The organism is Arthrobacter sp. ZGTC131, assembly GCF_002929275.1.
GTDB lineage: Bacteria > Actinomycetota > Actinomycetes > Actinomycetales > Micrococcaceae > Arthrobacter.
Genome location: NZ_PJIK01000010.1, coordinates 1 through 57316 on the forward strand (window position 1 = coordinate 1; position 57316 = coordinate 57316).

The following is a 57316-nucleotide window of genomic DNA, read 5'->3' on the forward strand; positions in this document are numbered from 1 at the left end:
GTCACCCCGTCCTCGGTGGTGATCCGGAGGGTCACGAAGTTACGGGACGGGCTCGTCACGAACACTTCCGCAGCAATGATTTTCACAACAGGTCCTTTCGGAGGGACTGGTTCAGGGGTTTAGAGTTCGGGGTTCGGCGGGCAGGGTCAGTTGGCGGGCGCGGCGAGCGACTTCGCCGAAGTGGCCGTTCCGGTGCCGTCTGCGTTGGCCTCGGATTGCCCGCCGGCGGCACCGGACGTTTTGGGGGCATCGCCGCTTACCCGGCGTGCCGTGATCTCGGCGAGGATCGTGGCGTGCATCGCGTCCGTGAGTTTGTACTTGGACATCACCAGCACGGCGAGGATGGTCATGACCGCGGGCAGGGCGCCGGCGGCCACCTGGATGCCGAAGATGGCCTCCGCTGACTGCGCCGCGCCGGACTTGTAGCCGCCCAGTGCCAGCGCGTAGGCGGCAAGTGCGCCGCCCACGGCCTGGCCGGTCTTGCGGGTGAAGGAGAACAGGGCGTAGGTGATGCCTTCGGTGCGGACGCCGGTCTTCCATTCGCCGTATTCCACGGTGTCCGCTTCAAGGGCCCACACCACGATGTTTACCGCGAGCACACCCATCAGGCTCAGCACCAGGCCGGCAAATCCGATCCACACCTGGCTGGCGGGGGTGAGGAAAATGACGGTGCCGCCGACCACCGTGAGGAGGGCGGAGTAGATGTAGACCTTCTTCTTGCCCAAGTTCCGGACCAGCCTCGGCATGAAGCCCGCCAGCACGAAAGTCAGGACCAGCTGCGTAATGGAGAGCACCGGGTAGAGGTCCAGCCGGTGCAGCACGTCCCGCAGGTAGTACAGCTGCACGGACGTCAGGGCGAGGTAGCCGGTCAGGAAGAAGAAGGAGCTCAGGCACAGCATCAGCAGGGGCTTGTTCCCCTTGAGTGTGTCCATGCTCTGCTTGAAGGTGACGTTGGGAACGGCACGGTGCACGCGTTCCTTGGCTGTCAACACGGTGAAGAAGTAGAGCGCCGCCCCGATCACCACAAAGACCAGGGTGATGGTGGTGAAGGTTCCCTGGAGGTCGGCCCCCGGCTTGATCAGCGGCGCCACAAAAATGCCAAGGGCGGAGCCCACCAGCAGGGCGCCGATCATGCGGGCCGACCCGAGCTTGGCCCGCTCCCCCGGGTCCTGGGTCATGGCTCCGGCTAGCGAACCGTAAGGAATGTTGACCAGGCTGTAGGCGAGACCCAGGGCCGCGTACGTGACGTAGGCGTACAGCAGGGTACCCGTTTCGCCGATCTGCGGAACGGAGAAGGTGGCCACGCTGAGCAGGAGCAGCGGGATCGAACCGAACATGATGAAGGGGCGGAACTTGCCGAACCGCTTGCTGAAGGCCCGGTCTACCACCCGCCCCGCAAAGACGTCGGCGAAGGCGTCGAAGATCCGGACCGCAAGCAGCAGTGTGCCTGCGGCGGCCGCCGAAATGCCGGCCACGTCCGTGTAGTAGACGAGCAGGAACATGGTTGCCGTGGTGAAGGCCAGGTTATTGGCGGCGTCGCCGGCGCCATAGCCGATGATGCTCAGCTTGTTCAGCTTTTTCATGCGTGGGCTCCTTTACCCGGGGCCGGCCTGAGCCGGCGAAAATGGTGAAACGCTAGGGTGCGGTAATTTTTTTGTCGCTGCCGCTCTTGACTCCGGCGAGCGCGGTCCAGCGCTGGCGGAGCGCGAAGGCGGCGGGCTTGGGGCGGCGGTCGCGGGTGAAGACACCCTTTTTGTTGCCGTCAACGCGCATGATCCCGTTGGAGGTCTGGAAGTCCGCGAAGTTCCAGACCTGCTCGCCCACCATGGCATCGACGCGGTCGAACACGCGGTGGTACATGGCCAGGAAGGCGGCCTGGTATTCCTCGCTCCAGGGCTGTTGGTAAATCGAGTGGAAGCCGGGCATGGTGTCCGGCCCGTACTCGGTCATGATCATGGGCTTGCCGTACTTGGCTTCCCATTCCCGCAGCTCCTTTTCCAGGACCTGCTCCGCTGTTTCCAGGTCCCCGTTGTTCAGGTACCAGCCGTAGTAGCGGTTGAGCATGATGACGTCGAACAGGTCGCCCAGCAGTTCCTTGTCCGGAGTGTCGAACATGACGTTGACGTAGCCCACGGGACGGGTCGGGTCCAGCTGCCGGGTAAGTTCGGCCAGCGGCTGGAAGTATTCGCGGGCGCCTTCCTCCGAGCCGTTGGGCTCATTGGCGATGGACCAGATCACCACCGAGGGGTGGTTCTTGTCGCGGGCGATGAGTTCCGCGATGGCCTGCCGGTGGTTCGCGGCGGTGTTAGCGTCCACCCCGCCGTCGACGTACGTCTTTTTGGCGATGCCACCGAAGACGGCGCCGAAGCCGAGGTGTAGCCCCACTGCGGCGGTTTCGTCGATCACCACGATGCCGTGGCGGTCCGCGAACTCCATGACCTCCTCGGCGTACGGGTAGTGTGACGTGCGGAACGAGTTGGCGCCCACCCAGTCCAGAAGCTGGAAATCGTTGACCATCTGGGCGTTGCTGTGGCCCTTGCCGATCGCCACATGGTCCTCGTGCATGCCGAAGCCGGTGAAGTAGAAGGGTTCCCCGTTGATGAGGAATTCCTTGCCGCTGACCTCAACGGTCCGCACGCCCACCGGCAGGGTGTACGTGTCCTGCAGGCTGCCGCCGTCGTGAATTTCAGCCGTCAGGCTGTACAGGTACGCCGCGCCGGGCTTCCAGAGCACGACGTCGCTGATCGCCAGGGCGCCGTCGGCGCCTTCTGCCGTGGCGACTTCGGTGCCGTCAGCATCCTTGAGCGAAACGGTCACCGTTTCGCTGCCGCTGCCGCCGGTGGTCGCAATCGTGTAGTCCACGGTGCCGGTGGAGCCTTCGAAACCGGTCACGACGGTGATGTCATCGACCGTGACGGCGGGTGTGCTGTAGAGCCAGACGCTGCGGTGCAGCCCGGCGTAGTTGTAGAAGTCGTGGAGGTAGCTCTGCTGCCTGCGGCCGTCCTCGGTGACAGTGATGCTGCCCGGCGGGATGGTGGCCTGGGTGAGTTCGTTGTTCACAGAGATCGTGAGCCGGAAAGCCTGCCCCGGGGTGACGTGGTCCGTGATGTCGGCACTGAAGGGCATGTAGCCGCCGGTGTGCTCGGCGACCAGGACATCGTTTACCCAGACCATGCCCTCGTGGGTGGCGGAGTCGAGGCGGACGTGGATCCGCTCCCCGGCCCAGCCGCGGGGAACCCGCACTTCGCGCTGGTACCAGACGTAGCCCACGTGGTCGCGGATGGCCTTGTCCGGGAAGACGTCGTTGTAGCTGGCCGGAACACCCATTTCGAGACTGGTCTCCAGCGGAGCCTTAAACCATTCCTGCCGGTGGCCCGCGCGGTCGAAGTCCACCTGGAAGCGGTAGAGGCCGTCGAGGTTGACCATTTCACGGGTTTCGTTTGCCTGGGGCTTGAGCATTTTGACGAAGTCCTTACGCGTCTTTGCGGGTTTGAGCCGGGAGGAGAATCTTGGGGGCGGGGGTGCCGCCGGTCTTGCTCTTGTTGTAAGCCTAATCACTTGGCAATCATTTGGCAAGCGGTTGCCATTATTTTTGTTGAAGTTTTCATTAAACGCTGCTGCCCGGCTCTCCGCGATCGGGAGCCGGGCAGCAGCGCATGCACGAAGGACGTTACGGGGAGACAGCCGGCTCCCCGAACGTTCCGCACAGGTCTTCAATGAGGTCCACGACGGCGGCGTCCCCGGCCAGCGCCGGATCCACCAGGGCCAGCAGGGCACGGATCCGCTCAGGCCCGCCGAGCTGGTTGGCCGCGGCCACCTCGGCCGCCAGCGGGTCTTGGAACGCTGTGGCGGCAGCGCTGTAATCAATCCAGGCAGAAATCATGAGCGCCGCGGCCCAACCTGACCTGCCTTCGGCACGCTCGGCCTGCAGCACCGGAACGGCGCGCATCCGCAGCTTGGTGCTGCCGTCCATCGCGATCTGGGCGAGGTGGTGGGCAATCCGGGCGTTGCTGAATCGTGCCAGCAGGGCGGCACGGTAGGCCGGGATCCGGAGCTCCCCAGCGTTTCCGTCCGGGCCGGAAAGGTTCGCCTCCGCCTCATCCCAGAACTTTTCCACGGCCTGCAGGCACAGCGGGTCCGCCAAGGCCTGCGCCACGGTGGTGTGGCCTCGGAGCTGACCGGCGTAGGCCAGCAGCGAGTGCGCGCCGTTCAGGAGCCAGAGTTTGCGGTTCTCGTACGGCTCGATGTCCGCCACGAACACGGCCCCGGCGTCTTCCCAGCGCGGCCTTCCGGCCGGGAACTCCCCGCTTAGCACCCAGTTGGCGAACGGTTCGGCCACCACCGGCGAGTTGTCGCGGTAGCCGCAAGCCGCCTGAACGGCGGCAACGTCGTTATCCGTGGTGCGCGGAGTGATCCTGTCCACCGAGGTGCTGACGAAGCTGATGTTGGCGTCGATCCAGCCGGCCAGGCCGGCGTCCCAGGCCCCGGCCAGGCCAACCACGGCGTTGTGCGCCACGGTGCCGTTGTTGGAAAGGTTGTCGCAGCAGACCACCGCCAGCGGCCCGGCCCCGGCAGCCCGGCGGGCGGCGAGGGCCAGCACCAGCCGGCCCAGCGGCGTCGTCGGATTTCCACTGCCTGACGCCAGCAGCGCAAGGTCGGCAACGACGTCGGACGCCGTCCTGTCGAGGTGCCCGTCGGCGCCGAGCCGGTAGGCGGCTTCGGTGATGGTCAGGGTGATGACGGCGGTGGCGGGAGCGGCAACCAGCTCCGCCAGCCGCTGCACCTCGGCGCCGTCCACGGCCTCAACGATGCTGCTGACAACGGTGAAGGAGTCTCCGCCGTCGGCCCTTTCCACCAGGGTGAACAGCCCCTCCTGATCGGCCAGGGCCAGCGCGGCGTCCGGGCGCCGGCCGGTGAAGGCGGCGATGCCCCAGTCCGCGGCGTCGGCCGACTGGTGGGTGTACCAGGCCTGGTGCGAGCGGTGGAAGGCGCCGAGCCCCAGGTGGACGATCCGCACGGGTGCCTTGGTGGCCGGGCGCAGGCGGCGGCTAAGTGGCGGAAGTTCCACGGCTGGTTCTGCCGCTTGGGCATTTTGCAGTTCGGTGCTCACAGTTTGAAGACCCTTCGGGGCGAGCCGTCGACGAGGTCGACGATCAGTTCATGGGCGCGGTCCTCGCTGACGCGGTGCTCGGCCACAAGCCGGGCCAGGAAGGAGGCCTCGATCCGGCGGGACGCATCGTGCCGTGCCGGGATGGAGCAGAAGGCGCGGGTGTCGTCGATGAAGCCGGACGAGCGGGAGAAACCGGCGGTCTCGGTGACGGCCGAGCGGAAGCGCAGCATGGCGTCCGGTGCGTCCAGGAACCACCACGGGGCGCCGAGGTAGACGGACGGGTAGAAGCCTGCCAGCGGCGCGAGTTCGCGGGAGAAGACGGTCTCGTCCAGGGTGAAGAGCACCAGGTGGAAATTCTTGGCCGTGCCGAAGTCCTGCAGCAGCGGGCGGATCGCCTCGGTGTAGTTGACGGCGAACGGGATGTCGTGGCCCGTGTCGGCGCCAAAGGCGTTGAAGGTGGGTTCGTGGTGGTTGCGGTACGACCCCGGGTGGATGGTCATCACCAGGCCGTCCTCCACGGACATCCGCGCCATCTGGTACATCATGTGGGCTTCGAAGTCCTCGCGGTCCTGCGCCGTGGCCTGGCCCGAGCGGGCCCGGTCGAACAGCTTCGCCGCATCGCCGACGTCGAGCTTCAGCGTTGCGGGAGTGCGGACGCCGTGGTCGGCAGAGACTGCGCCGTGTTCCACGAAATAACGACGCCGGTTTTCCAGGGCAGTGATGTAGCCGGCGTAGCCGGTGGCGCCGTCGCCCGCTGCCGCGATGAGCCGGTCAACGTTCGCGGACCATGTGGGGTGCGCGATGTTCAGGTAGGCGTCCGGGCGGAAGGTGGGCAGGACCCGCCCGTGGAACGTGGGGTCCTCGGCGATCGCCTTGTGGCTGGCGAGGCTGTCCAAGGGGTCGTCCGTGGTGGCCAGTACCTCGATGTTGAAGTCCTTGAAGAGCTGGCGGGGCCGGAAACCGGGCTCCAGCAGCTTGGCCGAAATGGCATCGTAGCTGGCATCGGCGGTTTCTGCGCTGATCTCCTGCTGGAGGCCGAAGACGCTGTCGAATTGGGTGCGGAGCCAGTAGCCGGAGGCGGTGCCCTCGAACAGCGGCCAGGCTTGGCAGAACTCGCGCCACACGGTGCGGGAGTCCGGTGCCGAGCCATTCGAGCCGCGCAGCCGGTCCAGCGGGACGCCGCTGGCGTGGATCAGGCGGGTGACGTAGTGGTCCGGGCTGACCAGCAGCGCTGCCGGGTCCGGGAAGGGGGTGTTGTGCTCGATGACTGCGGCGTCAACGTGCCCGTGCGGGGAAATGATGGGCAGGTCCTGGACGCGCTGCAGGAGGTCGCGCGCAATGCTGCGCGTTCCGGGATCCGCGGGCAGGAGCCGGTCTGGGTTGGCTGCAATCGACTGTGACATAGCTCAATGGTCGGGCCTGCCGCAGGCTTTTGTCAACCGGTTGCCATAAATTGCCATCCGGGTTGCGGCGAAAGTGCTCGGTACGGTTACCCCTCGGGCAGCAATCGTCCGCTCGAGCCCCGCAGCACGAGCTCCGTTTCGACGCGCAGCGTCGCGGCAGGCTCCCCCGTGCCATGCAGGAGATCAAGCAGCAGAGTGGCAGCGCCCGAGCCGCATTCCCCCAGCGGCGAGCGCACGGTGGTGAGCGGAGGCGTGGTGAAATCCGCCCCGAAAATGTCGTCGAACCCCACAATGCTGATCTGGTCCGGCACCACCATCCCGGCGGCCTGGAGTTCCTGCATGAGACCGATCGCCAGGAGGTCGTTGTAGGTCAGCACTGCCGTGGCACCGCTGGCCCGGACGTCGCGTGCCACCTGCCTGCCGCCGTCGACCGTAGGTTTGGTGGATTCCAGCCGTACGGCCTCCAGCCGGGACCACTCGCAGGCGGCCTGCACGCCTTCCCAGCGGCGGGCGGACATCCAGGACTGAGCTGGTCCGGCAACAAAGGCAACTTTTGTGTGGCCGTTGGCGGCCAGGCTGCGGACGGCCTCGCTGATGCCCTTGTTCACGTCGGGAACAACACATGGCACGCCGTCGACCTCGCGGTTGATGACCACCACGGGTTTGTCCCGGGCGAGCGTCCGGATGTCGTCGTCGTCCATGCGCGGGCTGGCCAAGATGAGGCCGTCAACGGTGGCCATCATCCGGCGGGCGGCGGTCAGCTCGGTGACCGCTGACTCGGCGGACTCGGCCAGCACCAGGGTGTAGTCCCGGACCGTGGCGGTGGTCTCCGCTCCGCGGATGATGTCGAAGAACGTGGGGTTGGTAATGTCCGCGACGATCAGCCCGAAGGTGTTGGTGCGCCCGGTGGGGAGCGCCCGGGCGAACGGATTGACCTGGTAGTTCAGCTCGGCGGCGGCATCCTCGATGAGCTTCTGCGTCTTGGCGCTGACCCTGCCCGGCTTGCTGAGGGCCCGGGAAACCGTGGACGGATTGACGCCGGCAACCTTGGCAATGTCGTAGATAGTGGCATTGGGCTTGCCGTCCCGGGCGTGCTTTTTGGCTGGCGCTCTTGTTGCGGCAACATCGGGCGTTCTGGGTTCAGTCACCGCCCCATCCTAACGATGAATCAACCCAACTAGCTCGCAGTTAATGCCGTTTTGAGGGCTCAAAACGGCATTAACTGCTACTCAGTTGGCCAGCGGTTGCCGGGCAGGCGTGCTTGCCGGCGGCGTTGCTAGGAGCGCTCGGGGAACTTGCCTTCGTCCGCGATGCGCTTGTTCAGCTCGGCAAGGAACTCGTCCTCGTCGAAGTCCAGGCCCACTTCGGTGCCGGTCCAGCTGGAGAGGTGGATCGCGTTGGCCAGGCGGACGCCGTTGATGCCGTCCGATCCCGGGGCCAGCAACGGGGTACCGTCCAGGATGTTTGCGGCGAAGTTCTCCAGGACGCCGGCGTGCTGGCCGCCCCAGACGGATTCGAACTCGATGACTTCGGTTGAGTAGTACTCCTCAGGATTCAGCTCGCCCATGAAGAGCTTGCGGACATCCTCCATGCCCATGCCGTCGCTGAGCTCCTGTTCAGGCCTTACCAGCCGGGTCACGGTGGCAGTCTTGGAGTTTTCGACGACGATCTTGCCCTGGTCGCCCAGGATCTCGAAGCGGTCGGTTCCCACGAGGTCGTGCGTGGCGGTGACGAAGACGCCGGTGGCGCCGTTGCCGTAGTCCACTACAGCGGTGACTTCGTCCTCCACGGCGATGTCGCGGCGGAAGCCGTAGGCAACCTTGGAGTAGACGGACTTCGGCACGCCGCAGATCCACTGCCACAGGTCCAGCTGGTGCGGTGCCTGGTTGACCAGGACGCCGCCGCCTTCGCCGCCCCACGTGGCGCGCCATTCGCTGGAGTTGTAGTAGCCCTGTGGACGCCACCAGTTGGTGATGATCCAGTTGGTGCGGCGGATGCTCCCGATCTCGCCGTTCTCGACGATCTCCTTGAGCTTCCGGTACAGCGGGTTGTTGCGCTGGTTGAACATGATCGCGAAGGACAGTTCAGGCTTGCTCGCGGCAAACTCGTTGAGTTCTTTGACCTGCTTGGTGTACACGCCGGCCGGCTTCTCCACGAGCGCGTGGATATTGCGCTTGAGCGTCTCGATGCCCATCTCCGGGTGCAGGAAGTGCGGCACGCACGTGACCACTGCATCGACGTCGCCGCTTTCCAGCATGGCGATGTAGTCGTCGTAGAAAGGCGCGTCCGGGTACGTGGCCGAGGCAACTTCCTTCTTCGCGGGATCGGTGTCGCAGATGGCGCCGATCTCCATGTTGGGAACCATGCCGTCCGTGATGAACTTGGCGTAGGCGCCGCCCTGCTGGCCCAGGCCGATGATGCCGAGGCGTACTTTCTTGCTCATTGGTGAATCTCCGTATTCTTTGGTGCTGGGTCTGGGAAGTCTTAGAAGAGGTCGGCGTGGCCCATGGCCACCAGGTTGTCGTGCGAGGTCTGCAGGGCATCCCAGACGGTGCGGCCGTAGAGCTCATCCTGTTCAACCAGCAGGTATTCGGCTCCGGCGGCCTGCGCGGCCGGAATGATGGACGGGAAGTCCAGGTTGCCTTCGCCCACTTCGGCGAACTGGACCACGTTCTTAAATTCCTGCATGAAGCCCGCGAAGTCGCCGGTCTGCAGCATTCCGAAGGCCGCCTCGGGCATCTCGCCGATCCGGTAGTCCTTGAGGTGCACCATGGCCGTGCGGTCGGCGTACTTGTTGATGGTCCGGACGGGATCGAGGCCGCCGCGCTGGACCCAGTGCACGTCGATTTCCATCCCCATGGACGGGGAGTTCTCGGCGATGATGTCCAGCATGTATTTGCCGTCGAACTTCGCGAACTCGATGTGGTGGTTGTGGTAATAAAGGGCGATCCCGTGTTCCTGCAAGCGCTCTGCGTAGCCGTTGGCTTCCTTGGCGAAATCAATGACTGCCCCGATCGACTTCATCGCCGGGAACGGCAGCATTCCGATCCGAAGAAGCTTGGAGTCGAGCCGCTTGGCGTCGTCCACGATCTTGCCAAAGTCGTCCCGGAGCGAGTCACCGGGACGGCCAACCGGTTTTTCCAGAGCCACCGAGAGGGCAGCCATATCCATGCCAAGCTCGGTCCGGGCCCGGTCCAGTTCGGCTACGTTCTCGGCCGTCATGGGGATCTGGGAAATTTCGACGGCGTTGTAACCGATCGCGCTGACCTTGCGGAGCGTTTCAAACGCCCCGAGTTCGGTGAAGCTGTCTTTCAGCATCATCGCTTGTACGCCAATTTTGGCCACGTTATTCCTCCGTTGTTATACCTGTTGTGTTAAATCCGGCGCCTGCCCTTAGGCGAGGGCGCCGGCTTGCTCAATCTGATGCCGCTGGCTTTCCAGCAGTCGGTGGCGGTCCGCCCGGCGCTGTTCCTGCCGGTCCGGATCGGGTACTGGGGACGCCAGCAGGAGACGCTGGGTGTAAGGGTGCTCGGGATCGCGGGTAACTACCTCGGCCGGTCCCTGTTCGACGATCTCGCCGTGGTACATCACAGCCACACGGTGGCTGATGTGCCGCACGACGTCAAGGTCATGGGAGACGAACAGGTAGGAAACTCCGGTGTCCTTCTGGATCTGCAGGAACAGGTCAAGGACGCGGGCCTGGGTGGACAGGTCCAGCGCGCTGACGGGTTCGTCGCAAACAATGAGCTTGGGCGAGAGGGCCAGCGCCCGGGCGATGGCGACGCGCTGGCGCTGGCCGCCGCTGAACTCCCGCGGGAGGCGGTGGATGGCGTCCGAGGGCAGACCCACCTGGTCAAGCAGTTCCTTGACCCGCTTTTTGGCGGCCGCCGGTTCCATGCCCTGCACGCCGAGGGGTTCGGCGAGGATGTCGCCGATCTCCAGGGCGGGGTTGAGCGAGGTGTACGGATCCTGGAAGACCACCTGGAGGTCGCGGCTCAGAGTCCGGCGCTGCTTGCGCGAAGCGTGGCTGATGTCGGTGCCTTCAAAGGTGATCTTGCCGCCGGTCACCGGGGCCAAGCCGAGGACCGCCCGGCCCAGGGTGGTCTTGCCGGAGCCGGACTCCCCCACCAGGCCAAGGGTCTCTCCCTGGCCGATGGTGATGTTGATATCCGTCAGGGCCCGGAACGGCTTGGCCCGGAACTTCTTGCTGGGGTATTCCACAAAGAGGTTGTCCACTGTCAGCAGCGGGGCGTTCTGCGTGGTGCTCATGCGACCGGCTCCTTCTGGCTGGATACAAGCATGGACATGGGGGTTTTGCCTTCAAGCATCGACGCCAGGAGGGTCTGGGTGTACTGCTCTTTCGGGTTGCGGAGGATGTCGCGGACGGATCCTTCCTCCACGAGCCGGCCGTTCTGCATCACGGCCACGCGGTCGCAAAGGTCCGCCACCACACCGAAGTTGTGGGTTACCAGGATGATGCCGATGTTCAGGCGCTGCTGGAGCTCGCGCAGGAGGTCCAGCACGTCGGCCTGCACCGTGACGTCCAAAGCCGTGGTGGGCTCATCAGCGATCACCAGGTCCGGCTCGCAGCTGATGGCGCCGGCGATCAGAACACGCTGTGCCATGCCGCCGGAGACTTCGTGCGGGTAGGCGCTGAACGTCCGTTCCGGGTTGACGATGCCGACGTCGGTCAGGAGCTTCAGCGCACGCTTGCGGGCTTCCTCCTTGGAGATCCCCAGGACGCGCACCATGGGCGTGACCAGCTGGTAGCCGATGGTGAATGCCGGGTCCAGGTTGCTCATGGGCTCCTGCGGAATGTAGGAGATCCGCTTGCCCCGCAGCTTGGACAGCCTGTCCTGGTTGACGCGCTCCTCGCCCGGGGCAACGGTGTAGCTGCCATCGAACTGGATGGCGCCGCCCACGATCCGGGCGTTGTCCGGCAGGAGGCCCAGGATGGAGAACGCCGTCTGGGACTTGCCCGAGCCGGATTCACCCACGATGCCCAGGATCTCGCCGCGGTCCACGTGGAAGGACACGTCGTCTACCACCTTCTTGACGGAGCCGTCAGCCTGCGGGTAGCCGACGCCGAGATTGGTCACCTTCACCAGGTGGTGCTCGGTTCCGGCGTCGACGGCGGCCACAGCCTTACGGGACGGGCGCCCGGCGGCGGGCGCCGCCGTCGTGCCTTCCAGCGTTGCCCTTTTCTTGCGGTGCCTGATCTTTTCGCCGTCTTCCAACGCGTCGCGGATGGCGTTGCCGAGCAGCACCAGGCCGCCGATAGTGAGCGCCATGGCGAGGGCGGGCCAGAAGAGCAGCGTGGGGGTCAGGTAGACGTTCTTGAAGCCTTCGGAGAGCATCACGCCCCACGTTGCCTTGGTGGGATCACCGAGCCCCAGGAACTCAAGTCCGGACTGGATCGCGATGGCCACGCCAGCAATGGCTGCGGTCTGAATGATGATGGGTGCACGGATCACGGAGAAGATGTGGCGTGCAATGATGCTCCAGTCGGAGAGCCCGGACACACGCGCTGCATCGACATAAAGCTCGTTGCGCACCGACTGGACAGCGGTGCGGGTCAAGCGGAAGTAGGACGGGCTGATGAGGACGCCGAAGGCGATCATCGAAATCCATACCGAGGGTCCGAACGCTGCGCGGATGGTGAGCAGCACGATCAGGCCCGGCAGGCTCATGAGGATGCTGACCACCCAGTTGGAGACGGCCTCGAACTTCCCGGCGTAGTAGCCGGCGATCAGGCCAGCTGGGAGGCCGATGGCGATGGCAACACCGGCGCACAGCATTGCGGACAACAGCGTGAGCTGCGCACCGAAGAGCAGGCGGCTCCAGGTGTCGCGTCCGGCGCTGTCCGTGCCCAGGATGTTCACCGAGTCTGCAGGCGCCAGGGTCTTGGTGATGTTCGCGAAGTTTTCCTCGAACGGGGCCAGGACCGGGGCGAAGATGGCCAACAAGGCGATGGACCCCAGGATCACCAGCGAGGCGATGCCCATCGGGTTCCTGATGAGGCGGCGCATCACAGTGGAACGGACTACTGTGCCGCTCTGCCCCGTCGGAACGGGGGCGGCAACGGCCGCTGTTTCTACGGAATCGCTCATGACACACGCACTTTCGGGTTGAGCCAACCATTGAGGATGTCCACCAGGAGGTTCACCACGATGACCACCACCACGGTGTACATGACCACTCCCATGACCACGGGAAGATCGGACTGGCCGGTGGCGGTGACCGCGAGCGGTCCCATTCCTGGAAGGGCGAAGATCTGCTCGATGATCACCACGCCGCCCAGCATGCCGATCAGTTGCAGGCTCAAAACGGTCAGGCCTGCCGGTGCCGCGCTGCGCAGCACATGCTTGAAGAGGATTTCGCGCTCTCCGATGCCCCGGCTGCGCAGTGTCCGGACGTAATCGCGCTCGAGCTGCTTGATCACGGCGCTGCGGATCTGCTGCGCGCCGCCAGTCACGCCGTTGATCAACAGGGCGATGACCGGAAGGGTCATCGAGTAGACCCAAGCCTCCGGACCCACTTCAGGAGAGATGGTGCTGGTGGCCGGGAAGAAGCCCAGCTGGATGGCCAGGATGGTCACCAGGAGCACACCGATCACGTACCCCGGGATGGAGTCGCCAACGATCGCGCCCACCTGGACTACCCTGTCCACCCAGCCGCGCTTGACGGCTGCGGCAACACCAATCAGTGCTGCGCAGATGGCGATCAGGATCATTGCGGTGAAAACCATCGTCATGGTCACCGGGATACGTGTAGCCAGGGAGCTGGCCACCGGCTCCGAGGTGAACCACGAAGCTCCAAGGTTTCCTGAGAGGGCGTCGCCCAACCAGGCGAAGTAACGGGTTACGAGGGGCTGGTCGAGTCCCAGCTCCTGTTCCTTAAAGGCAACCTGTTCAGGGGTGGCCTGGTCGCCCAGGATGTTCCGGGCGATGCTGCCGCTGGAGGTGTACAGCAGGGTGAAGGTGAGCGCCGAAACTACGAACAACACCACCAGACCACTGCCCAGCCTTTTCGCAATGAACTTGATCATGGGGTTCCTACTTGGCAGGCGAGTAGTTGTAGATGGACGGAACGGCCTGCTGTGCCTGCGGGGTGACGTTCACTTTGTCGTTGTGGTAATACATCTGGTTGACGCGGAACAGCGGAGCGAACCAGGCCTGCTCTACCACATACTTGTTGACGTCCTGGGCCAGCGTGCCGGCCTCTTCGCCACCGGTGCGCACAGCCTGGATCTTTGCCTCGAGCTCCGGGGCGGTGTTCTTGAAGGGGTTGTACAGGGCTTTGGTGGAGACGATCTGGTCAATCGCAACCGTTGGCTCACCCTGGAAGAGGTTGAAGAACATTGCGTGGTACTTCTGGGCCGCAACGTCCGCCGTGAAGGTATTGGTGATCGCGGCGCCCGGCTTCAGGGTGATTCCGACGTCCGCGAGCTGCTGCTGGAGGACGGAGATCAGGGTTTCAGCTCCTGGAAGGGTGGGGACGTCGATAGTCACGTTGCCTTCGAAGCCGGATTCCTTCAAGAGTTGCTTGGCCTTGGCGGGATCGTAGCTGTAGTAGTTTTCGAGCTCTTCAGTCCACGCACCGCTGTCCTTGCCAAACGGCTGGGAGGTGGGAGTTCCCTGGCCGAGCATTACCTGGTCCAGGATGGTCTTGCGGTCGAATGCGTGGTTGATGGCCTGGCGGACCTTGACGTTGGCCAGAGCGGGGTTCTTGGTTCCGTCTCGGTCCAGGAGGAGCAAGCCGGACCAGTCCACCTGGTTCGCTTCAAGCTTCATCTTGGCGCCCTCGGCCTGCTTGCCGTTCTTGGGGTCCAGGAGGGTGGCGTCAACCTGGCCGGAAACCAAGGCGTTTGTCCGGGCTGTGGGATCGGTGAGGATCTTAAGGGTCAACTTCTTGTACTTCTGGAGGTCCTTGTTCCAGTAGCCATCCCGTGCTGTGAAGACCGTCTGCGAATCCTTCACTGAGGCAGCTTTGTCCATCACGTACGGGCCGGAGCCCACCGGGACGGTCTTGATGGCGTCAGTACCCAGGGACTTGGGGCTTCCCATCAGGCCCGCTGCTTGGCTCAGGAAGTACTCCAGTGCGGGCTCGGTGGCGGTGAGGTTGATATCAATGGTGTCCTCGTCCACCACGGCGATGTCGGACACAGAAGCCAATTGGGCCATCTGGGGACCATTTGCCTTCTTGAAGTGATCAAGGTTGGCCTTGGCAGCTTCAGCGTCGAACTTGGCACCGTCGCTGAAGGTGACGTCAGTCCGGAGATCCACGGTGAGCTTGGTGTTGGTGTCGTTGTACTTCCACGCGGTGGCCAGCATCGGGCTGAGCTTGCCGTCCGGTTCGCGCAGGATGAGGGTGTCATACGCGGCCTGGTACGGCTGCAGGGCATGGCCGACGTGGGCCTGGGCAGGATCCCAGGAAGTGATGTCGCGGAGAGTGCCCAAGGTAAGTGATGTTGGGGCAGCGCCGGCGTTCGTGCCCGCTCCGGCGCCCCCGCCGCATGCGGTGAGCGCCAGCGAGGCGCTGAGTACGAGGGCGGCTGCTGCCGCCTTGGGACCTAACTTCATTGTTGGCTCCTTGAATCTGTGGAACGTGAGACTTGCGAAATGAAGCAAGTGTGGCGTGCGCCACATCCGCCTTGTGAGATTCACAGTACGCACTGTTGCCTTGCTTGGCAACCGATTGTCAAAAATGTTGCATTGTTTCTTTTTTATACCGGAGTAGGTAGTTCGGGCGCGAGCGGACTGGTTGCAACCGGTTGCTGTCCAAGACGCCGTCAGAGGCTCCCCGAGCGCCACTGCAGGCCCCGGTCAGGACACTTTGCCAGCCAATTCCGGGTAGCTCTGCCGGTAGACGTCCTTGATGATGCGCAGCGATTTTTCGGCCTCTGCGGGGCTGATCCAGAACGGCTCCGCCTCGTCCAGCCGGCCATAGAAGTCGTTGATCAACAACTCGTGGGAGACACCCCAGTATGACCGGCCGCCGGAGTCGCTGGTGCGCTCAGGAATGACGTCCACGCGCCCGTCTGCGTACGTGACTGTCAGGTCGCCGCGCAGGCTAAGGACGGCGTTCTCGGTGACCACATCGAGCGTCACCGGTGCGTTAAAGGCGTTGGCCAAGGTGGCGTAGAACGCGCTCCGGGCGCCGTTGGCGTGCTCCGCAACGAATTCCGCCGTGTCCTCAACCTCAATGGCGCCGGCCAGGAAGCGCGTGGAGGCCCTGCCGCTGACGGTCGCGACGTCACCCACCAGCCATTGCAGCAAATCCACGGTGTGGATGGCCTGGTTCATCATCAGCCCGCCGCCGCCCCCGGCCCAGGTCCCCCGCCACGGCCGGTCTTCGTAGTACTCGGCTGACCGCTGCCACATCACTGTTGCCGAGGCCCCGACCACGGCCCCCAGCTCGCCCGACGCCAGCAGCGCGTGCATGGCCTGTGCCGTGGCGTTGTATCGGTTCTGGAAGCACACGGCGATCTTCGCCCGGCCGGCCGAGGCAGCTTCCACCAGCCGCCGGCCTTCGGCCAGGGTGTGGGCCAGCGGCTTTTCCACGATGACGTGGACGCCGCGCTCCAGGCAGTCCGCGGCCACCCATGCGTGCTGGTCATGCGGGGTGCAGATGTGCACCACGTCCGGCCGGACCGCCTCGATGAGGCTGAGGTGGTCAGCGAAGCCGGGGACGCCGTGGGCGGCCACCGCGGCAGCCAGCCGCTGCGGATCTGAATCGCAGACGGCAACCAGCGTGGCGCCGTCGAGCTTTGCTATCGCCTCGAAGTGCACTGACGAGACGTCGCCGCAGCCGATAACCGCCGCCGTCGTGCTCAAGAGAGCTCAACCCCGTTCTTCGCAGCGAGCGCAGCGAAGGCGCGGGCCGCGGTTCCGAAGGCCGCCGGTCCCGAAAAGCCGCCCAGTTCGTGGGCGCTGGCCAGGTGTGGTTCCAGCGAGGCGAACCCGCTGAAGCCGTCCGCCCTGAGGGCGGCGATGGTGGCGTCGAGCTCGCCGTCACCTTCACCGGACGGCACCACCTCGCCGGTGCTGGACAGGGCGTCCTTGACCTGGAAGTACTCGAGATACGGGCGGAGCATGGCGTAGCCCTCGGTGTAGGGCTTCACGCCCACCTGGACGAAGTTGGCGTTGTCCCACGCGACGCGGAGCGCCGGTGAGTCTGCGGTCTTCATGATGTCCAGGACGCGCTCCGGCGTATCACCGTAGATGCCTTTTTCGTTCTCATGCAGAAGCACGACGCCGAATTCCTCGGCCACGGCTGCCAGCGCACCCATGCGCACGAGGACGCCCGTCCGAAAGTCGTCAGCGGACTGGCCTTCTGCCGGGTAGAAGGAGAAGATGCGGATGTATTTCGTATCCAGACCCTTGGCCACGGAAATGACCTGGCGGAGGCGCTGCAACTCGTGGTCCACCGGCAGGCTCGCATCCACCTTGCCGATGGGGCTGGCCACTGCTGATACCTTGAGGCCCTTTTCGTCGAGGATCTCCTTGAGCCTGGCAACCTGTTCCGGTTCCAGCTCGGAGACGTTGGTGCCCCAGGCGCTCCGCACCTCGATGTGGCTGGCCCCCAAGGCCAGCAGCACGGCGGCCTGCACTGCCGGATCCGGATCAATTTCGTCGCCGAAGCCTGAGAGTTGCCAGACGGTGGTTGGTGTTTTGCTCACGCGGATCTCCTGGGTTCGCTGCCACCGCGCGTGCTTTTCCAGCTCCGGCACGGTGACACAGTTCACAAACGGTGTCTGCCCAAGCTTAGCCACCCTGGCGAATAATGACAACCGGTTGCCAAGCCTTGGCCGCCTGTGGCATTCTTTGCTAACCGGCTTGTGGCGGCAGTCACAGACCGGTCATCCCCTGGCCGCCACGGCCCGGTCATCACGTTCAGAAAGGAGCGCCGTGGCGACGACGCAACCATCGTCAGTGGACCGCCCGCCGACCATCCACGACATCGCGGCGCTCTGCGGCGTGGCGGCCTCCACCGTTTCCCGGGCCCTGTCCACGCCGGATCGGGTCAACATACGGACGCGCCTGCGGATCGAGGCGGCTGCGGCCGAGCTCCGCTACATCCCCAACAACCAGGCCAAGGCCCTGAGCTCGGGACGCACAGGCGCAGTCGGAGTGCTGGTCCCGGACATCACCAACCCCTTCTACTTCGACCTCATCCGGGGCACGCAGCTCCAGCTCAAGGCCGCTGGATACACGCAGCTGCTCGTGGACACGGAGGAATCGGACGAGGTGGAGGCCAGCACCATGGAACAGCTGCGAAAGAGTGCTGACGGAATCATCGTCGCCGCTTCCAGGCTCAGCGACGAAGCCCTGCTGGCCGCGGCGGCAAAGATGCCCATGGTCACCATGAACCGCGACGTTTCCGGAGTCCCCGCCGTCCTGATCGACACCCCGTCCGCTACTAGCCAGGGGCTCGACCACCTCATCTCGCTGGGCCACACGCGCATCGCCTACATGGCCGGGCCTGTGACGTCGCAGTCCAGCACGCGGCGCTGGACGACGCTGGCCGACGCGGCCGAGGAACGCGGCGTGGAAGTGCGCAAACTGGGACCGTTTGCGCCGAAGACGCAGTCGGGCGCCGCCGCCGCGGACGCCGCCGTGCACAGCGGAGTGACAGCCTGCATCGTGTTCAACGACCTGATCGCCATCGGCATGCTCCAGCGCCTGCGTGAACGCGGCATCCGCGTGCCGGAGGACATGAGCATCCTCGGGTGCGATGACATCTTCGGCGCGGACTTCTGCAACCCTCCGCTAACCACAATCGCCTCCCCCATCGAGCAGGCGGGACGGGTGGCCGTCTCCATGCTGCTGGCCCAACTGAATCCGCTGCAGGGCGGTCCCAGCAGGCGGCTTGCCGTCATGCCGACCCACCTCACCATCCGCGGTTCCACCGGGCCGGCGCGCGTTCCGTAGGTGAGGCGCGACGCATTCCGCCCGTCGCGGCAATGCAGTTGAGTGTTCCCGACGACGCTGACTAGGCTGGGTCACATGCGCGAACTCCAGGCCAAGATCATTGAAGAAATGGGCGTTCAGCCCCGGATCGATCCTGCAGGGGAGGTGCGCAAGCGCGTCACCTTCCTGAAGGAGTACCTCAAGGCCACCGGCACCAAGGGCTTCGTCCTGGGCATTTCCGGCGGCCTGGATTCGTCACTGGCCGGGCGGCTTGCCCAGCTCGCCGTCGAGGAGCTTGAGTCCGAAGGCGTGGACGCCAACTTCGTGGCCGTTCGCCTCCCCTATGGCGTGCAGCATGACGAGGATGACGCTCAGGCCGCCCTGGACTTCATCAAGGCCAAGACCGAATGGACGTTCAACATTTCCGCGGCCGTGGACGGGTTCGAGGACGAGTTCGAAAAGACCGTGGGCAACGGGATCTCCGACTTCCACAAGGGCAACACCAAGGCCCGGACCCGCATGATCGCCCAGTACGCCCTGGCCGGCGAGCACAACTACGTCGTCATCGGCACGGACCACGGCGCTGAATCCGTGACCGGGTTCTTCACCAAGTACGGCGACGGCGGGGCCGACATCCTGCCGCTGTTCGGACTGAACAAGCGCCAGAACAGGGCACTCCTCGCGGAGCTCGGCGCCCCGGCCCGGATCTGGGAGAAGGTCCCCACGGCAGACCTCCTCGACGGCAGGCCCGGCCGCACGGACGAAGACGAACTGGGCATCACTTACGACCAGATCGACGATTACCTCGAGGGCCGCGAGGTCCCGGACACGGTGGCCGAATCCATCGAGCAGAAGTACCTCCGCACCCGGCACAAACGGACAGTCCCGGTCAGCATTTTCGACACCTGGTGGAAGCACGAGGGTCCGGAGGAGCCCAGGGCCGGGCTCTGACCACGCTTTGAACCACGACGGCGGGGCCTCCTTGACCGGGAAGCCGCCGGCCGCCGTCGGACACTTTGCCTGAAAACCGGCCTCACGGCTGCTGCCGGTTTCACGGCTGCTGCCGGCCTAGGGCAGCAGCACGATCTTGCCGCGGCCGTGGCCGGCCCGGCTGATCTCCAGCGCCTCGGCCGCCTCGATCAGCGGCATCCGGTGGGCAATGGTGAAGGTGAGCTGGCCTTCGGCCGCGAGCGTTGCCGCCTCCACGATGCGGCCCTCCAGCTGACGGACGGCCGCCAGCCCGGCCTCGGACGACCGCTTCCCGGGGACGGTGGTCACCGCGCGGCTGCCGCCTTGAAGCAGTTCCGCCGTCGCGGCCACTGAATCGTCGCTGCCCACGGTGTCCAGCACGGCCGTGACGCTTTCGGCCCCATCTGTCAGCAGTCGCACCCTGTCGGCCAGCCCGGGGCCATACGTTACGGGTTCCGCTCCCAGCTCCCTGAGGTACTCCTGATTCGCCTCGGATGCCGTGCCGATTACCCGCGCGCCGAAAGCCTGGGCGATCTGCACCGCTGCCGAACCCACGCCTCCGGCGGCCGCATGGATAAGAACGGTGTCCTCGGCGCCGAGTTCCAGCTGCTTCAGGGCCGAGTACGCCGTCCCGCCGGCCACCGGAAGGCACGCTGCCTGCTCGAAATCGACTCCCGCCGGCAACGGTGTCAGCTGGTCAGCGGGCACCAGCGCCTCCGTCCGGTAGCCGCCGATCAAGCCGTTCCAAATGACTTCGTCGCCCACGCCGAATCCTTCGAACGCGGGCCCGACCGCGGCGACCACGCCGGCCGCCTCGCAGCCCGGCACAGCCGGCAGCTCAAGCGGAGACCATTGCTTCAGGTGGCCCGCGACGAGTCTCCAGTCGATGGGATTGACGCTCACAGCACGGAACTCCACCAGGACCTGACCCTCGCCGGGCTCCGGCAACTCCTCGGTTCCCACCTTGAGGACCTGCGAGCTGCCGTATTCCTCAAAGTAGATCCTTGTGCTCATGGCGCTGGCTCCTTCGGTGGTGTCCAGGGCTCTGGGGCAGGGCCTGACTGCAAGCCTAGGCACGGCGATGCGGGCACCACAACAGTCGGCCAGGGGGCTGGGGTCCGGCCTGCCCGCCGCCGTCAGTGCCGCCACGGCACCGTCCCGACGCCGCCGTCAGTGCCGCCCCAGGCGCTGCCGTCAGTGCCGCCGCCGGTCCCGGCCCGGTGCGCTGAGCTGGACCGTGAGCCGGTGGGCCTCCTCCAGCAGGAGCCGGCCAAGGAGCTCCTGCCGGTCTTCGCGGAATCGGGGTTCGATGCCGGTCAGGGACAGCGCCCACGCAGGCCGGCCCGCTTGGTCAAAAACCGCCGCCCCCATCCCCCAGCTTCCTTCGAGCACCAGCCCGGGGTTTACCGAATATCCGGTGCGGCGCGTCTGCCGCAGGTTGGCCCTGACCACGCTTTCCGTGTGCCGTCCGGCGAAATCCCCGGCGTGCTCGGACCAGTCCGAGAGGATCTGCTCCTGCTCGTCTTCGGGCAGGAAGGCCAGGATCGCGGTGCCTGCCGACGCCACGCCCAGCGGAAACCGGACGCCCTCATGCAGCACAAACGACCGGACCGGGAAGCTGCCCTCCTCCCGCAGCAGGCACACGGTCTCGGCGCCCCGGCGGATGGAAAAGAAGGCGCTTTCGCCGGTTTCCTCGGCGAGCCGGCGAAGGCTGGGCCGGGCGATGTCCTCCAGCGGGAACCGCGCTGAAGCCACCGCTCCCATGAGCAGGATCTCGGGCCCCAGGACCCAGTTTCCGCTGCGGGGGTCATGGTCGAGGAGGCCCTCCGAGGCCAGTGACGCCAGAAGCCGGTGGACGGTGGGGCGCGTGAGGCCGGATTCCCGCACCAGCTCGACGAGCGGACTGCCTTCCGGCTGGCGCCCCACGATGCGCAGGAGCCCGGCAATGCGGCTGACCACCTGGGCACCCTGGACTGGGGTCTGGTTCACAATTCTCCTCAGTGTCCACAATATGGATACCTGATAGGCTACCGCCCACACTGTAATAGACGGCAAATTTGGGAAGAACGTTACCGTTGACAGCACGCATCCCCGGACCCTAGGCTCCATGATCAGACGCTCCGTCCACTAAGTGGACAGACACACCCCCAAGTGATTTACGCGCACACGGCTCAACGAGGAGATGCGATGACCAAGCTGAAATCCGGCGCTGCCCAGGCGCTGAACGACGTCCTGCGGGACGGCATGACTGTCGCCGTCGGCGGCTTTGGCCTCAGCGGCATCCCCGCTGACCTGATCGAGGCCGTCCGGGACTCCGGCGTCCGCGGCCTCACGGTGGTGTCCAACAACATGGGCGTCGACGGCAAGGGCCTCGGCATCCTGATCGAGGCCGGCCAGGTAAAGAAGGTCATCGCGTCCTATGTGGGCGAGAACAAGCTGTTCGCCGAGCAGTACCTGGCCGGGCTGCTCGAGGTGGAGTTCACCCCGCAGGGCACGCTGGCCGAGCGGCTGCGTGCCGGCGGCGCCGGCATCCCGGCGTTCTACACCAAGACCGGCGTGGGCACGCTCGTCGCTGAAGGCAAGCCGCTCGCGGAGTTCGACGGCGAAACGTACGTCCAGGAGCGCGCCATCCGGGCCGACGTCGCCCTGGTCCACGCGCACACCGCCGATACCGACGGCAACCTGATCTACCGCTACACTGCACGGAACTTCAACCCGGTGGTGGCCACTGCGGGAGCCGTCACCATCGCCGAGGCCGAGGTGATCGTGGACCCCGGCTCGCTGGACCCCAACCGCATCGTGACGCCCGGCGTGTACGTCCAGCGCCTGGTCCTGGCCAGCGGCCGGGCCAAGGACATCGAGCAGCGCACGGTCCGCCAGCGTGCTGAGCTCGCCTCCGCAGCAGCTCCCGTTTAGCCGCGCCACACCAAGCGCGAACGAACACTTAAGCCCCCTAAAACCCGAGGAGAACCCCATGGCCTGGACCAGGGATGAGATGGCTGCCATCGCGGCCGAAGAACTGAACGACGGCGATTACGTCAACCTGGGCATCGGCATTCCGACGCTCGTGGCCAACAACCTTCGCGACGGCGTCCGCGTAGTGCTGCAGAGTGAAAACGGGCTGCTCGGCATGGGCCCCTTCCCGTATGAGGGCGAGGAGGATGCGGACCTCATCAACGCCGGCAAGCAGACGGTCACGGTCCTTCCCGGCGGCAGCATCTTCGATTCCGCCACGTCCTTCGGCATGATCCGCGGCGGGCATGTGAAGGTGGCCATCCTCGGCGCCATGCAGGTTTCCGGCGCCGGAGACCTCGCTAACTGGACCATTCCCGGAAAGATGGTCAAGGGCATGGGCGGTGCCATGGACCTCGTCGCCGGCACGCCCCGGGTGGTGGTCCTCACCGATCACAACGCCAAGGACGGCACGGCCAAGATCGTCAAGGAATGCACCCTCCCGCTCACCGGCCTGAGCGTGGTGGACCGGATCATCAGCGACCTCGCGGTGTTTGACCTGGAAAAAGCGGACGACGGCGTTCGGCGCCTCACGCTGACCCGCCTCGCCCCGGGCGTCACCGTCGAGGAAATCCGGGAAATGACCGAGGCGGAGTTCAGGGTTGCCCTTGAGCAGCTCCAGGAAACCGCCTAGTCCCGTCGGAATTTCCCCACCTTTGAGGGCAGCCCACGGCGTGTCCGGGTAATGCGCCCGGACACGCCGCCAAACATGGGGAAACCCGGCAGTCAGAGATGCCTGGTCAGCCCCGGGCTCGGATGAGGGCGGCGATCTCGGTAAAGCCCAGCCGTTCCGCGTTCTCCAAGGCTGTCCGGCCCTGCGGATCCCGGATGTTGGGATCGGCGCCGGCGGCGAGCAGCTGCCGGACCACTTCCTGCTGGTTCGGCCCGCCGTCGTTCAGCAGGATGGCTTCCTGCATGGCGGTCCAGCCGAGGTTGTTCACGTGATTGACCGGCACGCCGGCGGCGATGAGGATCCGGACGGTCTCCACGTGGCCGTGCTCGGAGGCGGGAATCAGGGCGGTTCCACCGAAACGGTTGGTGCTGGAAACGTCCGCACCGTTGGCCAGGGTCAGCCGCAGGACATCGTTGAACCCTTCAGCCCCCGCGTACAGGAAAGCGGAATCCTGGATGGCGTCCTTGGCGTTCACGTTCCCGCCGTCCCGGATCAGTTTCCTAACAAGGGCCGCGTCATTGGCTTTGGCGGCCAGAATCAGCTGCTGGTCCAGCCTCCTCTGGGCCTCTGGGGCCAACGCCGGGCGGGACTGCGCGGGGCTGGAAACACCGGGCGTTGGGGTGCTGGGGCCGGCGGCGCCGGGGCTGGTGGTAGCGGGGCGGGTTGTGGCCGGCGGTGCAGCAGCCGCTGCAGATGAGGACGTCGGTGCAGCGGCACTGTTGCCGGACGCACCCCCCGACTCCGGTCCGCCGGCAGACGGGGAACCGGGCTCGCACGCCGCCAGCAGCGCAGCCAGGGACACGAGCCCCAGCAGCCTAATCGCGGCGGTGGAACGCCAGCCGCCGGGGTTGCGACCTGTCCTGGGGTTGCACTCTGTCCTGGGGTTGCACTCTGTCCCGGATCTGCACCTTGCCATGGACCAGAGCCTACTTCGCGGTTCCGGCAATCGCCTCGGCGCCGGCCACTGCGCAGGCCTCGTCAAGCTTGCCGTTGGGGGCGCCGCCCACTCCGATGCCGGCCACGGAGACGCCGTTCACCTTGAGCGGGACGCCGCCGGGCAGGTAAAGCGTGCCCGGAAGATCGGCGATGCTGGGACCATTGCCGGTGATGCGCTTCGCCAGCTCACTCGTGGGCGCGCCGAAGGCGGCAGCGGTGTAGGCCTTCTGCTTAGCGGACTCGATGGTGTGCTCGGCCGCGTTGTCGCCGCGCAGGATGGCCTGCACCGTGCCGAACCGGTCCACGAGGGCAACGGTCACGAACGGCAGCTTGTCCGCCTGGCACTTGGCCAGCGCGGCGCCGACTGCCTTAGCCGATGCGCCCACGCTGATCCTGTTCTGCGACACGACGCTTTCGGGCACCGGCTGGATGTCCGTGGCCGGCACCGCGGCCGGTACGGCAGCCGGCGCGGCTAGCGGTGCCGCCGACGCCGGAGCTGGCCCGGCATTGGCGAAGGCTGTGGCGCCCGCGGTCAGCACGACCGCCCCTGCTGCTGCGGCGGCAAAAATCTTCTGGGACTTCTTCACGGTGGTTCTCCTCAACTGGGCCTGAAAGATGGGCCTGTAAAACCTGGCTTGAAACTCGGACGGCCTGAACGGCTACATGTCCATCGTGCCGTCCGCCCGAACGAGGCACATCGGGCCTTCAGGTGGACCGGCTTCGTTCTTCTGGTGGGCCGGATCAGCCAAAAGGCTGAGAGACCAGAAACGGCGCGGGCAATAGCATGGTGGTTAGCACTTCAACCACCGGAACCGGAACCAATGCCCTCCTCAGCCCCAGCCGCATCCCCGGAAACATTGCCCGCCCGGCCGCCCGCATCGCCGGGCAGTGGCCGGCTGGGCCGCATTGACGCCGCCGTCCACTTGGGATTCACGGTGCTGATAGTCGCCTCCGCCGTGCGTTATGTGATGCGGCACAGCCCGCAGGACAACCTCCTGGTCCTGGGTTTGGCGGCCGTCGCGTGCGCCCTCTACGCCGTCATCGCCGTGCTGGCCCAGCGCCGGCGCCCATGGGCAGTCTGGATGTTCGTCCTCGTAGCGGTCTGGGCAGTGCTGGTCATTTCCGCCCCGAGCTTCGCCTGGTGTTCGTTCGCGCTCTTCTTCCTCTGCCGCACGGCCTTCACGGGCGCCGTGGCGTACATTGCGGCCGGCGGGACGGCTGCCGCCACCGCCGTCGGGCTGTTCCGGCTCAGCGACGGCACCGATCTCGCCATGCTGCTGGGACCGCTCGCCGTCGGCGTGTTGCTGACGCTGATCTACGACCGCATCGAACACGACGCCGCCGAGCAGCGCCGCCTGCACGCCGAGGTGTCGCTCGCCCAGGGGCAGCTGGCGGCCAGCGAGCGCCGTGCAGGAACCATCGCCGAGCGCGAACGCGTCTCCCGCGAAATCCACGACACCGTCACGCAGGGCCTCGCCAGCAGCCTGCTCCTGCTCGAAGCGGCCAACCGAGCCTGGCCGGACCCGGCCTCCCGGCAGGACCTCCGCCAGGCCAGCGAACTGCTCCGGCGCAACCTGTCCGATACCCGCAGCCTGGTCCATGAACTGGCGTCCCCCGGGCTCGATGCCTCTCCGCTGCCGGATGCCCTGCTGCAGGCGGCCTCGCAATACGTCCCGGACGCCAGGCTGCTGGTGACCGGCGAACCCCGTCCCGTCCCCGCCGAGGTCCGCCACACGCTGCTCCGGGTGGTGCAGAGCGCCGCAGCCAACATCAAGCTCCATGCCTCAGCGGCGAACGCCACCATCACCCTGGGTTTCCTCCCGGAGGCCGTCACCCTGGATATTTACGACGACGGCGCCGGCTTCGATCCGGCGGCGGTAGCACCGCCGTCGGACGCCGGAGGTTACGGGCTCCGGGCCATGCGGCAGCGCGTGGAGCAGCTCGGCGGCGCTTTCTCCGTCGAGAGCACGCCCGGCGAGGGAACGATCGTGGCCGCCCAGCTGCCGGTCAGGGGAGAAGAATGAGTGCCATTACCGTCCTCCTAGTGGACGATCATCTCGTGGTCCGCAGCGGGCTCAAGGCCCTGCTCGGCACCCAGCCGGACATCGAAGTGGTGGCAGAGGCATCCTCCGGCGAGGAAGCACTGACCGCCGTGGAGGAGCACTCCCCCGCCGTCGTGGTGATGGACCTGGCCATGGGCACCGGCATGGACGGGATCGAGGCCATCCGAAAGCTCCGCGAGCGCAACCGCCGGCAGGCCGTCCTGGTGTTCACCACCTACGATTCCGACGCCGACATCGTCCGGGCCGTGGACGCCGGCGCCATGGGCTACCTCCTCAAGGACGCCGCGCCGGAGGAGATCTTCGCGGCCGTCCGCGGGGCCGTTCAGGGCAAGAGCGTGATGAGCGCGCCGGTGGCGTCCAGGCTGTTTCAGCAGCTGCGCAATCCGGACGAGGTGCTGACCCCGCGGGAGGCCGAGCTGCTGAGCCTGCTCACGGAGGGGCTCAGCAACCGGGAGCTCGGCCAGCGGCTGTTCATCTCCGAGGCGACGGTCAAGACCCACCTCGCCCATATCTATGCCAAGCTCGGGGTGGAAACCCGGGCCGCGGCCATTGCCACCGCCATTCGCCGCGAGGGGATGCGCTGAACCCGCGCTCCCCGGCCTGCCCTGCGCCGTCGCGACCTTCCGCCGTCGCGACCTTCCGCCGTCGCGACCCTTTTCGGCCGGCCAGCGTGGGCAACACACCGCGGGAGGTGCGTGTCGCGGCAGCTCCGCCGCGAAACAGGGTCGGGACGGTGACGAGCCGCGGGGCTAGACTCGATGCACGCCCGCCGGCGCCCCTAACCAGTCACCCGAACCAACCACCCGAACCCACGACAGGAGCGGCCATGCGCGCCACCATCATCCACGGCCCCGGAGACATCAGGGTGGAGGACCGGGACTACCCCGTGGTCCAGCTGCCCACCGACGTGGTGGTCAAGGTGACGGCGTCCTGTGTCTGCGGCTCGGACCTGTGGCCGTACCGGGGGGTGAAGCCGACGCGCCGGCCCGCCGCGATCGGCCATGAGTTCATCGGCATCGTGGAGAGCGCCGGGTCCGAAGTGACAGCGCTCAAGGAGGGCGACTTCGTGATCGCCCCCTTCGTGGTCAGCTGCGGCAAGTGCCCGCAGTGCCTGAACGGCGTCACCGTCGCCTGCGACCGGCTCGCCGGCTGGGGCGGCAAGGATGATTCAGGGTTCAGGATCGACGGCGGCCAGGGCGAGGCGGTGCGCGTTCCGCTGGCGGAATCCACCCTGGTCAAGGTTCCCGATGTGGGTGGGCCCGATGCCGCGCTCCGGAACAGCCTCCTGACCTTGTCGGACGTCATGGCCACCGGGCATCATGCCGCGCTCAGCGCCGGCGTCTCCCCTGGCCGGACTGTTGTTGTAGTCGGTGACGGCGCCGTGGGGCTCTGCGGTGTCCTGGCAGCGAAGCGGCTCGGGGCCGAGCGGATCATTGCCATGTCCCGCCACGCCGACAGGCAGGCCATCGCCCGCGAGTTCGGTGCAACGGACATCGTGGAGGAGCGCGGGAACGACGGCGTCGAGAGGGTCCGTGAACTGCTCGGCGGCGTGCTGGCCGACTCCGTGCTCGAGTGCGTGGGTACCAAGGAGTCCATGGAACAGGCCCTGCATTCCGTACGCCCCGGCGGCGCCCTGGGATTCGTGGGAGTTCCGACCGGAGGCGCTGAGATTCCGCTGCGCTACCTGTTCGACAACAACGTTACGGTTGCCGGCGGCATGGCTCCGGCCCGGACGTACATCCCGGAACTGCTGGCCGACGTCCTCGCGGGAACCATCAACCCAGGGCGGGTGTTCGACGTCGAAATGCCGCTGGAGGAGGCGCCCGAGGCCTACAAGGCGATGGACGAGCGCCGCGCCATCAAGGTGCTGCTGACGCCGTAGGCGGCGGCCGCGGGAGCACGGCGGGTTAACGCGGAAGGGTGCAGGACCGGCTGGTCCTGCACCCTCCGTGGTGGCTCGCGCCTACTGCTGCGCCGCCAGCTGATCCATCACGGCGAACGGGTTTTCCGCTCCACCGTTGGGAGCAGCCACAACCCTGCGGTCCAGAACATGAGTGCCGCCGGCGGGTATCTGCACCTGGAACTTGCTCATGACCCAGTTGCGGAAGCCATACCCGGTGAACGTTCCGCTCTCCGGCGTGTAGATCAGCCCGTAGGTCTGCTGGTCGCTGCCCGTTCCGGTTTGGCCTACCCACCGGCCCGACGGCGTGTAGCTCGCCGCGGTGCCGGTGTTGATCACCGGGTGTCCGGCCACGCCGCTGCGCTGTCCGGTTCCGTCATGGTCCATGGCGTCGCCGACCCAGAGCTCCAGCGCCGCGGACGTGGTGTTCCGGAATTCGGACTTGGCGGTGATCCATTGGTCATCGGCGTTCGCCGAGTACGTGGTGACGACCTCAAGGCCCGGGTGCTCGGCCGAAGTCCCGGTGGCCCGGACTACAGCCCGGTCACCGGTGTTCTCGACAATTTCGACTGACTCGGTTCGCACCTGGTTCTGCGCCCAGGCGTTGCCGCCGGAGGGCTCAGCTGTGGCGACATAGGGCAGGTTGATCCAGTCCAGCATGTCCGGCTGCCCGGTGATTGCCATGTCCAGGGGTTTGCCCGCCGTCGACTGGTCCAGTTGCGGATCGTTGAAGACCTTGGAGATGGCCAGCGCCAGCTTCCGGTTCTCGATGACGATGTCCTGGACTCCGGCCTCGGCCAAGGCACCGGTGAGCACCTTGCCCGTGCTGGCATCGACATTTACCGGACCGAGCGCGAGATCAACCACCGGTGACTGGCCGGCCGCGACCACGACCTGCTTGGACGCAGCGGCGAAGCCGAGCTTGGCTGCCTGAACGGTGTACGCGCCGGGACCGTTCTCCAGGCCGAGGCGGTAGGTGCCGTCCGCGGCAGTGGTGGTGGTGCCAGCCAATGCGCCGTCACGCATCACTTGGACGCCGATTCCGCCTGCGGGCTGGCCGCTGGCGGTGTTGGTGACCGTACCGGAGACTGAGGCCCAGCGCTGGGCTGCCTGGCCGCCCGGCGTGTAGGCGTAGAGGTTTCCGTCCAGGGCTCCTGCCACGACGGTGTTGCCGCTGACGGCAGGTCCTCCGGCGACCCAGGTGCCAATGTTGTGCTGCCACAGCGGCTGCCCGGTTCCGGCGTCCAGGGCGTAGAAGTTGCCGTTGTTGGAACCGACGAACAGGGAGTCGCCGCTCAGTGCCGGCGACGCGTGCACGCCTCCGCGGTACTGCTTGCCCGGCAGCAGCCGGTCCCAGAGCACGGCGCCGCTGCTGGCGTCCAGGGCTGTCACCGCGCCGGACGGGAAGCCCATGTAGATGGTGTTTCCCGCAACCGTGGGCGCGGCGGGGGTGGCGTTGCCGTTCACCAGGGAGGGGTGCGGGCTCCTGTACGTCCACAGGGTCTGGCCCGTGGCGCCGTCCCGGGCGATGATGCCGTTGCCGGATCCGATATAGACGCGGCCGTTGCCGGCCGCCGGGATGCCGTCCTGCCAGCCGCCCAGGGTGGCTGCACCGGTCCACAAGGCCTTGCCGGTGGCGAGGTCGTAGGCCATGACACGGTCCGCAGTCTGGTTGCCTACGTAGACGCGGCCGTCCGCTACGGCGGGGGTGCCGTCACTCATGGTGCTGCCGCTCATCGGGGAGGCCCAGACACGGTTGCCGGTCTTCAGGTCGAGGGCGATCAGCAGTCCCTGGCTGGCTTCGCCGTGGCGGGTCTGGTACGGGTAGAGAACCTTTCCGTCGGCAACCGTCACACCGTAGTACCCGTAGGTGCGCTGGTTGTAGCCCTGCGGAGCAGGCTCGGGATCGTGCTTCCACTTCAGCGCGCCCGTAGTGCTGTCGACGGCGAACAGGGTGCCTCGAAGGGTGGGGACGAATACCAAGCCGTCCGAGACGGCAATGCTGCCGTGGACAGAGGACGGCACCTTGTAGGTCCAAAGCTGTTTGCCGGTGGCCTGGTCCACCGCGTGCACCGCGCTGTTGCCGTCGCCGTTTTCATCACGCGTGCCGGCATAGACGACGCCGTCAACGATGACCGGGGAGCCGGTCAGGAACGTCCCTTCCGTGCGGTAGGACCACGCGAGTCGCTGGCCGGCCTGGATCTTGTCGGATGCAACTCCCGAGTGCGCGGCGTTCCCATGGTGCTGGGACCAGTCCGCACCCTTGGTCGGAATGATCGCCTTTTCTGTGGTGAAGGTGAATGTGGATGACTTGTTCCAGGACGCCCCGGAGGCGTCGGTGGCCTGGACCTCGACCGTGTGCTTCCCCGGCGTGCGTTGGTCCGCCTGCAGGACGGAGTGCCACGTGAACTCGCCGGTGGCCTTCAACGGCCGCCAGTTGCCGCCGTCGACCCTGAACTGGGCCTTTACGGGCGCGTCCGTGGTGTCATAGGCGTTGGCCTGAATGCCGGGGAATCCGTCCAGCGGCACGCTGCTGCCGTCCGCCGGGCTGGTGATGGTGAGGTCCTTTTCCGCACCGTACATCCGGAACGGATTCTCGAAGGCTTCGTCGGTCATGGACACGTACCGGAAGCCGCGAGGGGAGTTGTCGATCGAATACGAGCTCGACGTGGTCTGGACGTGCTTGGCCGTGCCCGCGAAAGCGCTGTCCGGCTCGACATCGTTGGAGTGCTCATGACCCACCAGGATCAGCTGCGCTTTGTACTGCTCCAGGAGCTGGCCGTACTGGTCATAGATGTTCTGCGAGCCGAAGGGAACGTTCATGGGCTGGTGTGTCAGGACCACCAGCTTCTTGTCTCCAAGGTTCTTCGCCAGGTCCTCTTTTGCCCACGCCAGCTGTTCGTCGAACGGGGCGCTGCCGTTGTTCTCCAGGACGATGAAGTGGCGGTCCCCGTAGTCGAAGGAGTACCACTCCGGGCCAACGTGGTTGCGGTAGTTGTTGATCCTGTTGGCGTAGCCGGTGCCGGACGCATACTCGTGGTTGCCCACCGCCGGCCACACCGGAACCTTGGAAAGTGCCGTCGCTGCCTTGTAGTTGTTGAATTCAGCATCGGTGGCGTTGTTGGTCAGGTCGCCGCTCACTTGGATGAAGCCCAGATCCTGCCCGGTGGCGTTGATTTCCTGGATCTGCTCCGACAGTTGCGCATTGACGTGCGGATCGGCGATGTTGCCGAAGGTGAAGTTGCTGCCTGCTGCTTTGGTGTCCTTGGTCAGCCCGAAGTCGGCTGTCTTCTTCTCATCCGCGGTCAGAGATCCAAGACTGCGGTAGAAGCGGGGCACCATGAATTCGTCGGTGCCCACGGAGTATCCGGCGGGCTGAGTCACGAAGACGATATCCGTCTTGCGCCGCTCAACCGGTGTTTCCAGGCGGTAGCGGCCGTTGGCGTCGGTCACGGCGAGTGTGGCGCCGTCGGAAACCGAGACACCCGCGAGGACGGGCTCGCCGGAATCGAGGGCGTCATTGCCGTTGCGGTCTTCGAAGACCGTGCCGGAAATGGCGGCGGACGGTGGGTCGATTGCCTCACCCACCGCGGAGCTTACAGGGGCCGCGATGACGAGGCCGCCAAGGGCGATTGTGCTGGCATAGAGGGCCAGGCGTAACCGGTTGCGTCCGGCGCCGGGTAGGGGAACCGGTTCCGGGGATTCGGATTTCATGCGAGGAAGAACCTTTCAATGAACCAGAGGAGACCAAAAGCTGCGACCGCAATGGTCGCCCCACGCAGCACCGGCACCGACCAGCGGGTCCGGCGTACGAGCAGGATCAAGGGGAAGGCGACGAGCAGCAGGAGCGCCTGCCCGGCCTCGATTCCGACGTTGAAGCTGAGCAGCGATGCCACCAGGTTCCAGCTGACGTCGTCGGTGACGCGCAGCGACCCCGCAAACCCGAGTCCGTGCAGCAGGCCGAAGACAAAGACCACAGGAAGGCGGCGGCGTGTGGGTCCAAGCAGGTTTTCGAGGGCGACAAAGGCAATGGATAACGCGATCAGCGGCTCCACGATGATGGCGGGGACGCTGACCCAGCCCAGGAGAGCGCCAATGAGGGTCACGCTGTGCGCCAAGGTGAACATGGACACCACGGACAGCAGGTTGCGCAGGTTGGCGGCGCCGAGGACCAGCGCCACAACGAAGAGCACGTGGTCCAGCCCGGACAGAATGTGTTCCACGCCCATGGCTCCGAATCGCGCGGTTGAGGCGGCGAAGGAGCCCTGTCCCACTGTGAATTCCGTGTTGCTGCTGTCCAGGACCGTCTGCCCGGTCTGACCGCCAAGCCGGTAGCTGACGATGTTGGAATGGTCATCTGCTGCCGCGTCCTCGGCGGTGAAGACCCGGTACTTGATGACGTATGAGCCGGAATCGCCAGGGCAGCTGTACGTCAGGTCCAAGCGGGCGAACGGAACGCCGTCGCGGGCCACGGCGGCAGTGTCCGCCAGGGCAGGCTCGCATGCCGCGCCGTCCACGAAGACCGACACCCGCTCCGCCAGATAGGCCTCAATGTTGTCCTTGCCCGAGTCCAGCATGCCGGCCCGCGCGCTGTCGTCCGGGGCAGCCAGGGCCTCGGGGCCCAGATCGACGGCGCGGGCCAGCATTTCGTACTCGAGGCTGAGCGAATAGGACACTGTCCCGCCGTCGGCTTTGATGTCCGAATACCCGGTGGAGTCGCGGACGTGGGCGGAAGCCGGCAGGACACCGCAGCCCAGCAGGAAAGACATCAGGAGGAGGACTCCGGCGCCGGGGCGCAGCAGTGACCGCAGGGAGAACATGGGGAAGCTCTATTCGTGCGCAGGAACGGGCGTTCCCCAGTGCACACGAGGCCGCCGACCGGGCGGTGAATGAACAGTTAACTGCAGCCTGCCGGCAAACGGCCATGCGGCGTGGCGAGCCTTGGCAGCCATCCGTCCCCACCGGGATCTTGCGTGTGCCACGGCACCGGGTCTACGGTGATCCGCATCAGCTTCCACCGCCGCCGTCGAGGAGCCGTCATGGCCGGGTTTGTGCAGATCATCGAATTCCAGACTTCCCGCATCGAGGAGATCGAGCAGCTGGGCCGGCCGTCAAGAACCGAGGGAGCCACTGCCCCGACGTTCCGCCGCATTATCGCCACAGCGGACCGCGACCGGCCCGGAAAGTACTTCACCATCGTGGAATTCGACTCCTATGAATCAGCGATGGAGAACTCCAACCGGCCGGAAACGTCGGATTTTGCCGCCAAGATGGCCGCCCTGTGTGACGGTCCCCCGATATTCCGCAATCTCGACGTGATGTGGGAGGACACCGGTCAGGGGCCGGACCCCGCCGCGTAGCCCGGAAACGAGGCGAGCTAAGCTGACCCGAAGCGAGGCGCAGGACATGGGCCCTCCGGAGAGCGGAACGGCTGACCTCGTGCTGGAACTCGGCCGGTTGGGTTCGGCGCCGCTGCCGCTCGTGGGCGGAAAAGCCCTGAATCTTGGCAGGCTCGCCACTGCCGGCTTCCCGGTGCCGGCGGGGTTCTGTCTGACCACGGCCGCCTACAGGATGGCGGTTCCACCCGAGTTGGGCGAGCTGGCTGCCCGGCTGGACGGCTTGGCCGCCACGTTCGACGGCCTGGCGGCCGGAGCAGGGCGCATCGGTGAGGCGCCGGCCAGCGAGAGTGGATCCGGCAACGAGCCCCCGCGGGAGAGTGCCCAGCGGGAAATTGCACAGCACGAAACCGCACAGCGCGAGATCGCGAGTCGCGCACGGGAGCTCGTGGGAACGGCGCCGGTCCCGCCCCAGGTGGAGGCTGCCATCCGCAGGGCCTACGCCGCCATGGGCAACGCGCCCGTTCCCGCCGCGAGCACCCGCTCGATTGACGGGCCGCCCGACGGCGGTATGTCACCTGATATCGGAACGTCGCCCGCCGTCGCGGTTCGATCCTCCGCCACGGCCGAGGATCTGCCCTTCGCCAGCTTCGCCGGACAACAGGATTCCTTCCTCGATGTCGTCGGGGCCGACGCCGTGATTGAGGCAGTCCGGCGCTGCTGGGCCTCCCTCTGGACGGACCGGGCAGTTGCATACCGCTCGGCCAACGGAATCCGCCATAGCGACGTCGGGCTCGCCGTCGTCGTCCAGCACGTTGTAGGCGCTGCCACCGCCGGCGTGCTGTTCACCGCAAACCCTGTCACCGGCACACGTGGCGAGACGGTCATCGATGCGAGCGCCGGGCCCGGGGCGGCCGTGGTTTCAGGGGCCGTCACGCCGGACCATTTCGTGGTGGAGACGGCCACGGGAAGGATCCGGGAATCCAGCCCGGGACGAGGCGGTTCCGGAACCGGCGATCCCAGACCAGGCGACGTAAGAACAAGCGGAGGCGGAACAGGCGCAGGCGCAGACAGCCTTGTCCTTTCCGGTGCCCAGCTCCGCGAACTGACATCGTTGGGAGCGGCCGCCCAAGAGCACTTCGGGGAACCGCAGGACGTGGAATGGGTCATCGACGCGGGCGGCAAAATCTGGCTGACCCAGTCACGGCCAATCACCACGCTGTACCCCCTGCCTGATCCATCGTCCGCCAGGCCTTTCGGGTTGGAATCGTCGCCGGCTGCTGAAACCCGCGTGTATCTGTGCGGCACCCTGCTGCAGGGGCTGACGCGTCCCCTCACGCCGATGGGTCTCTCAGCCATGGAAAGCCTGGGGAACCGCAGGTCACCTTACGCCTATGTCAACCCCGGGCTGCGCATGTACGCGGACCTGACACCTGCGCTTCGCACAGAGTCCGGCCGCCGGATGCTGTTGAAGTGGCTCCCCCTGGCGGACGGGAGATTGGCTTCTGTTTTGCCTGCGCTCTTCGAGGACCCGAGGTTCGGCCGCACGAAGGAGCAGTCCCGGCGGTCCGAACTTCGGGCATCGGACGGGCGCCGCAGGGACGGCACGGCAGGCCTCGCCACGATGGTTTGGCTTGTCCCCTCGTTGATCAGAGCCGCCGTCCGGCCGAAGGCCGAGCTACGCAGGGCTCTGCGCTTCGGAAAGCGGCTGGAGGCAGACCTGGGCCTGACCGAACCAGCCACCCTGTTCGGGCGGCTGGACCACGCCCAGAACGTCCCGGGCCGCACGGTGGACGGCCTGATCCGGGCAACGCTGCCGGCACCGGCCGCCGGATACGCCATGCTGGGACTGGCCCGCTGGCTTCTCCGGGGAGTGGCCGAACCCCGGGAGCTGGAGGCCGTCCTGCGCGGACTCCCCCACAACGTGACCACCGAAATGGACCTTGACCTGTGGAGCCTGGCAGTTTCCGTCCGCGACGACGGCGCCTCGCGGGAGGCATTCCTGGGCAGGCGTCCCGACGAGCTGGCTGTCAGCTATGCCGCCGGGGCGCTGCCGCCGGTGGCCCAGGCCGGCGTGCGCCGCTTCCTGGAACGGTACGGCCACCGAGCCGTGGCTGAGATCGACCTCGGCATGCCGCGGTGGTCCGAGAAGCCGGGCCACATTCTGGGGATGATTTCCAACTACCTGCGGGTGGAGGATCCCGAGCAGGCCCCGGACCGGCAGTTCGACCGGGCCGCTGACCATGCGGAGGACAAGATCCGCAGCCTCGTGGCACGGGCCGGGGCCGTGAGCCCGTTGCGCGGACGCCTCCTGGCTGTTTGCCTGCACCGGACGCGGCAGCTGGCGGGCCTGCGCGAACTTCCCAAATTCTATGTGGTGACCGTCCTTGCCGAAGTGCACAAGCAACTCGCGGTCGTCGGCGCCGAGCTGGCCAGGGCTGGCACCCTTGGGGCGGCAGACGACGTCTTTTTCCTGACCTTCGACGAGGTCCGGGTGGGCCTGCGTGGCGGCGAGCTGAAGGGAATCGTTGCCGAGCGCCGTCGGATCTACGATGCGGAACTTCGGCGGAAGCGCATACCGCGGCTCCTGCTCTCCGACGGCACGGACGTCGAGGCCGCGGTCGCCAGTGCGGCTGCGGCCTCCGGCGCCCTCATTGGCACGCCGGCGTCGGCCGGCACTGCCGCGGGCCGGGTCAGGGTGATCCTTGATCCGGTGGGTGCGCACCTCGAACCGGGGGAAATCTTGGTGGCGCCCTCAACGGATCCCGGCTGGACGCCGCTTTTCCTGACGGCCGGCGCCCTGGTGATGGAGATGGGCGGGGTCATCTCGCACGGCGCCGTGGTGGCCCGTGAATACGGCATCCCCGCCGTCGTCGGCGTGCCGGACGCCACCACCCGGCTGCGCACCGGCCAGACCGTCGTCGTGGACGGAGCTGCCGGAACCGTCACTGCCGTTGAGACCGCAACCGACGGCGGGGCCGTGACCGGCGTCGGGACCGATACGCAGTCCGGTCCTTAGAAGTGCGTTTTGGCAGGGCCGGGCGTCCTCCGGCAGGATCGCGGAATCCGCCATTTCGGGTCCGGATGTCTTCAAATCCGCCCCGGCCGAAGTCCAGCAAAGCGACTGCCGCCGGAGCTTTGTGGAGAAAATCCGCCGTTACAGGAGGGACAGTTGATGACGTCAGCTATTGCACGCCCAGCGAACGCCCCCTAGGTTTGAGACAGCGGAAAACATCTCCGCATCTGCCTGCCGTCGGAGCAGGACCAGAAAAGGGTTACAAAGGAAGTAGTAGTAATGGCAACAGGCACAGTTAAATGGTTCAACGCCGAAAAGGGTTTTGGCTTCATCGCTCCGGATGACGGATCAGCAGATGTTTTCGCCCACTACTCGGCAATTGCCAGCAGCGGCTACCGCTCCCTGGACGAAAACCAGAAAGTCGAATTCGATGTGACCCAGGGTCCCAAGGGCCCGCAGGCAGAGAACATTCGCCCGCTGTAACGGCTTAAGAACTCCCCTGTCCGTGCTGAGCGCGAACAGGGGAGTTCTTTGCCCTCCTCGGCCTTGGCCGGCCGATCCGGCGCATTTCTGCACCTGTTTCAGCGTCGCCAAGCCCTCGGAGGCCCGCTAATCGAGGGCTGCGCACCCAGATTGCGGGACAAAGTGGGGCAGAACTGCTGCATTTTCCGGCGCCTGCCGGTAGCTATGGCCGACCCGTGCCCAAGCTACCTCGGTATAGTGCCCGCTATGGATGACAAAGCGATTCTGCACCGCTATTTGAAGACGCGCCGGGCCCAGCTCCTCGCGAAGCTCGACGGGCTGGACGAGTACGCCGTCCGCCGCCCCATGACGCCAACTGGCACCAATCTCCTTGGCCTCGTGAAGCACGTCGCCAGCGTGGAGCTTGGCTACTTGGGTGAGGTCTTCGGACGCCCGAGCGACCGGGACCTGCCATGGCTCGACGACAACGCCGAGCCGGATGCGGATATGTGGGCGACGCCCGCAGAGACCCGGGCCGACATCATCGCCCTGCACCGTTTCTCGGCGGAGCACAGCGATGCCACCATCGAGGCCCTTGCGCTCGACGCTCCGGGCGTGGTCCCGTGGTGGCCCGAGGAACGCAAGCACGTCACCCTGCAGCAGATCCTGGTGCACATGTGCGCCGAGACGGCCCAGCACCTCGGGCACGCCGACATCCTCCGCGAACTCATCGACGGCGCCGCAGGGCAGGGCCCCAACGACCCCAACCTCCCGGCGCGGAACGACGCCGAGAAGACCGCACATTTTGCCCGGCTTGAAGCCGCGGCCCACGAAGCCGGTGCCCGCTAAGCCGAAACCACGGCCTTTCTGCACCGCTTTGCCGCCACAACCCCGCGGCCAGCCCCTGCCAGACCGCGGAATTTCAGTCCCCAAGCACCAGTCTCCGCCGGAGAGTGGTGCAAATTTGCGCGGAACGCACGCCGAACGTGCCGCACCCCCGCGCGCACGGCCCTACACGAAGGCCGATTTCCCCGTCATGGCCCGGGCGACGATCAGCGAGTTGATCTCGTAGCTGCCCTCGTAGGTGTACAGGATCTCGGCGTCACCGAACAGTTTGCCCATCTCGAAGTCACTGCTGATGCCGTTGCCGCCCAACAGGGAACGTCCCATGGCCACCGAGGCGCGTGCCAGCCTGGTGGTGGTGGCCTTGGCCATGGCAGCCTGTGCCATTTCCAGCTTGCCGTCCTCCTGGATCCGGGCCAGCTGAACCATCAGCGCCAGCGACGCGGACGCGTTGCCCAGGATCTCGGCCAGCTGCTGCTGGATGAGCTGGAAGCGGGCCAGTTCCCTGCCGAATTGCTTGCGCTGCAGTGAGTAGGAACGGGCGACGTCGAACGCGGCCAGCTGGATTCCGGCACCTTGCCAGCCCACCCAGGCACGCGAGTCGCGCAGGAGCTCGTTGGCCTTGGAGAAATCGGTGGCGCCGGGGAGCAGGTTTGCCTCCGGGATCCGGACGTCGTCGAGCACGATGTCCGCGTTCTGCATGATCCGCAGCCCGATCTTGTTGGCGATCTTCGTGGCGGCGTAACCGGGCCGGTCCGTTTCCACGATGAAGCCCTTGATCTGATGATCGGCCACGTCCCGGGCCCACACCAGGGCAAAGTCCGCAATGGTGCCGGCGCCGATCCACCGCTTGGCCCCGCTGATCACCCATTCGCCGTTCTCGAGCCGGGCAGTGGTCGCCAGGCCGCCGGCGATGTCCGAGCCGTGGTCCGGCTCGGTGAGCGCAAAGGCCCCCAGCTGCGTGAAAGCGGTGAGGCCGGGAAGCCAGCGCCGCTTTTGGTCCTCGGAGCCAAGCTCGTTGATCATGCCCACGATGAGCTCGTTGTGGATGCCCACCAGTGCTGACAGCGACACGTCGGCGCGGGCCACTTCCACGTACATGAGGCCCTTGAACAGCTTGGATGTGCCGTCCGTCTGCAGCCCGCCGAGCCCGCGCTTTCCCATCTCCGCCAGGAGCCCGAACGGGAACTCCTCGCGGTTCCAGTAGTCGATGGACTGGGCGCGTACCCGGGACTGCAGGAATTCCCTGGTGTCGAGGTAGCGCCGCCGCTCATCGGCAGACAGCAGGTCCGCGATGTACATCAGGTCCGCGTCCGGAAAAGGCGGCGCGGGGTTCTCCTGCTCCGGGCCTGCACCGGCGGCAGCACTCACCGCCTCCATTCCTGCTGGTTGTCCGCTGTCACGTCTTTGTGGCTGCACGGGCATAAGTCCCTTCGCTCTTCCAAACCCTTGGATGTCCTAGTATATTGCACAGTGATGTGGATCACTAGGACGTGGTTTCCAAAGGCGAAAGGTGCCCCATGACAGTCACCGACGACTTCCGTGCAGCACGCGACCAACTGCTCGCCCTGCGCCATGACTACGGCCAGGCGAGGAGCACCTTCGAGTGGCCCCGGCTGGCGGAGTTCAACTTCGCGCTCGACTGGTTCGACGCCATTGCCGCCGATCCGGCCACAGCAGACAATCCGGCGCTGGTGATCGTGGAGCAGGACGGCTCGGCGACGCGCCGCAGCTTCGCCGAGTTGTCGGCGCGCTCAAACCAGGTGGCCAACTGGCTCCGCGGCCAGGGCGTGAAACGCGGGGACCGCATGATCATCATGCTGGGCAACCAAGTGGAGCTGTGGGAGCTCATGCTGGCCGGCATCAAGCTCGGCATCGTGCTCTTCCCTACCACCACGCTCATGGGCCCGGCCGACCTGAAGGACCGCGTGGAGCGCGGCGAAGCGGGCTGGGCCGCCGTCGGAAGTTCCAACATCGGCAAGTTCGCCGGGGTTCCAGGAGATTACAAGCTCATTGAAATCTCCGACGGCGGAGCTTCCGCCGCAGAAGCGGCGCCGGGCGCCGCCCGCTACGCGGAGTCAGCGGCAGCCCCGGCGGACTTCACCACGGACGCCCCGACCACGTCCGACGAAACGCTGCTCCTGTATTTCACCTCGGGCACCACGTCCAAGGCCAAGCTCGTGGAGCACACCCACACGTCCTATCCCGTGGGGCACCTGTCCACGATGTACTGGATCGGTCTGGAGCCGGGCGACGTGCACCTCAACGTGGCATCCCCGGGCTGGGCCAAGCACGCCTGGTCCAACGTGTTTACCCCGTGGATTGCGGAGGCCTGCGTGTTCGTCTACAACTACGAGCGGTTCGATGCCCGAGCCCTGATGGAACAGATGGACCGTGAGAAGGTCACCAGCTTCTGCGCCCCGCCCACTGTCTGGCGGATGCTCATCCAAGCTGACCTCGGGCTCCTGAAAAACCCGCCCACCAAGGTGGTGTCCGCCGGCGAGCCGCTCAACGCCGAGGTGATCGGGCAGGTCCAGCGCGCCTGGGGCCAGACCATCCGCGACGGCTTCGGCCAGACTGAGACCACCGTGCAGGTGGCCAACACGCCCGGCCAGCCGGTGAAGATCGGCGCCATGGGCCAGCCGCTCCCGGGCTACGACGTGGTGCTTGTTGACCCTGCCACCGGGGAGGAATCCGACGACGGCGAACTCTGCTTGCGCCTGGACCCGCGGCCCGTGGGCCTGATGAAGTCCTACTACGGCGATCCGGACAAGACGGCGGACGCCTTCCGCGGCGGCTACTACCACACGGGTGACATGGCCAGCCGGGACGAGCGAGGGATCATCACGTACGTGGGCCGCGGCGACGACGTCTTCAAGTCCTCCGACTACCGGCTGTCCCCGTTCGAGCTGGAGAGTGTTCTGATTGAGCATCCGGCCGTGGCGGAGGCCGCCGTGGTCCCGTCCCCCGACCCGCTCAAGCTGTCGGTGCCCAAGGCGTTCGTGGTGCTCGCGGCCGGCCATGAGCCCGGGCCGGAACTGGCCGAGGAGATCCTGCGCTACTGCCGCGACCACCTGGCCCCGTTCAAGCGCATCCGCCGGATCGAATTTACCGAGCTACCGAAGACCATTTCCGGCAAGATCCGGCGCGTTGAGCTACGGCACAGCGAGGAGGTCCGGCATGGCGCAAACGGCGCACCTGCGTCCGGCACTTCGGCGTCCCTTGCCGCGACTCAGGCTGGCCTCGGCCGGGAGTATTCGGAAGCGGATTTCCCGGGCCTGAAAAGCCAGGGCTGAGCCATGAACGCGCCGCTGCCCCGTGACCCCATTGCCGATGCACAACGCAACTGGGAGCGCCACGGCTGGGGGGACGTCGCCGCGCCCATGGCCGCCATCACGGCCATCATGCGGACGCAGCAGATCCTCCTGGCCCGGATCGAGGGAGCGCTGAAGCCCTTCGGCCTGACCTTTGCCCGTTACGAGCTGCTGGCGCTGCTGAGCTTCGCCCGCAGCGGCGCGCTGCCCATGAACAAGGCGAGCGCCCTCCTCCAGGTCCATCCCACCTCAGTGACCAACGCCGTCGACCGTCTTGAAAAGGCCGGACTGGTGGTCCGTTCACCGCACCCCACGGACGGGCGCACCACGCTGATCGAGCTCACCGCGGAGGGGCGCACTCTTGCGAAAAGCGCGACGGCGGTGCTCAACACCGAAGTGTTCAGCCAGTCCGGTTTCGCGGACCGTGACGTCAACCAGCTCATCCGCATCCTGGGTGACTTCCGCCGGGGCGCCGGAGACTTTTCCGAATGACCGCCTGAGGCTAGCGGCCGGGGACGGAGTCCCTATCCGTCGGGACTCCGGAGGGGCGGCGAAGCTCTTCGATGAAGGTGTCCAGCAGTGCGTGCTGGTGCGGACTGTTGGCAAGCTGCACTAGGTCCGTGGCGGTGCTGGCCACTTTGATGTTGGTGTGCTGGCTGTAGGTGGCGAGCAGGTGGAACGAGGCGTCGGAGCCGATGCGCAGGGCCCCCATCAGGATTCCCTTGGCCTGCTCTATGGTGCTCCGCGTGCCGGTGGCTCCTTCGACGGCTTCCCGGGACGCCCGTTCCGTTTCCCAGTGCAGGGTGCTTGTGAGGTCAATGATGAATCCGTCAACAGCCACCAGGGTTCCGGACTCCATGAGCGCCTCCCCCGCCGTCAGGACGCGGTGTTCGCGCAGGCGGGCGTCGATGAGGCGGTGGTAGCTGCAGAAGTATCCTCCCGAGGCACAGGCCGCGGCGAAAATGTCCTGGCAGCGCTCCCTGTCGTCCGGGTGTTTATGCGAAAAGAGCAGCTCGAGAGTCGGGACGATCTCCCCCCGGCTGTATCCATGCAGGGCGTAGAGCTCATCCGACCAGTCCAGCCGCCGGGTGGCGGCATCGTAGCGGAAGGTGCCGGCAGCGCAGTCCGCCTCTCCGAGGGCACTTGAGTAGGTACGGACGGTCTTCGGCATGTTCATCGGGCCATCTTCTGCGCCACCTGCCCGCTCATCCGCGGGCACCGGCGGTATATCGGACCACGGGCGAGGCAAGCGAAAGGGCAGGGGCGGAATCCTTGCAGGCCGGACGCAGCTCAGGGCGCGCCGGCAGGCTACGCCTGGCTCCGCCCAGCGCCACCGCCGGCTGATGTGCGGCGCGGCGGTCTGCGGCCGAATCCGCCAACTCGCGCACGTGGCCCATGCCGGCGTATTCGCGCACGGCAGCGATGCCTTCCACCGCAGCCGCCTTGTTCGGGAAGGCTCGGGAGACTGCCATCACGGTCCCGTCCGGTGCAGTGAGCTGAAATCGAAAAGAAGCGTCTGTGTCGATGAAAAGTTCGAACATGCCAGCCATAAAGTCCTCCTGGATCCAGGGATCACGCAGCCCCCGGCGACGTCATTGTCACCGGAGACAGTTGAAGTTCTCCGCACCGTATCCCCGCAGATGTTCCCGGAATTCGAATTGATGAATTTATGAAATTGTGAACTAAACGACGGTGTCTTGGCAAGGCGTGTCCGCGTTATGGCCGGGCTCCGTGCGGCCGGCCAGCCGCGGCGCCGACTTATTGCGAAGCCAATCTTGGGATGCGGCCAGAGACAGACCGTTCTGTCTCTATACTTGGAGCTAGGTGCAATTTTTCGGCGCCGAAATCAGGAAGCAGCGGAAGGAATCCCATGACGGATGACATGCCAGAGGGCGTGATCCAGACAGAGGTGAAGGCCGAGCTGTTCAAATCCATGGGTCACCCGGCACGGATCCTCATTCTGGAGATGCTGGTTGACGGACCGGTGGCGGTGAGCCACCTGCGGGACGGGACGGGCCTTGAGGCGTCGAACCTTTCCCAGCACCTGGGCATCCTCCGACGCCAGCGCTTGATCGTCCCGTCGCGGAAGGACGGCCGCCTGTTCTACGAACTCTCCTGCTCCGACGTGAGTGGGGTTCTCAGTGCAGCGCGGGGACTCCTGGGCACCGTCCTCCAGGCCAACGGTTATCCACGGGCCAGCATCATCCAGCCCAGCAGGGTGCCGTCCGTCGTCGGACTGGCGGCCGCCGGCGCCGTCAGCCGTCAATCCGCGGCTCTCTAGCCGCGCCGTTGCACCGCGTCAGACCGTCAAGTCAGGCCGGGTTTGCCGCGGCGGCCGTGGCAGGCGCCCCGAATAGCCACGCCGCGACGTCGCTCCTCAGGATCAGATGGGGACTTCCTGTCCCGCTGACGCTTCCTGCCGGCACGTAGTAGCCGCGCCCGGATCCCGGGCCGCCCGCGGCGCGGTCAAGCGCCTCAACGATCCGGCGAGTGAGGTGGCCGTGGGGGCCCGCGGCGTGGATTTCTTCGAGTTCTTCCGGGGTGAGTCGCCCCAGTACATCAGCAATTTTGGCCACGATCGCTTCCCTTCCCGCACATTGCCCGTTCGCACAGATGCTTCGATTGCACTGTTACTGGACCGCCCAGTTGCTTGAAGTGCAACGCTAGAGCACGGCGATTAACGGCGGGTGAAATCCCGACGGCGAACAGCGTACGGAATCGGTCCGGCGGCGGGGCCAGCCCGGCCTCAGTACACGAAGATGTCGAACCATTCCCGATTGTGGGCGTGGAGGAGCACCAGGAACAGCACGAAGTCGAAGAGCAGGTGGACCGCCACGATGTAGGAGAGCGACTTCGTGATCGTGAAGATGCGTGCCTGCAGCAGTGCGAACGGGAAGATGAACAGCGGCGCCCAGGCCCGGAATCCCAGCTCCCACAGGAACGATGTGAACAGGACTGCCTGCAGCAGGTTGGCCTGCCAGTCGGGCAGGTGACGGCGCAGCAGCGCGAAGCATGTGCAGATAAAGAACAGCTCGTCCCAGATGCCCAGTGCGTTGGTCCCGACGAACAGCCGCGCGATGCCGTCGGGGTCGTGCACCGCGGGCCAGTTGGCGTAGACGCCGGTCCGGATCATATAGACCGGCAGCACGGCGTAGCCCAGCACCACCACAACCGGCAGGTACCATTTCTCTCCGCGCGTCCACTTGTTCCCGGTCATGACCGGGAAGACCACGGCGTGCTCCTTGGTAACCCAGCGCGATACCGCATAGGGAATGCCCACGGCAAGGATCATGGCGGAACCCATGACGAGCATGTGTTCCGTGCTGACGTCGGTGGTAATGGGAACTGCGCTGATCACCGAGATTCCGACGGCGATGAGGAGGAGATCGCGGAGCAGCGCCCTGTCAACGAGAGCGGCGACCGCCAGCGAAGCCACCAGCAGCGCGTAGCCCGGAACGTGTTGGTGCAGCGCAAACAGGATGAATCCGGACAACGACATCATCGCGGCGGGAATCACGCGCAGGGAAGTCCCCTTGACGGTGCGCTGTACGGTAAGAGGGGTTTTCACCGGTGCCTGAACTCCGGCTGGCGCTTCTCCGAGAACGCGGCCATGCCTTCCTTCTGGTCCTCGGTGGCGAAGATCGAATGGAAAAGCCGGCGCTCGAACAGCACGCCCTGCGCCAGCCCGGTCTCGAAGGACGCGTTGACGGCTTCCTTGGCCAGCATGGCGGCGGGCTTGGACTTGGATGCAATCACCGCGGCGGCCTTCAGGGCCTCCTCCACGGCGTCCTCGGCGGGCACCACCCGGGAGACCAGCCCGGACCGTTCCGCCTCCTCGGCGTCGATAAACCGGCCGGTCAGGATCATGTCCATCGCCTTGGCCTTGCCCACGGCGCGGGTGAGCCGCTGGGAGCCGCCCATCCCCGGGAGCACACCCAGGTTGATTTCCGGCTGGCCGAACTTGGCGTTGTCTCCGGCGATGATGACATCGCACATCATGGCGAGTTCGCAGCCCCCGCCAAGGGCGAAGCCGGACACGGCGGCGATCAGCGGTATGCGCAGCCTGGTGAGGTCCTCCCACCCGCGGAACCAGTCGGCGTCGTACATCTCCATGTAGCCCTGGGAGGCCATTTCCTTGATGTCTGCACCCGCTGCGAAGGCCTTCCCCGAACCCGTGATGACCACGGCGCCCACCCCGGGGTCCGTGTCCATCGCAGACACCGCGGTTACGAGCTCATCCAGGGTCGCCTTGTTCAGTGCGTTCAGTGCCTCGGGCCGGTTCAGGGTCACGAGTCCCACGCGCCCGCGGCGCTCCACCAGAATGTTCCCGTACTCCTGCGTCATGCGCGCCTCTCATGTGGTTGGTCCTGCTACTAAAACTAAGACTACTTACCGGATTTGTCGCGGATGTCGGTGATGATGCCGGAGAAGTCGCGCCCTGCGCCCCCTTCCGCGGCAAAAGCATCGTAGATTTCAGAGGCGAGCGGCCCCATGCGTGCCGCCACCCCGGTGCTTCGGACGGCGTTGAGTGCCAGCTTCAGGTCCTTAGCCATCAGCGCCCCGGCGAATCCGGGCTGGTAGTCCCGGTTGGCAGGACTGGTGGGCACGGGCCCCGGGACCGGGCAGTTGGTGGTGAGCGCCCAGCACTGGCCGGACGCGGCGGAAGCGACGTCGAACAGGGCCTGATGCGTCAGCCCCAGTTTCTCGCCCAGGATGAACGCCTCGCTCACCGCGATCATGGACACGCCCAGGATGAGGTTGTTGCAGATTTTCGCCGCCTGGCCCGCGCCGTGCTCTCCGCAGAGAACTGCCCGTTTGCCCATCACGTCCAGCATGGGCCGCACTGTCTCAAAGTCCTCCGGCAGCGCGCCCACCATGAACGTCAGCGTGCCGGCCTCGGCGCCGACAACGCCGCCGGAAACCGGAGCGTCCACGGAGCGGTGCCCGGCGTCGAGCGCCAGCCTGGCCGCTTCCCTGGCCTCGTCCACGTTGATGGTGGAGCAGTCCAGGAACATGGTGTCGGCCCCGGCGGTGGCGAGCAGCCCGGGCTGCCCCCCGGCGCCGACGTACGCGTCCAGCACATGCTGCCCGCTGGGGAACATGGTGAGCACCACGTCAGCCCCGGCGACGGCTTCGGCGGCGCTGGCCGCGACAGGCACGCCATGCTCCCGCGCGGCTTCCACCGCCGCGGGCACGACGTCGAATCCGGTGACTGTGTAGCCTGCCTTGACCAGGTTGACGGCCATGGGACCGCCCATGTGGCCCAGCCCGAGGAAGGCGATATGTTCCTTCCTCGCCGCGGCATCCCCCGCGGCTCCCGCTACATCGGGCGTTGCATCGTCAGGCATGACGCGTCTCCTTCTCCAAAAGAACCAGCTCCCTGTCCCCCAACGGCGCAAAGTACCTCTCGACGTCGTCCGCGTGCACTTCCGCGAGGGTGGCCGGCCGCCAGTTCGGGTTGCGGTCCTTGTCCACCACCTGCGCGCGGATCCCTTCACGGAAGTCCGGGCCTGCCAGGCAGCGCAGTCCCACGCGGTACTCCTGGGCGAGCGCTTCGTCGAGGCTCAGACCCCTGACCCTGCGCAGGGATGCCAGTGCCACCTTGACTGCCGTGGGCGACTTCGCCTCAATGATGTCCGCGGCCTCGGCGGCTTCACCGCCCGCGGCACGAAGCCGCCGGACGATCTCCTCGGCGTCGTCCGCGGGGTAACAGGTGTCGATCCACTGCCGCTGCGCTTCCAGTCCGGAGGCGGGTGCCGCATCGGCGAAACGTCCGACGGCGGCTTCCGCGGTTTCGTTTTCGAGCGCCGCCGAGAGGTCGGCGAGCTTTTCGGACGGAACGAAGTGGTCCGCGAGGCCCAGGAACAGCGCATCGGCGCCGCTCAGGTGTGCCCCGGTCAGGGCCGCATGGGTGCCGGACTCCCCCGGCGAGCGCGAGAGCAGGAGCGTGCCGCCGACGTCGGGCACGAATCCGATGGTTGTCTCCGGCATGCCCGTCCGGGTCCGCTCGGTGACGATGCGGACGGAGCCATGGGCCGAGATGCCCACGCCGCCGCCCAGCACCAGCCCGTCCATGAATGCCACATAGGGCTTCGGGTAGCGCGCGATGAGTGAGTTCAGCCGGTATTCGGCCTCCCAGAAACCTGCCGTTTCGTTCCCCCCCACGAGCATGTCCCGGTAAATGGCCACGATGTCGCCGCCGGCGCACAACCCCCGCCCACCGGAACCCTCCACCAGAACGGTAGCCACCCCGTCGTCGTCCGCCCAGGCGGTCAGCTGATCCAGCATCGCCGCCACCATCCCCGCGGTGAGGGCATTGACCGCCTTGGGCCGGTTCAGTGTCACCACGCCGAGGTGGCCACGTTTCTCGAACAGCACTTCTTCGGGCGTGGCTTCCTCGGGCACCGCGTCCGCGGGAACTGCGTTTGCGGGGCTGGCTTCGGGCGTTGTTCCCGTCATCAGCTTCCTTCCGGCATGATGAAGCTGGCGCCTTGGCGGATGCCCGACGGCCAGCGGGTGGTCACTGTCTTGGTCTTCGTGTAGAAGCGGAAGGCGTCCGCGCCGTGCTGGTTCAGGTCCCCGAAGCCGGAGGCCTTCCAGCCGCCGAAGGTGTAGTAGGCGATGGGCACCGGAATGGGAACGTTGACTCCCACCATGCCCACCTGCACGCGGCTGGCGAAGTCGCGGGCAGCATCGCCGTCGCGGGTGAAAATGGCCACGCCGTTGCCGAACTCGTGCTCGCTGCAAAGCCGCAGGGCCTCGTCGTAGTCGGCAGCGCGGAGGACGCTCAGCACCGGGCCGAAGATCTCCTCCTTGTAGATCTTCATGTCCTTGGTGACGTTGTCGAAGAGCGTCGGGCCCACCCAGAAGCCTCCCTCATACCCTTCAACCGTGAGGCCGCGGCCGTCAGCCACCAGGTTGGCGCCGTCGTCGATCCCGGACTGGATATACCCCTCGATCCGTTCCTTCGCGGCGGCCGCCACAACGGGCCCAAAGTCGGAATCCTTGTCCAGGCTGTGGCCCACTTTCAGTCCCTTGATCCGTTCCTGGAGCCGTGAGACGAGCCTGTCCGCGGTGTCCTCCCCCACGGGGACGGCCACAGAGATGGCCATGCAGCGTTCGCCGGCGGAACCGTACCCCGCGCCGATCAGGGCGTCCGCGGCCATGTCGAGGTCCGCGTCCGGCATGATCACCATGTGGTTTTTGGCACCGCCGAAGCACTGCGCCCGCTTGCCGTGGGCGGCGGCCGTGGCGTAGATGTACTGGGCGATCGGCGTGGACCCCACGAAGCCGATGGCCTTGACGCGGTGATCCTCGAGCAACGCGTCCACAGCTTCCTTGTCCCCGTTGACCACATTGAACACGCCGTCCGGCACGCCCGCCTCGGTGAAGAGCTCGGCCAGGCGGAGGGGCACCGACGGATCCCGTTCGGACGGCTTAAGGATGAAGGCGTTGCCCGCGGCCAGCGCGGGACCGGACTTCCAGAGCGGGATCATGGCGGGGAAGTTGAAGGGCGTGATGCCCGCCACGACGCCCAGCGGTTGGCGCATGGAGTGGACGTCAATGCCTGAACCGGCGTCGTCCGAGAACTCACCTTTGAGCAGATGCGGCGCCCCGGCGGCGAACTCCACCACCTCGATGCCGCGCTGGATGTCACCCTTGGCATCCGGGACGGTTTTGCCGTGCTCAGAGGAGAGCAGCCGGGCCAGCTCGTCCAGGTGCTCGTTGACGAGGTCCACAAACTTGAGCAGGATGCGCCCGCGTCGCTGCGGGTTCATGGCCCCCCACTCCAGCTGGGCCTTCTCCGCGCTGGCGATGATGTTCCGGACTTCCTCGTCGCTGGCCAGCGGAAGCCTGGCCTGGACTTCGCCGGTGCAGGGGTCATAGACGTCGCTGAATCTTCCGGAGGTTCCCTCGACCCTCCGGCCGTCAACGTAGTGGGACAGTTCGCGCACCATGGTGGAATGCTCCTTTGCATGTGACCTGGGTCATCTTGGAGCTGAATATACTCGGACTTCCTACTAAATTCCAGAGTCCTGTGGTTCGGACGGGCACCCGGCGGTCGGGCAGCCCACCATCCACCCAAGGCCTAAGTTCGGTAAGTTAGGAACTGTGAAGATTGCTACCTGGAATGTGAACTCGCTCCGTGCCCGCGCCGACCGTGTGGAGGCTTGGCTGCAGCGCACTGACTGCGACGTCCTGGCCATCCAGGAAACGAAGTGCAAGGACGACAACTTTCCGTGGGAGCTGTTTGAACGGATGGGCTACGAGGTGGCGCACTACGGCCTCAACCAGTGGAACGGTGTGGCGATTGCCTCACGGGTGGGACTCGAGGACGTCGAGCGGGCCTTCGTGGACCAGCCGGTGTTCGGCAAGGCGGGCAAGGACCCCATCCAGGAAGCGCGCGCCATGGCCGCCACCTGCGGCGGTGTCCGGGTCTGGAGTCTGTATGTCCCCAACGGGCGCTCCCTCGACGACGAGCACATGCCCTACAAGCTCAAATGGCTGGACTCGCTCAAGAACCATGCCGCCGGCTGGGTCTCCGAAAACCCTGAGGCCCAGATCGCCTTGATGGGCGACTGGAATATCGCGCCCACGGACGACGACGTCTGGGACATCGACCTGTTCCTTTCCCAGGGCCTCACCCATGTCAGCGAGCCGGAGCGCGCCGCGTTCCGCGCCTTCGAGGCCGTCGGCTACTCCGACGTCGTTCGCCCGCACACCCCCGGCCCCGGCGTCTACACCTACTGGGACTACACGCAGCTGCGCTTCCCGAAGAAGGAAGGCATGCGGATCGACTTCATCCTTGCCTCCCCTGCCCTTGCGGCCCGTGTCACTGGCGCCTCTATTGACCGCGAGGAACGCAAGGGCAAGGGCGCCTCGGACCACGCGCCGGTGATCGTGGAGTTGGCCGACTGATGGGGACTGTACGCCGATGACAGGCAGGCACTCATGACGGGAAACCTTTACCGGGGGCAGGCCGGGCTGCCGTTCTCGTCCACGCTGCGGGTCTACGAGCCGCTGGATGCTTTTCCGGAGGACCAGCGAGCCGCCCTCAAGGCTGCCGGCAAGCGGGCAGTTTCGCGCGCAGCGGTGGAAAACGCCGAGCTGCTGGCCTCGCTGGGACGGATAACACGGCCCGGCGGAGATCCGTTCCCCACGGGACGGACCGACCTGGTGCGCGTCACCCGGGCGCCCGGCATTCCGATCGGGGACGACCCCTCGAAGGAGCCTGCCGGGGCTGAGACGTCCGACGGCGCCGGGCTGCTGTACTGCCCCAGCCAGCTTGTACTGCGGGCCGGGCTGGCGGCCAACGCGCTCATGGAGGGGATCCACGGCCCCCTGGCCGAATTGCTGATTCCCGAGGAGCAGCGGGACCGGCACCAGGAGCGGATCGATCAGGTCAACGCCCGCGAAGGCATCACGCGCGTGCACACCCGCGCCTCCACGTGGGGAATCCCCTTCAGCTGGTTCTCGCTGTTCCTGGAGTCCGATCCGCAGGACGTGGTGGAAGCCGGCGGCAGGATCCTCACCGTCCGGGTGTGGGCGCCCATAGCCGAGGCCTTGGACAGGGTGCGCTACGCGGTGGCAAACCTGGCTCTGGCTGCACCCGACCTGGACATGCTCGATGACCTCACTCAGCTCACTGAATGGCTGGAGCTGTTCCACGCGGATTCCATGGTGGAACTCGACTACGGTGCTGTGGCGGACAAGGTCTACCCCGACGACTCCCCCATGGACGTGCGCCTCGGGATCGAATGCCTGGCCGAGGGCGATATGACCGGCGCCGCCGCCGCCTACCGAAGGCTCGCCTCACGCTGGATCCCCATCCGCCAGCTGGCGCGCGCTTCCTGACCCGGTCTTCTGACCGGCTTCCTATGCCCGCGGGGGCGCCGTCGTGCGTCGGACGATGAGCTTGTGGGGCGCGACGGCGGAACGCACGGAGCCTGGGATGCCCACCAGCTCGTCCAGCAGCATTTTCGTGGCCAGTTCCGCCTGTTCGTCCGGGCGCTGGCCCACGGTGGTAAGTCCCACTGCGTCCGAGAAATCATGGTCGTCGATCCCGATCACGGACAGGTCCTCGGGTATCCGGACGCCCACCCGGTTGGCTTCGAAGATGACCCCCATGGCCATTTCATCCGAGGCACAGAAGATGGCGGTCGGCTTGGCACCCGGCTGAGCCCACAACCGGCGGAATGCCTCCTGGCCGCTGCGGACGGTGAAGTCACCCCACTCGTCCCACTCCGGGCGGACCTCACGTCCCGCGGCAGTCATGACGTCCTGGAAGGCCAGGATGCGGACGCGTGGCACGTCGAAGTTGAGGTCGGTTTCGTCGTCCCCGTGAAGCAGGGCAATATCGCGGTGGCCAAGATCGATCAGGTGCTTGACGGCAGTGGAGGCGGCAGCGTAGTCATCGATTCCGATGTAGCTGCATTCCTCGACATGTCCGCCGACCACCACCAGCGGGATGTCGATCTTCTGCAGGTGTTCGAGTTCCTCGTGGGTGAGCGCCATACACAGGACCAGCAGCGCGTCGATCTGCTTGTAGACCATGGTCTTGCTGAAGAGTCGCTCACGGTGGCTGCCGTGGCCGCCAAGGTTGAACAGGGACAGGTTGTACTGGCGCGCGTGGAGTTCGCGGTCAGCGCCTTCGATGGCTTTGGAGAAGAACCAGCGGCTCACAAAGGGCGCCAGCACGCCGATGGTCTTGGTGCGGCCGGTGGCCAGGCCTGACGCCGACGACGACGCCACGTACCCCAGGGCGCCGGCCACTTCGAGAATTTTTTCCCGGGTGGCCGGGGAAACCCTGGGCAGGCCCCGCACGGCGCGGGAGACGGTTGCCGTGGACACTCCGGCCGCCGCCGCCACGTCCTCGATGCTGACTCCGGAGTGGCCGCCGCGCTGTGCCCGGTCAGTTGTGCGCGCCACGGTATCCTCTCAGAGCCCCTATGCAGATTTCCGCCATGATGTTCTCCCAGCGGCAAGAAACCATATTAATCTGCCGGCGCTCAGTTGCGGCGCGTGGCCGTGCGTGCGGGAAGGCGCCTGCGCAGCCTGATCATCCCGTACAGCGCCAAGAGCATGGCCAGCAGGCCCAGCGCCCATCCGAGTGCCGGCTGGGCGGTGACCTCCATCCAGACCGTGACGACGAGCAGCACCACAGCCCAGAAGCCGAGGAACCCGATGATGATGTCGAAATCCTCGCCGGAGCGGACCCGCTTATGGCCGATCCCGGTTGCCGGCTTCTTGCCATGTGGTGCTGCTCCGTCCGTCACTTGACTGCGCCTGCCGTCAGCCCGGCCACGATCTTGCGCTGGAACACCAGCACCAGGATGACGAGCGGAATGGTGACGATGGTGCCTGCCGCCATGATGGCCGTGTAGGGGATCTGCTGGGGCTGCGCGCCGGCGAAGTTGGCAATGGCCACCGTCACCGGCTGTGTTGCGTCGCTGGACAGCTGGCTGGCGATGAGGAATTCATTCCAGGAGGAAATGAACGCCAGGATCGCCGTCGTGAAGATCGCGGGTGCCGCCAGCGGCATGATCACCTTACGGAACGCCTGGCCCTGCGTGCAGCCGTCCACCCGTGCCGATTCCTCGAGCTCCCACGGCATCTCGCGGAAGAAGGACGTCATGGTGTAAACGGTCAGCGGCAGGACGAACGAGATGTTCGGGATGATCAGAGCCTGGTAGGTACCCATCCAGCCGATGTTGGTGAACAGCTGGAACAGCGGGGTGATCAGGGCAACGCCCGGGAACATGGATGCGCCCAGGATGAAGCCGAGCACCATGTACTTGAACCGGAAGTTGAGCCGGGCAAGGGCGTACGCGGCGAAAACACCGATCAGCAGCGAAATGGCCGTAACCACCACGCCGATGAAGATACTGTTCAGCAGCGCCTGCCCGAACCTGTTGCCGAACGAGGTGTCGAACGCCGTGATGAAATTGTCCAGCGTGATGTGGGTGGGCAGGATCGAGGTGTCGTACGTGAAGCCGACCTCCCGGAACGCCACCACCACCATCCAGTAAGCGGGGGCAAGGCACCAGATCAGGATCACTGCCGCACTGATGTACGTGCGGCCCTGCGCCCACTTTTCCTTGTTCTGGGCCGCGCGGCGGCCCTTGTCCTGCTCCGCCCGGAGGGCTGTGCCGGTGCTCATTTCTTCCCCTTACCGGTGGCGCCGCTTTGTTCAACAACGTTTGCGCCGAGGAACCGGACAAAGATGAAAGCGACAATAAAGATAATGATGAAGGTGATGGTGGACAGCGCCGCCGCCGCGTTGAAGCCTTGCCTGATCTGGTTGATCACCAGGATGGACAGCGTGGTGGTGTTGTTCGCGCCGCCGGTCAGGATGTACGGGAGGTCGAACATGCGCAGTGCGTCCAAGGTGCGGAACAGGATAGCCACCATGAGGGCGGGCTTGACCAGCGGAAGCGTGATCATCCGGAACCGCTGCCATGCGGAGGCGCCGTCAACCTTGGCCGCCTCGTAAACCTCGGCCGGAATCATCTGCAGGCCTGCCAGGATCAGCAGGGCCATGAACGGTGTGGTCTTCCAGGTATCGGCGATGATGACCGCCCACTTGGCAGGCCACTCACTTCCGGTCCACAGGATGCTCGCATTGAACAGCTTGTTGGCGATGCCCTGGAAATCGAAGATGAACAGCCACAGCTGGGCAGTGACCGCGGTAGGGATAGCCCACGGCACCAGGACAGCGGCACGGACCAGGCTGCGGCCCTTGAAGTTCCTGGCCATGATCATTGCCATCCAGAAGCCAAGAACGGTTTCCAGGGTGACGGTGATGATGGTGAATATGAACGTTGTGGTGGTGGCGCTCCAGAACTGCGCACCCAGCGTGCCAGGCGGGCAGGCGACCGTTCCGCCGCCCGGGGTGGCACATTGCTGCGCTATCCAGTTGACGTAGTTCTGGACGCCGGCGGGCCCGCCGGCAGTGAAAAGGCCGGTGGCCGGATCGAGGCCGGCGTCCTTCTGGAAGGACATCACGATCGCGCTGATGATCGGATAAACGATCACGATGGCCAGGGCGATGATGGTGGGGGCGAGGAGCCACGCGGCCCACTTGCCCTGGCTCAGGATCTTGTTGTCCTCGCCAACGCCCTTGGGTCCGTGATGGATCGGGGTGCCGCCCGACGCCGGTGCTTTGACCGGCGTCGGGCCTACTTCGGTTGCCACGACTGGCCTACGATCCTGCACCGGCGGTCTCGATGGACTTCTGCATGTCGGACAGCGCCTGGTCTACAGACTTGTCGCCCTTCAGTGCAGCGTAGGAGTTCTCCTGGATCGCCTGGGTGACAGCCGGGTAGAACGGGGTGACCGGACGCGGCACGGCGTTCTCGATGGAGGTCTTCAGAACCGGCAGGTACGGAAGCTTCTTCACCAGGGCGGCGTCGTCGTACAGATTGGTCAGGACAGGAGCAAGCGAACCCTGGGTGGCGTAGAAGCGCTGGGTCTCCTCAGAGGTGATGAACTTCAGGAAGTCCAGGGCGGTTGCCTTGTTCTTGGAGTAGACGCTCACGCCGACGTTGTGCCCGCCGAGGGAGGAAGCACCTGGTCCGTCCTTGCCGGGAAGTGCCGCCATGCCCAGCTTGTCCTTGACTTTGGATGAGCCTTCCGTGACGGCCAAGTTATAGACGTACGGCCAGTTGCGGTGGAACAGCAGGTTGCCGGACTGGAAGGCGCGGCGGCTTTCCTCTTCCTGGTAGGTGATGGCTTCCTTCGGGATGCTGCCATCCTTGAAGGCGTCAACGAGGTTGCCCAGTCCTTCCTTGGCCTCGGCCGTGTTCAGGCTCGGTTTTCCGTCCTTATCCAGCACGGAACCGCCCGCAGAGTTGATGGCTTCGGAGGCATTGACGGTGAGGCCCTCATACTGCTTGAACTGGCCCGAGTAGCAGCCGATGTTGTTCTGCTTGGCGATGGAGCACATCTGCATCATCTCGTCCCAGGTTTTGGGCGGAGTGGGAACGAGGTCCTTGCGGTAGTAGAGAATTCCGCCGTCGGAGTTCTGGGGCGCTGCATACAGGGTGTCCTTGTAGGAAGCACCGGCAACGGTCGACGGCAGCATGGCTGCAGTATCGACTGCCATCTTGTCCTTGAGCGGCTGCAGCCAACCCTTGGCGGCGAACTCAGCGGTCCACACCAGGTCCACGGACATGACGTCGTAGTTGGCGTCCTTGGCCTGGAAGTGCTGCACGAGGTCGTCGTGCTGCTGGTCGGCCTGGTCCGTCTGCTCTTTGAACGTCACCTTCTCGTTCGGGTGGGCAGCGTTCCACTTGGCAACCAGCGGCCGGACCACATTGCTGTTGTCCTTGCCCTGGACGTACGTGATGGGACCGCGGCCGTCAAGACCGGCTTCGGCGTCGCCGCCGCCTGTGGTGGTGCCGCCTCCGCCGCCGCCACCACAGGCGGAAAGCGTCAGGGCGAGAACGCCGGCAGTTGCTACCGGGAGTAAGAACTTCGGGGATTTCATTGGCAGGAGACTCCTCGCTGAGTGACAAGAAAAGAACATGGTGCGGTTGATGTGGTGACAGTCACACTAGTAACGTTGCGATGAGAAATGCAAGCGTTTACACCTAATTGTTACCGGAGAGGCAACTATGACCAAACGCCCAACTGCAACGCCAGGTTCCGACATCGAAGCGTGGTGGGCCAGCGCCGTCGTGTATCAGATCTACCCGCGCTCGTTCGCTGACGCCAACGGGGACGGAATGGGCGATCTCCTCGGTGTGACGGCGCGGTTGCCGTACCTTCAGAGGCTCGGTGTGGACGCGATCTGGCTGTCGCCGTTCTACAAATCACCCCAGGCAGACGCCGGCTACGACGTGGCCGACTACCGCCAGGTGGACCCGATGTTCGGCAGGCTGGCCGACTTCGACGGGATGTTGCGGAAAGCTCACAGCCTGGGCCTCAAGGTCATCGTGGACCTGGTGCCGAACCACACTTCTGATGAACACGTCTGGTTCCAGGCGGCTCTGGCGGCGGCGCCCGGCTCGGCCGAGCGGGACCGTTACATGTTCAGGCCCGGAAAGGACCAAGTGGCGGGTTCCGGCGACGGAAACCTGGCGCCGAACAACTGGAAGTCAATCTTCGGCGGTCCCGCATGGACGCGGACCACGAATCCGGACGGCTCTCCCGGTGACTGGTACCTGCACCTTTTCGACACCAAACAGCCCGATCTGAACTGGGACAACGCTGAGGTCCGGGAGGAGATGCGCTCCGTGCTGCGGTTCTGGCTGGACCGCGGCGTGGACGGCTTCCGAGTGGACGTGGCGCATGGCATGGTCAAGGAGGCCGGGCTCCCGGACTGGGATGGCGTGGCGGCCATGGTGGAGGGCTCAACTGAGGCCGGGCACCTGCCGGATGCACCAGGGGCCCACACCGAAGCGGTGGAACCGCACACAGCCCATCATTCACCTGACCGCACCGGCGACGACCACTCCGGCGACCATCGCGCCAGCGATGTGCGTTCAGGCGACATCCATCTTGGAGACGACGGCGGGCACCAGCCGGTCTCACCGCTGTACCCGCCGTCGCCCTTCTTCGACCAGGACGGCGTGCATGAGATCTACCGCGACTGGAACCGCGTGCTGGCCGGGTACGACGGTGACCGGATGCTGGTGGCCGAGGCCTGGGTGGAACCGGCCGAACGCCTTGCGCGGTACATCCGCAAGGACGAGATGCAGCAGGCCTTCAACTTCGATTTCCTCCTGGCCGGCTGGAACGCCCAGCGCATGGCCGTTGCCATCGAAGATTCCCTGCAGGCCGCCGCATCGGTGGAGGCGCCGTCAACCTGGGTTCTGAGCAACCACGACACCGTGCGCCACACCAGCCGGTTCGGCCTGGCGGATCCCACCACGTTCCCGAAGGGCATTGCGGCGGAGGATGAGCAGCCGGATGCCGGGCTCGGCCTGGAACGCGCACGCGCTGCCACCCTGGTGTCCCTCGCGCTTCCGGGTTCGGCCTATGTGTACCAGGGCGAGGAGCTGGGCCTGCCGGAGCACACCACGCTGCCGGCCGAGGCCCGCCAGGACCCGACGTTCTTCCGCACCAACGGCATTGAACGCGGACGCGACGGGTGCCGCGTACCGCTGCCTTGGAAGTCCGGCGAGCCCGGCTACGGCTTCGCCGACGCCTACACTGGCCGTCTTTCTTCCGACGGGGGGACATCCGACGGCGTTTCTTCCGACGGCGGGTCGGGTCACCGCCCGCCTGCAGCACCATGGCTGCCGCAGCCCCAGTCGTTCGCGGAGCTGGCCGCGGACCGGCAGGACGGCGTCGAGGGTTCTACGCTGGAGCTGTACCGGTCTGCGTTGTCGCTGCGCAAGAGCCACGGCCTGGGTTCCGGTTCG

50 protein-coding genes (1 of these 50 cut by a window edge) are annotated in these 57316 nt (G+C 66.0%); 17 read left to right on the forward strand and 33 right to left on the reverse strand.

The window, feature by feature from the left end:
* Positions 1–146: 146 nt before the first annotated feature.
* The 13 genes from uidB to CXQ90_RS13305 form a co-directional block, all read right to left on the reverse strand.
* On the reverse strand, positions 147–1583 hold the full coding sequence (uidB, locus tag CXQ90_RS13245) for a glucuronide transporter (protein WP_104139761.1): 1437 nt from the start codon (positions 1581–1583) through the stop codon (positions 147–149).
* 52 nt (positions 1584–1635) lie between these two features.
* On the reverse strand, positions 1636–3459 hold the full coding sequence (uidA, locus tag CXQ90_RS13250; RefSeq protein WP_104139763.1) for a beta-glucuronidase: 1824 nt from the start codon (positions 3457–3459) through the stop codon (positions 1636–1638).
* 211 nt (positions 3460–3670) lie between these two features.
* The gene (locus CXQ90_RS13255; RefSeq protein ID WP_258064527.1) at positions 3671–5110 is read right to left on the reverse strand and encodes a mannitol dehydrogenase family protein; all 1440 of its coding nucleotides are present in this window, start codon (positions 5108–5110) and stop codon (positions 3671–3673) included.
* On the reverse strand, positions 5107–6513 hold the full coding sequence (gene uxaC, locus CXQ90_RS13260) for a glucuronate isomerase (RefSeq protein WP_104139764.1): 1407 nt from the start codon (positions 6511–6513) through the stop codon (positions 5107–5109). The genes CXQ90_RS13255 and uxaC overlap by 4 nt, the downstream gene beginning before the upstream one ends.
* An 86-nt stretch (positions 6514–6599) precedes the next feature.
* Positions 6600–7661 carry a LacI family DNA-binding transcriptional regulator gene (locus CXQ90_RS13265; protein ID WP_104139766.1) on the reverse strand — a complete coding sequence of 354 codons (1062 nt, stop codon included), beginning with the start codon at positions 7659–7661 and terminating at the stop codon, positions 6600–6602.
* 128 nt (positions 7662–7789) lie between these two features.
* Positions 7790–8956 carry a Gfo/Idh/MocA family protein gene (locus CXQ90_RS13270; RefSeq protein WP_104139767.1) on the reverse strand — a complete coding sequence of 389 codons (1167 nt, stop codon included), beginning with the start codon at positions 8954–8956 and terminating at the stop codon, positions 7790–7792.
* 41 nt (positions 8957–8997) lie between these two features.
* Entirely contained in the window at positions 8998–9834 is an 837-nt protein-coding gene (locus CXQ90_RS13275) for a sugar phosphate isomerase/epimerase (RefSeq protein ID WP_104139769.1), read from the reverse strand.
* Positions 9835–9906: 72 nt separating this feature from the next.
* On the reverse strand, positions 9907–10782 hold the full coding sequence (locus CXQ90_RS13280) for an ATP-binding cassette domain-containing protein (protein ID WP_104139770.1): 876 nt from the start codon (positions 10780–10782) through the stop codon (positions 9907–9909).
* Positions 10779–12623 (reverse strand): dipeptide/oligopeptide/nickel ABC transporter permease/ATP-binding protein, encoded by a 1845-nt coding sequence (locus tag CXQ90_RS13285; RefSeq protein ID WP_104139772.1) that lies wholly within the window; start codon positions 12621–12623, stop codon positions 10779–10781. Before CXQ90_RS13285 ends, CXQ90_RS13280 begins: the two co-directional genes overlap by 4 nt.
* Positions 12620–13561 carry an ABC transporter permease gene (locus CXQ90_RS13290; protein WP_104139773.1) on the reverse strand — a complete coding sequence of 314 codons (942 nt, stop codon included), beginning with the start codon at positions 13559–13561 and terminating at the stop codon, positions 12620–12622. The genes CXQ90_RS13285 and CXQ90_RS13290 overlap by 4 nt, the downstream gene beginning before the upstream one ends.
* Positions 13562–13568: 7 nt before the next feature.
* The gene (locus tag CXQ90_RS13295) at positions 13569–15095 is read right to left on the reverse strand and encodes an ABC transporter substrate-binding protein (RefSeq protein WP_104139775.1); all 1527 of its coding nucleotides are present in this window, start codon (positions 15093–15095) and stop codon (positions 13569–13571) included.
* A 243-nt stretch (positions 15096–15338) separates the two neighbouring features.
* Positions 15339–16349: a Gfo/Idh/MocA family protein gene (locus CXQ90_RS13300; RefSeq protein ID WP_104139776.1), complete on the reverse strand. Its 1011-nt coding sequence runs from the start codon at positions 16347–16349 to the stop codon at positions 15339–15341.
* Positions 16346–17200, reverse strand: coding sequence for a sugar phosphate isomerase/epimerase (locus CXQ90_RS13305; RefSeq protein ID WP_104140004.1), 855 nt, complete (start codon positions 17198–17200; stop codon positions 16346–16348). Before CXQ90_RS13305 ends, CXQ90_RS13300 begins: the two co-directional genes overlap by 4 nt.
* 223 nt (positions 17201–17423) lie before the next feature.
* On the opposite strand from CXQ90_RS13305, the gene CXQ90_RS13310 reads away from it, so the two are divergent.
* Both CXQ90_RS13310 and nadE read left to right on the forward strand, forming a co-directional pair.
* Positions 17424–18446 carry a LacI family DNA-binding transcriptional regulator gene (locus CXQ90_RS13310; protein ID WP_258064528.1) on the forward strand — a complete coding sequence of 341 codons (1023 nt, stop codon included), beginning with the start codon at positions 17424–17426 and terminating at the stop codon, positions 18444–18446.
* 75 nt (positions 18447–18521) lie between these two features.
* Positions 18522–19376, forward strand: a complete 855-nt coding sequence (gene nadE, locus CXQ90_RS13315) for an ammonia-dependent NAD(+) synthetase (protein WP_104139779.1) — start codon at positions 18522–18524, stop codon at positions 19374–19376.
* Between the two features lie 117 nt (positions 19377–19493).
* On the opposite strand, the gene CXQ90_RS13320 is transcribed toward nadE, so the two are convergent.
* On the reverse strand, positions 19494–20408 hold the full coding sequence (locus CXQ90_RS13320; protein WP_104139781.1) for an NADP-dependent oxidoreductase: 915 nt from the start codon (positions 20406–20408) through the stop codon (positions 19494–19496).
* Between the two features lie 180 nt (positions 20409–20588).
* A complete protein-coding gene (locus CXQ90_RS13325; protein ID WP_181038559.1) occupies positions 20589–21383 on the reverse strand; it encodes an IclR family transcriptional regulator in 795 nt (264 codons plus the stop codon).
* Between the two features lie 198 nt (positions 21384–21581).
* Between CXQ90_RS13325 and CXQ90_RS13330 the strand changes: the two genes are divergently transcribed.
* Together CXQ90_RS13330 and CXQ90_RS13335 are read left to right on the forward strand one after the other, a co-directional pair.
* A complete protein-coding gene (locus tag CXQ90_RS13330; RefSeq protein WP_104139784.1) occupies positions 21582–22310 on the forward strand; it encodes a CoA transferase subunit A in 729 nt (242 codons plus the stop codon).
* A gap of 58 nt (positions 22311–22368) precedes the next feature.
* A complete protein-coding gene (locus CXQ90_RS13335; protein ID WP_104139785.1) occupies positions 22369–23040 on the forward strand; it encodes a CoA transferase subunit B in 672 nt (223 codons plus the stop codon).
* Between the two features lie 106 nt (positions 23041–23146).
* Here the strand turns inward: CXQ90_RS13335 and CXQ90_RS13340 are convergent, their stop codons facing one another.
* Both CXQ90_RS13340 and CXQ90_RS13345 read right to left on the reverse strand, forming a co-directional pair.
* Positions 23147–23881 (reverse strand): ankyrin repeat domain-containing protein, encoded by a 735-nt coding sequence (locus CXQ90_RS13340; RefSeq protein WP_258064529.1) that lies wholly within the window; start codon positions 23879–23881, stop codon positions 23147–23149.
* A 124-nt stretch (positions 23882–24005) separates the two neighbouring features.
* Complete coding sequence (locus CXQ90_RS13345) at positions 24006–24602, reverse strand: heme-binding protein (RefSeq protein ID WP_104139787.1); 597 nt, start codon at positions 24600–24602, stop codon at positions 24006–24008.
* A gap of 234 nt (positions 24603–24836) precedes the next feature.
* Between CXQ90_RS13345 and CXQ90_RS13350 the strand changes: the two genes are divergently transcribed.
* The 3 genes from CXQ90_RS13350 to CXQ90_RS13360 all read left to right on the forward strand — a co-directional run bounded on the left by CXQ90_RS13350 (position 24837) and on the right by CXQ90_RS13360 (position 27960).
* Positions 24837–26039 (forward strand): sensor histidine kinase, encoded by a 1203-nt coding sequence (locus CXQ90_RS13350; protein WP_258064530.1) that lies wholly within the window; start codon positions 24837–24839, stop codon positions 26037–26039.
* Positions 26036–26662, forward strand: coding sequence for a response regulator transcription factor (locus CXQ90_RS13355; protein WP_104139790.1), 627 nt, complete (start codon positions 26036–26038; stop codon positions 26660–26662). The genes CXQ90_RS13350 and CXQ90_RS13355 overlap by 4 nt, the downstream gene beginning before the upstream one ends.
* Before the next feature lie 242 nt (positions 26663–26904).
* Positions 26905–27960, forward strand: a complete 1056-nt coding sequence (locus tag CXQ90_RS13360) for a zinc-dependent alcohol dehydrogenase family protein (protein WP_104139791.1) — start codon at positions 26905–26907, stop codon at positions 27958–27960.
* Positions 27961–28041: 81 nt separating this feature from the next.
* On the opposite strand, the gene CXQ90_RS13365 is transcribed toward CXQ90_RS13360, so the two are convergent.
* Both CXQ90_RS13365 and CXQ90_RS13370 read right to left on the reverse strand, forming a co-directional pair.
* Positions 28042–31692: a PQQ-binding-like beta-propeller repeat protein gene (locus CXQ90_RS13365; RefSeq protein ID WP_104139793.1), complete on the reverse strand. Its 3651-nt coding sequence runs from the start codon at positions 31690–31692 to the stop codon at positions 28042–28044.
* A complete protein-coding gene (locus tag CXQ90_RS13370; RefSeq protein ID WP_104139794.1) occupies positions 31689–32798 on the reverse strand; it encodes a HupE/UreJ family protein in 1110 nt (369 codons plus the stop codon). The genes CXQ90_RS13365 and CXQ90_RS13370 overlap by 4 nt, the downstream gene beginning before the upstream one ends.
* Positions 32799–33017: 219 nt before the next feature.
* Here CXQ90_RS13370 and CXQ90_RS13375 point away from each other — a divergent pair, with 219 nt between their 5' ends.
* The 4 genes from CXQ90_RS13375 (at position 33018) to CXQ90_RS13390 (ending at position 37641) form a co-directional block, all read left to right on the forward strand.
* A complete protein-coding gene (locus CXQ90_RS13375; RefSeq protein ID WP_104139796.1) occupies positions 33018–33338 on the forward strand; it encodes a hypothetical protein in 321 nt (106 codons plus the stop codon).
* A 46-nt stretch (positions 33339–33384) separates the two neighbouring features.
* Complete coding sequence (locus CXQ90_RS13380; protein ID WP_104139797.1) at positions 33385–36333, forward strand: PEP/pyruvate-binding domain-containing protein; 2949 nt, start codon at positions 33385–33387, stop codon at positions 36331–36333.
* Positions 36334–36609: 276 nt separating this feature from the next.
* On the forward strand, positions 36610–36813 hold the full coding sequence (locus CXQ90_RS13385) for a cold-shock protein (RefSeq protein ID WP_013599688.1): 204 nt from the start codon (positions 36610–36612) through the stop codon (positions 36811–36813).
* A gap of 246 nt (positions 36814–37059) precedes the next feature.
* Positions 37060–37641 (forward strand): DinB family protein, encoded by a 582-nt coding sequence (locus CXQ90_RS13390; protein WP_104139799.1) that lies wholly within the window; start codon positions 37060–37062, stop codon positions 37639–37641.
* A 162-nt stretch (positions 37642–37803) separates the two neighbouring features.
* On the opposite strand, the gene CXQ90_RS13395 is transcribed toward CXQ90_RS13390, so the two are convergent.
* Positions 37804–39015 (reverse strand): acyl-CoA dehydrogenase family protein, encoded by a 1212-nt coding sequence (locus CXQ90_RS13395; RefSeq protein ID WP_104139800.1) that lies wholly within the window; start codon positions 39013–39015, stop codon positions 37804–37806.
* Between the two features lie 140 nt (positions 39016–39155).
* Between CXQ90_RS13395 and CXQ90_RS13400 the strand changes: the two genes are divergently transcribed.
* Positions 39156–40931, forward strand: coding sequence for an AMP-binding protein (locus CXQ90_RS13400; protein ID WP_104139802.1), 1776 nt, complete (start codon positions 39156–39158; stop codon positions 40929–40931).
* Between the two features lie 3 nt (positions 40932–40934).
* Positions 40935–41441, forward strand: coding sequence for a MarR family winged helix-turn-helix transcriptional regulator (locus CXQ90_RS13405; RefSeq protein WP_104139803.1), 507 nt, complete (start codon positions 40935–40937; stop codon positions 41439–41441).
* Between the two features lie 10 nt (positions 41442–41451).
* Here CXQ90_RS13405 and CXQ90_RS13410 read toward each other — a convergent pair whose 3' ends face one another.
* Both CXQ90_RS13410 and CXQ90_RS13415 read right to left on the reverse strand, forming a co-directional pair.
* Positions 41452–42126, reverse strand: coding sequence for a PAS and ANTAR domain-containing protein (locus CXQ90_RS13410; protein ID WP_104139805.1), 675 nt, complete (start codon positions 42124–42126; stop codon positions 41452–41454).
* A 28-nt stretch (positions 42127–42154) separates the two neighbouring features.
* Entirely contained in the window at positions 42155–42499 is a 345-nt protein-coding gene (locus CXQ90_RS13415; protein ID WP_104139806.1) for a DUF1508 domain-containing protein, read from the reverse strand.
* A gap of 320 nt (positions 42500–42819) precedes the next feature.
* Here CXQ90_RS13415 and CXQ90_RS13420 point away from each other — a divergent pair, with 320 nt between their 5' ends.
* Complete coding sequence (locus tag CXQ90_RS13420) at positions 42820–43230, forward strand: helix-turn-helix transcriptional regulator (RefSeq protein ID WP_104139808.1); 411 nt, start codon at positions 42820–42822, stop codon at positions 43228–43230.
* A gap of 31 nt (positions 43231–43261) precedes the next feature.
* Here the strand turns inward: CXQ90_RS13420 and CXQ90_RS13425 are convergent, their stop codons facing one another.
* The 6 genes from CXQ90_RS13425 to CXQ90_RS13450 all read right to left on the reverse strand — a co-directional run bounded on the left by CXQ90_RS13425 (position 43262) and on the right by CXQ90_RS13450 (position 48907).
* Positions 43262–43525, reverse strand: coding sequence for a hypothetical protein (locus tag CXQ90_RS13425; protein ID WP_104139809.1), 264 nt, complete (start codon positions 43523–43525; stop codon positions 43262–43264).
* Between the two features lie 170 nt (positions 43526–43695).
* On the reverse strand, positions 43696–44517 hold the full coding sequence (locus CXQ90_RS13430; RefSeq protein ID WP_104139811.1) for a CPBP family glutamic-type intramembrane protease: 822 nt from the start codon (positions 44515–44517) through the stop codon (positions 43696–43698).
* Positions 44514–45293, reverse strand: a complete 780-nt coding sequence (locus CXQ90_RS13435) for an enoyl-CoA hydratase (RefSeq protein WP_104139812.1) — start codon at positions 45291–45293, stop codon at positions 44514–44516. The genes CXQ90_RS13430 and CXQ90_RS13435 overlap by 4 nt, the downstream gene beginning before the upstream one ends.
* Before the next feature lie 41 nt (positions 45294–45334).
* Positions 45335–46297: a 3-hydroxyisobutyrate dehydrogenase gene (gene mmsB, locus CXQ90_RS13440; RefSeq protein ID WP_258064531.1), complete on the reverse strand. Its 963-nt coding sequence runs from the start codon at positions 46295–46297 to the stop codon at positions 45335–45337.
* Positions 46290–47408 carry an enoyl-CoA hydratase/isomerase family protein gene (locus tag CXQ90_RS13445; protein WP_104139814.1) on the reverse strand — a complete coding sequence of 373 codons (1119 nt, stop codon included), beginning with the start codon at positions 47406–47408 and terminating at the stop codon, positions 46290–46292. The genes mmsB and CXQ90_RS13445 overlap by 8 nt, the downstream gene beginning before the upstream one ends.
* Positions 47408–48907 carry a CoA-acylating methylmalonate-semialdehyde dehydrogenase gene (locus CXQ90_RS13450; RefSeq protein WP_104139815.1) on the reverse strand — a complete coding sequence of 500 codons (1500 nt, stop codon included), beginning with the start codon at positions 48905–48907 and terminating at the stop codon, positions 47408–47410. Before CXQ90_RS13450 ends, CXQ90_RS13445 begins: the two co-directional genes overlap by 1 nt.
* 154 nt (positions 48908–49061) lie before the next feature.
* On the opposite strand from CXQ90_RS13450, the gene CXQ90_RS13455 reads away from it, so the two are divergent.
* Positions 49062–49868, forward strand: a complete 807-nt coding sequence (locus CXQ90_RS13455) for an exodeoxyribonuclease III (protein ID WP_104139817.1) — start codon at positions 49062–49064, stop codon at positions 49866–49868.
* Positions 49869–49901: 33 nt separating this feature from the next.
* On the forward strand, positions 49902–50804 hold the full coding sequence (locus CXQ90_RS13460) for a hypothetical protein (protein ID WP_104139818.1): 903 nt from the start codon (positions 49902–49904) through the stop codon (positions 50802–50804).
* 21 nt (positions 50805–50825) lie between these two features.
* On the opposite strand, the gene CXQ90_RS13465 is transcribed toward CXQ90_RS13460, so the two are convergent.
* From CXQ90_RS13465 to CXQ90_RS13485, 5 genes are all read right to left on the reverse strand, one after another.
* Entirely contained in the window at positions 50826–51878 is a 1053-nt protein-coding gene (locus CXQ90_RS13465) for a LacI family DNA-binding transcriptional regulator (protein WP_104139820.1), read from the reverse strand.
* 80 nt (positions 51879–51958) lie between these two features.
* Complete coding sequence (locus CXQ90_RS13470) at positions 51959–52225, reverse strand: hypothetical protein (RefSeq protein ID WP_181038560.1); 267 nt, start codon at positions 52223–52225, stop codon at positions 51959–51961.
* On the reverse strand, positions 52222–53109 hold the full coding sequence (locus CXQ90_RS13475) for a carbohydrate ABC transporter permease (protein ID WP_104139821.1): 888 nt from the start codon (positions 53107–53109) through the stop codon (positions 52222–52224). Before CXQ90_RS13475 ends, CXQ90_RS13470 begins: the two co-directional genes overlap by 4 nt.
* Positions 53106–54143, reverse strand: coding sequence for a carbohydrate ABC transporter permease (locus CXQ90_RS13480; protein WP_104139823.1), 1038 nt, complete (start codon positions 54141–54143; stop codon positions 53106–53108). Before CXQ90_RS13480 ends, CXQ90_RS13475 begins: the two co-directional genes overlap by 4 nt.
* Before the next feature lie 7 nt (positions 54144–54150).
* The gene (locus CXQ90_RS13485) at positions 54151–55437 is read right to left on the reverse strand and encodes an ABC transporter substrate-binding protein (protein ID WP_104139824.1); all 1287 of its coding nucleotides are present in this window, start codon (positions 55435–55437) and stop codon (positions 54151–54153) included.
* A 127-nt stretch (positions 55438–55564) separates the two neighbouring features.
* Here CXQ90_RS13485 and CXQ90_RS13490 point away from each other — a divergent pair, with 127 nt between their 5' ends.
* Positions 55565–57316, forward strand: the 5' portion of a protein-coding gene (locus CXQ90_RS13490; RefSeq protein ID WP_104139826.1) for a glycoside hydrolase family 13 protein. 333 nt of this gene lie beyond the right edge of the window; only the first 1752 of its 2085 coding nucleotides appear in the window; it begins with the start codon at positions 55565–55567; the stop codon falls past the right edge of the window.

Bases quoted from the DNA above. Each gene is read 5' to 3' on its own strand.
- CXQ90_RS13435 (WP_104139812.1), bottom strand. From the start codon at position 45,293: ATGACGCAGGAGTACGGGAACATTCTGGTGGAGCGCCGCGGGCGCGTG.
- uidB (WP_104139761.1), bottom strand. From the start codon at position 1,583: ATGAAAAAGCTGAACAAGCTGAGCATCATCGGCTATGGCGCCGGCGAC.
- CXQ90_RS13475 (WP_104139821.1), bottom strand. From the start codon at position 53,109: ATGAGCACCGGCACAGCCCTCCGGGCGGAGCAGGACAAGGGCCGCCGC.
- CXQ90_RS13395 (WP_104139800.1), bottom strand. From the start codon at position 39,015: ATGGAGGCGGTGAGTGCTGCCGCCGGTGCAGGCCCGGAGCAGGAGAAC.
- CXQ90_RS13375 (WP_104139796.1), top strand. From the start codon at position 33,018: ATGGCCGGGTTTGTGCAGATCATCGAATTCCAGACTTCCCGCATCGAG.
- CXQ90_RS13450 (WP_104139815.1), bottom strand. From the start codon at position 48,907: ATGGTGCGCGAACTGTCCCACTACGTTGACGGCCGGAGGGTCGAGGGA.
- CXQ90_RS13390 (WP_104139799.1), top strand. From the start codon at position 37,060: ATGGATGACAAAGCGATTCTGCACCGCTATTTGAAGACGCGCCGGGCC.
- CXQ90_RS13360 (WP_104139791.1), top strand. From the start codon at position 26,905: ATGCGCGCCACCATCATCCACGGCCCCGGAGACATCAGGGTGGAGGAC.
- CXQ90_RS13380 (WP_104139797.1), top strand. From the start codon at position 33,385: ATGGGCCCTCCGGAGAGCGGAACGGCTGACCTCGTGCTGGAACTCGGC.
- CXQ90_RS13365 (WP_104139793.1), bottom strand. From the start codon at position 31,692: ATGAAATCCGAATCCCCGGAACCGGTTCCCCTACCCGGCGCCGGACGC.
- CXQ90_RS13330 (WP_104139784.1), top strand. From the start codon at position 21,582: ATGACCAAGCTGAAATCCGGCGCTGCCCAGGCGCTGAACGACGTCCTG.
- uxaC (WP_104139764.1), bottom strand. From the start codon at position 6,513: ATGTCACAGTCGATTGCAGCCAACCCAGACCGGCTCCTGCCCGCGGAT.
- CXQ90_RS13295 (WP_104139775.1), bottom strand. From the start codon at position 15,095: ATGAAGTTAGGTCCCAAGGCGGCAGCAGCCGCCCTCGTACTCAGCGCC.
- CXQ90_RS13290 (WP_104139773.1), bottom strand. From the start codon at position 13,561: ATGATCAAGTTCATTGCGAAAAGGCTGGGCAGTGGTCTGGTGGTGTTG.
- CXQ90_RS13275 (WP_104139769.1), bottom strand. From the start codon at position 9,834: ATGATGCTGAAAGACAGCTTCACCGAACTCGGGGCGTTTGAAACGCTC.
- CXQ90_RS13420 (WP_104139808.1), top strand. From the start codon at position 42,820: ATGACGGATGACATGCCAGAGGGCGTGATCCAGACAGAGGTGAAGGCC.
- mmsB (WP_258064531.1), bottom strand. From the start codon at position 46,297: ATGCCTGACGATGCAACGCCCGATGTAGCGGGAGCCGCGGGGGATGCC.
- CXQ90_RS13335 (WP_104139785.1), top strand. From the start codon at position 22,369: ATGGCCTGGACCAGGGATGAGATGGCTGCCATCGCGGCCGAAGAACTG.
- CXQ90_RS13460 (WP_104139818.1), top strand. From the start codon at position 49,902: ATGACGGGAAACCTTTACCGGGGGCAGGCCGGGCTGCCGTTCTCGTCC.
- CXQ90_RS13445 (WP_104139814.1), bottom strand. From the start codon at position 47,408: ATGACGGGAACAACGCCCGAAGCCAGCCCCGCAAACGCAGTTCCCGCG.
- nadE (WP_104139779.1), top strand. From the start codon at position 18,522: ATGCGCGAACTCCAGGCCAAGATCATTGAAGAAATGGGCGTTCAGCCC.
- uidA (WP_104139763.1), bottom strand. From the start codon at position 3,459: ATGCTCAAGCCCCAGGCAAACGAAACCCGTGAAATGGTCAACCTCGAC.
- CXQ90_RS13385 (WP_013599688.1), top strand. From the start codon at position 36,610: ATGGCAACAGGCACAGTTAAATGGTTCAACGCCGAAAAGGGTTTTGGC.
- CXQ90_RS13400 (WP_104139802.1), top strand. From the start codon at position 39,156: ATGACAGTCACCGACGACTTCCGTGCAGCACGCGACCAACTGCTCGCC.
- CXQ90_RS13350 (WP_258064530.1), top strand. From the start codon at position 24,837: ATGCCCTCCTCAGCCCCAGCCGCATCCCCGGAAACATTGCCCGCCCGG.
- CXQ90_RS13285 (WP_104139772.1), bottom strand. From the start codon at position 12,623: ATGAGCGATTCCGTAGAAACAGCGGCCGTTGCCGCCCCCGTTCCGACG.
- CXQ90_RS13485 (WP_104139824.1), bottom strand. From the start codon at position 55,437: ATGAAATCCCCGAAGTTCTTACTCCCGGTAGCAACTGCCGGCGTTCTC.
- CXQ90_RS13320 (WP_104139781.1), bottom strand. From the start codon at position 20,408: ATGAGCACAAGGATCTACTTTGAGGAATACGGCAGCTCGCAGGTCCTC.
- CXQ90_RS13370 (WP_104139794.1), bottom strand. From the start codon at position 32,798: ATGTTCTCCCTGCGGTCACTGCTGCGCCCCGGCGCCGGAGTCCTCCTC.
- CXQ90_RS13415 (WP_104139806.1), bottom strand. From the start codon at position 42,499: ATGGCTGGCATGTTCGAACTTTTCATCGACACAGACGCTTCTTTTCGA.
- CXQ90_RS13355 (WP_104139790.1), top strand. From the start codon at position 26,036: ATGAGTGCCATTACCGTCCTCCTAGTGGACGATCATCTCGTGGTCCGC.
- CXQ90_RS13410 (WP_104139805.1), bottom strand. From the start codon at position 42,126: ATGAACATGCCGAAGACCGTCCGTACCTACTCAAGTGCCCTCGGAGAG.
- CXQ90_RS13270 (WP_104139767.1), bottom strand. From the start codon at position 8,956: ATGAGCAAGAAAGTACGCCTCGGCATCATCGGCCTGGGCCAGCAGGGC.
- CXQ90_RS13405 (WP_104139803.1), top strand. From the start codon at position 40,935: ATGAACGCGCCGCTGCCCCGTGACCCCATTGCCGATGCACAACGCAAC.
- CXQ90_RS13280 (WP_104139770.1), bottom strand. From the start codon at position 10,782: ATGAGCACCACGCAGAACGCCCCGCTGCTGACAGTGGACAACCTCTTT.